Origin of the sequence: Streptomyces sp. NPDC006294 (assembly GCF_042870895.1) — a bacterium.
In the GTDB taxonomy this organism is placed as follows: Bacteria; Actinomycetota; Actinomycetes; order Streptomycetales; family Streptomycetaceae; genus Streptomyces.
Genome location: NZ_JBIAHV010000020.1, coordinates 8680 through 64634, shown reverse-complemented (window position 1 = coordinate 64634; position 55955 = coordinate 8680). Strand labels below are relative to the sequence as shown.

At 71.7% G+C, this 55955-nt stretch carries 51 protein-coding genes and 3 pseudogenes; 23 read left to right on the top strand and 31 right to left on the bottom strand.

The window, feature by feature from the left end; translation table 11 throughout:
- Positions 1–338 precede the first annotated feature (338 nt).
- The 3 genes and pseudogenes from ACFYOP_RS29145 (at position 339) to ACFYOP_RS29135 (ending at position 2508) form a co-directional block, all read left to right on the top strand.
- Complete coding sequence (locus tag ACFYOP_RS29145) at positions 339–1571, top strand: cytochrome P450 (RefSeq protein ID WP_356896674.1); 1233 nt, start codon at positions 339–341, stop codon at positions 1569–1571.
- 21 nt (positions 1572–1592) lie between these two features.
- Positions 1593–1838, top strand: a pseudogene (locus ACFYOP_RS29140) (Cmx/CmrA family chloramphenicol efflux MFS transporter); the annotation flags it as partial.
- A 256-nt stretch (positions 1839–2094) separates the two neighbouring features.
- Positions 2095–2508, top strand: a complete 414-nt coding sequence (locus ACFYOP_RS29135; RefSeq protein ID WP_356896676.1) for an anti-sigma factor antagonist — start codon at positions 2095–2097, stop codon at positions 2506–2508.
- A gap of 64 nt (positions 2509–2572) precedes the next feature.
- On the opposite strand, the gene ACFYOP_RS29130 is transcribed toward ACFYOP_RS29135, so the two are convergent.
- From ACFYOP_RS29130 to ACFYOP_RS29090, 9 genes and pseudogenes are all read right to left on the bottom strand, one after another.
- Positions 2573–2926: a metalloregulator ArsR/SmtB family transcription factor gene (locus tag ACFYOP_RS29130; RefSeq protein WP_356896678.1), complete on the bottom strand. Its 354-nt coding sequence runs from the start codon at positions 2924–2926 to the stop codon at positions 2573–2575.
- A 480-nt stretch (positions 2927–3406) separates the two neighbouring features.
- A pseudogene (locus ACFYOP_RS29125) lies at positions 3407–3873 on the bottom strand (cation acetate symporter); the annotation flags it as partial.
- Between the two features lie 40 nt (positions 3874–3913).
- Entirely contained in the window at positions 3914–4369 is a 456-nt protein-coding gene (locus tag ACFYOP_RS29120; RefSeq protein WP_356896680.1) for a hypothetical protein, read from the bottom strand.
- Positions 4366–4986: a histidine kinase gene (locus ACFYOP_RS29115; protein WP_356896682.1), complete on the bottom strand. Its 621-nt coding sequence runs from the start codon at positions 4984–4986 to the stop codon at positions 4366–4368. Before ACFYOP_RS29115 ends, ACFYOP_RS29120 begins: the two co-directional genes overlap by 4 nt.
- A complete protein-coding gene (locus tag ACFYOP_RS29110) occupies positions 4925–5464 on the bottom strand; it encodes a hypothetical protein (protein ID WP_388453363.1) in 540 nt (179 codons plus the stop codon). Before ACFYOP_RS29110 ends, ACFYOP_RS29115 begins: the two co-directional genes overlap by 62 nt.
- Before the next feature lie 80 nt (positions 5465–5544).
- Entirely contained in the window at positions 5545–5748 is a 204-nt protein-coding gene (locus ACFYOP_RS29105; RefSeq protein ID WP_356896684.1) for a hypothetical protein, read from the bottom strand.
- Positions 5749–6004: 256 nt separating this feature from the next.
- Entirely contained in the window at positions 6005–6667 is a 663-nt protein-coding gene (locus tag ACFYOP_RS29100; RefSeq protein ID WP_356896686.1) for a hypothetical protein, read from the bottom strand.
- A 19-nt stretch (positions 6668–6686) separates the two neighbouring features.
- A complete protein-coding gene (locus ACFYOP_RS29095) occupies positions 6687–13151 on the bottom strand; it encodes an RHS repeat-associated core domain-containing protein (RefSeq protein ID WP_356896688.1) in 6465 nt (2154 codons plus the stop codon).
- A gap of 271 nt (positions 13152–13422) precedes the next feature.
- A complete protein-coding gene (locus tag ACFYOP_RS29090) occupies positions 13423–17067 on the bottom strand; it encodes a LamG domain-containing protein (RefSeq protein ID WP_356896690.1) in 3645 nt (1214 codons plus the stop codon).
- 799 nt (positions 17068–17866) lie between these two features.
- Here ACFYOP_RS29090 and cpt point away from each other — a divergent pair.
- The 4 genes from cpt (at position 17867) to ACFYOP_RS29070 (ending at position 20089) form a co-directional block, all read left to right on the top strand.
- Complete coding sequence (cpt, locus tag ACFYOP_RS29085; protein ID WP_356896692.1) at positions 17867–18433, top strand: chloramphenicol phosphotransferase CPT; 567 nt, start codon at positions 17867–17869, stop codon at positions 18431–18433.
- Positions 18434–18498: 65 nt separating this feature from the next.
- Positions 18499–18654, top strand: a complete 156-nt coding sequence (locus ACFYOP_RS29080; RefSeq protein WP_356896694.1) for a hypothetical protein — start codon at positions 18499–18501, stop codon at positions 18652–18654.
- A 172-nt stretch (positions 18655–18826) separates the two neighbouring features.
- Positions 18827–19258, top strand: coding sequence for a hypothetical protein (locus ACFYOP_RS29075; protein WP_356896696.1), 432 nt, complete (start codon positions 18827–18829; stop codon positions 19256–19258).
- Positions 19259–19612: 354 nt separating this feature from the next.
- On the top strand, positions 19613–20089 hold the full coding sequence (locus ACFYOP_RS29070; RefSeq protein WP_356896698.1) for a hypothetical protein: 477 nt from the start codon (positions 19613–19615) through the stop codon (positions 20087–20089).
- A 27-nt stretch (positions 20090–20116) separates the two neighbouring features.
- On the opposite strand, the gene ACFYOP_RS29065 is transcribed toward ACFYOP_RS29070, so the two are convergent.
- The 8 genes from ACFYOP_RS29065 to ACFYOP_RS29030 form a co-directional block, all read right to left on the bottom strand.
- Positions 20117–20503 carry a VOC family protein gene (locus ACFYOP_RS29065; RefSeq protein WP_356896700.1) on the bottom strand — a complete coding sequence of 129 codons (387 nt, stop codon included), beginning with the start codon at positions 20501–20503 and terminating at the stop codon, positions 20117–20119.
- On the bottom strand, positions 20500–20793 hold the full coding sequence (locus ACFYOP_RS29060; protein WP_356896702.1) for a metalloregulator ArsR/SmtB family transcription factor: 294 nt from the start codon (positions 20791–20793) through the stop codon (positions 20500–20502). Before ACFYOP_RS29060 ends, ACFYOP_RS29065 begins: the two co-directional genes overlap by 4 nt.
- A gap of 53 nt (positions 20794–20846) precedes the next feature.
- On the bottom strand, positions 20847–22247 hold the full coding sequence (lpdA, locus tag ACFYOP_RS29055) for a dihydrolipoyl dehydrogenase (protein WP_356896704.1): 1401 nt from the start codon (positions 22245–22247) through the stop codon (positions 20847–20849).
- A 165-nt stretch (positions 22248–22412) separates the two neighbouring features.
- Entirely contained in the window at positions 22413–24017 is a 1605-nt protein-coding gene (locus ACFYOP_RS29050) for a cellulase family glycosylhydrolase (RefSeq protein ID WP_356896706.1), read from the bottom strand.
- 264 nt (positions 24018–24281) lie between these two features.
- Entirely contained in the window at positions 24282–25553 is a 1272-nt protein-coding gene (locus ACFYOP_RS29045) for a VWA-like domain-containing protein (RefSeq protein WP_356896708.1), read from the bottom strand.
- A 79-nt stretch (positions 25554–25632) separates the two neighbouring features.
- Positions 25633–26856: an MFS transporter gene (locus ACFYOP_RS29040; protein ID WP_356896710.1), complete on the bottom strand. Its 1224-nt coding sequence runs from the start codon at positions 26854–26856 to the stop codon at positions 25633–25635.
- Positions 26857–26860: 4 nt separating this feature from the next.
- Positions 26861–28216, bottom strand: coding sequence for an NAD(P)-binding domain-containing protein (locus ACFYOP_RS29035; RefSeq protein ID WP_356896712.1), 1356 nt, complete (start codon positions 28214–28216; stop codon positions 26861–26863).
- Positions 28217–28245: 29 nt separating this feature from the next.
- A complete protein-coding gene (locus ACFYOP_RS29030) occupies positions 28246–28416 on the bottom strand; it encodes a hypothetical protein (protein WP_356896714.1) in 171 nt (56 codons plus the stop codon).
- Positions 28417–28490: 74 nt separating this feature from the next.
- On the opposite strand from ACFYOP_RS29030, the gene ACFYOP_RS29025 reads away from it, so the two are divergent.
- On the top strand, positions 28491–28856 hold the full coding sequence (locus ACFYOP_RS29025; protein ID WP_356896716.1) for a metalloregulator ArsR/SmtB family transcription factor: 366 nt from the start codon (positions 28491–28493) through the stop codon (positions 28854–28856).
- 16 nt (positions 28857–28872) lie between these two features.
- Here the strand turns inward: ACFYOP_RS29025 and ACFYOP_RS29020 are convergent, their stop codons facing one another.
- Positions 28873–29262: a metalloregulator ArsR/SmtB family transcription factor gene (locus tag ACFYOP_RS29020; RefSeq protein ID WP_356896718.1), complete on the bottom strand. Its 390-nt coding sequence runs from the start codon at positions 29260–29262 to the stop codon at positions 28873–28875.
- A gap of 61 nt (positions 29263–29323) precedes the next feature.
- Here ACFYOP_RS29020 and ACFYOP_RS29015 point away from each other — a divergent pair, with 61 nt between their 5' ends.
- Entirely contained in the window at positions 29324–30427 is a 1104-nt protein-coding gene (locus ACFYOP_RS29015; protein WP_356896720.1) for an NAD(P)-binding domain-containing protein, read from the top strand.
- A 79-nt stretch (positions 30428–30506) separates the two neighbouring features.
- Here ACFYOP_RS29015 and ACFYOP_RS29010 read toward each other — a convergent pair whose 3' ends face one another.
- Both ACFYOP_RS29010 and ACFYOP_RS29005 read right to left on the bottom strand, forming a co-directional pair.
- Positions 30507–31643 (bottom strand): MFS transporter, encoded by a 1137-nt coding sequence (locus ACFYOP_RS29010; protein ID WP_356896722.1) that lies wholly within the window; start codon positions 31641–31643, stop codon positions 30507–30509.
- Between the two features lie 172 nt (positions 31644–31815).
- Entirely contained in the window at positions 31816–32745 is a 930-nt protein-coding gene (locus ACFYOP_RS29005) for an EamA family transporter (protein ID WP_356896724.1), read from the bottom strand.
- Positions 32746–32824: 79 nt separating this feature from the next.
- Here ACFYOP_RS29005 and ACFYOP_RS29000 point away from each other — a divergent pair, with 79 nt between their 5' ends.
- From ACFYOP_RS29000 to ACFYOP_RS28990, 3 genes and pseudogenes are all read left to right on the top strand, one after another.
- Entirely contained in the window at positions 32825–33814 is a 990-nt protein-coding gene (locus ACFYOP_RS29000) for a LysR family transcriptional regulator (RefSeq protein WP_356896792.1), read from the top strand.
- 10 nt (positions 33815–33824) lie between these two features.
- On the top strand, positions 33825–34235 hold the full coding sequence (locus tag ACFYOP_RS28995) for a VOC family protein (protein WP_356896726.1): 411 nt from the start codon (positions 33825–33827) through the stop codon (positions 34233–34235).
- Positions 34236–34350: 115 nt separating this feature from the next.
- A pseudogene (locus ACFYOP_RS28990) lies at positions 34351–34530 on the top strand (AraC family transcriptional regulator); the annotation flags it as partial.
- A gap of 403 nt (positions 34531–34933) precedes the next feature.
- On the opposite strand, the gene ACFYOP_RS28985 reads toward ACFYOP_RS28990, so the two are convergent.
- On the bottom strand, positions 34934–36271 hold the full coding sequence (locus ACFYOP_RS28985) for an SPFH domain-containing protein (protein ID WP_356896728.1): 1338 nt from the start codon (positions 36269–36271) through the stop codon (positions 34934–34936).
- On the bottom strand, positions 36268–37992 hold the full coding sequence (locus tag ACFYOP_RS28980; protein WP_356896730.1) for an SPFH domain-containing protein: 1725 nt from the start codon (positions 37990–37992) through the stop codon (positions 36268–36270). Before ACFYOP_RS28980 ends, ACFYOP_RS28985 begins: the two co-directional genes overlap by 4 nt.
- 547 nt (positions 37993–38539) lie before the next feature.
- Between ACFYOP_RS28980 and ACFYOP_RS28975 the strand changes: the two genes are divergently transcribed.
- The gene (locus ACFYOP_RS28975) at positions 38540–38683 is read left to right on the top strand and encodes a hypothetical protein (protein WP_388453348.1); all 144 of its coding nucleotides are present in this window, start codon (positions 38540–38542) and stop codon (positions 38681–38683) included.
- Positions 38684–38714: 31 nt separating this feature from the next.
- Here the strand turns inward: ACFYOP_RS28975 and ACFYOP_RS28970 are convergent, their stop codons facing one another.
- Positions 38715–39251: a GNAT family protein gene (locus ACFYOP_RS28970; protein ID WP_356896732.1), complete on the bottom strand. Its 537-nt coding sequence runs from the start codon at positions 39249–39251 to the stop codon at positions 38715–38717.
- 49 nt (positions 39252–39300) lie between these two features.
- On the opposite strand from ACFYOP_RS28970, the gene ACFYOP_RS28965 reads away from it, so the two are divergent.
- The 6 genes from ACFYOP_RS28965 (at position 39301) to ACFYOP_RS28940 (ending at position 43439) form a co-directional block, all read left to right on the top strand.
- Positions 39301–39918: a TetR/AcrR family transcriptional regulator gene (locus ACFYOP_RS28965; RefSeq protein WP_356896734.1), complete on the top strand. Its 618-nt coding sequence runs from the start codon at positions 39301–39303 to the stop codon at positions 39916–39918.
- Between the two features lie 113 nt (positions 39919–40031).
- Complete coding sequence (locus ACFYOP_RS28960) at positions 40032–40559, top strand: hypothetical protein (protein WP_356896736.1); 528 nt, start codon at positions 40032–40034, stop codon at positions 40557–40559.
- Between the two features lie 412 nt (positions 40560–40971).
- Positions 40972–41526, top strand: coding sequence for a hypothetical protein (locus tag ACFYOP_RS28955; RefSeq protein WP_356896738.1), 555 nt, complete (start codon positions 40972–40974; stop codon positions 41524–41526).
- Positions 41523–42752: an Nramp family divalent metal transporter gene (locus ACFYOP_RS28950; protein WP_356896740.1), complete on the top strand. Its 1230-nt coding sequence runs from the start codon at positions 41523–41525 to the stop codon at positions 42750–42752. The genes ACFYOP_RS28955 and ACFYOP_RS28950 overlap by 4 nt, the downstream gene beginning before the upstream one ends.
- Before the next feature lie 2 nt (positions 42753–42754).
- Positions 42755–43141 carry a hypothetical protein gene (locus tag ACFYOP_RS28945; RefSeq protein WP_356896742.1) on the top strand — a complete coding sequence of 129 codons (387 nt, stop codon included), beginning with the start codon at positions 42755–42757 and terminating at the stop codon, positions 43139–43141.
- A complete protein-coding gene (locus ACFYOP_RS28940) occupies positions 43128–43439 on the top strand; it encodes a hypothetical protein (RefSeq protein WP_356896744.1) in 312 nt (103 codons plus the stop codon). Before ACFYOP_RS28945 ends, ACFYOP_RS28940 begins: the two co-directional genes overlap by 14 nt.
- Before the next feature lie 547 nt (positions 43440–43986).
- Here the strand turns inward: ACFYOP_RS28940 and ACFYOP_RS28935 are convergent.
- On the bottom strand, positions 43987–44280 hold the full coding sequence (locus tag ACFYOP_RS28935) for an STAS domain-containing protein (RefSeq protein WP_356896746.1): 294 nt from the start codon (positions 44278–44280) through the stop codon (positions 43987–43989).
- Between the two features lie 190 nt (positions 44281–44470).
- The gene (locus ACFYOP_RS28930; RefSeq protein WP_356896748.1) at positions 44471–44953 is read right to left on the bottom strand and encodes a hypothetical protein; all 483 of its coding nucleotides are present in this window, start codon (positions 44951–44953) and stop codon (positions 44471–44473) included.
- 39 nt (positions 44954–44992) lie between these two features.
- On the opposite strand from ACFYOP_RS28930, the gene ACFYOP_RS28925 reads away from it, so the two are divergent.
- Positions 44993–45949, top strand: coding sequence for a WYL domain-containing protein (locus tag ACFYOP_RS28925; RefSeq protein WP_356896750.1), 957 nt, complete (start codon positions 44993–44995; stop codon positions 45947–45949).
- 150 nt (positions 45950–46099) lie between these two features.
- Positions 46100–47509, top strand: coding sequence for a DEAD/DEAH box helicase (locus ACFYOP_RS28920; RefSeq protein WP_356896752.1), 1410 nt, complete (start codon positions 46100–46102; stop codon positions 47507–47509).
- 124 nt (positions 47510–47633) lie between these two features.
- Here ACFYOP_RS28920 and ACFYOP_RS28915 read toward each other — a convergent pair whose 3' ends face one another.
- Positions 47634–48686 carry an alcohol dehydrogenase catalytic domain-containing protein gene (locus ACFYOP_RS28915; protein WP_356896754.1) on the bottom strand — a complete coding sequence of 351 codons (1053 nt, stop codon included), beginning with the start codon at positions 48684–48686 and terminating at the stop codon, positions 47634–47636.
- Between the two features lie 181 nt (positions 48687–48867).
- On the opposite strand from ACFYOP_RS28915, the gene ACFYOP_RS28910 reads away from it, so the two are divergent.
- Positions 48868–49578: a helix-turn-helix domain-containing protein gene (locus tag ACFYOP_RS28910; protein ID WP_356896756.1), complete on the top strand. Its 711-nt coding sequence runs from the start codon at positions 48868–48870 to the stop codon at positions 49576–49578.
- Positions 49579–49736: 158 nt separating this feature from the next.
- Here ACFYOP_RS28910 and ACFYOP_RS28905 read toward each other — a convergent pair whose 3' ends face one another.
- The 4 genes from ACFYOP_RS28905 to ACFYOP_RS28890 all read right to left on the bottom strand — a co-directional run bounded on the left by ACFYOP_RS28905 (position 49737) and on the right by ACFYOP_RS28890 (position 54729).
- Entirely contained in the window at positions 49737–51566 is a 1830-nt protein-coding gene (locus tag ACFYOP_RS28905) for an AMP-dependent synthetase/ligase (RefSeq protein ID WP_356896758.1), read from the bottom strand.
- 411 nt (positions 51567–51977) lie between these two features.
- Complete coding sequence (locus ACFYOP_RS28900) at positions 51978–53009, bottom strand: NAD(P)/FAD-dependent oxidoreductase (RefSeq protein WP_356896760.1); 1032 nt, start codon at positions 53007–53009, stop codon at positions 51978–51980.
- Positions 53010–53037: 28 nt separating this feature from the next.
- Positions 53038–53556 carry an isoprenylcysteine carboxyl methyltransferase family protein gene (locus tag ACFYOP_RS28895; RefSeq protein ID WP_356896762.1) on the bottom strand — a complete coding sequence of 173 codons (519 nt, stop codon included), beginning with the start codon at positions 53554–53556 and terminating at the stop codon, positions 53038–53040.
- A gap of 9 nt (positions 53557–53565) precedes the next feature.
- Positions 53566–54729 carry a 3-oxoacyl-[acyl-carrier-protein] synthase III C-terminal domain-containing protein gene (locus ACFYOP_RS28890; RefSeq protein WP_356896764.1) on the bottom strand — a complete coding sequence of 388 codons (1164 nt, stop codon included), beginning with the start codon at positions 54727–54729 and terminating at the stop codon, positions 53566–53568.
- 46 nt (positions 54730–54775) lie between these two features.
- Between ACFYOP_RS28890 and ACFYOP_RS28885 the strand changes: the two genes are divergently transcribed.
- The gene (locus ACFYOP_RS28885) at positions 54776–55636 is read left to right on the top strand and encodes a UbiA family prenyltransferase (protein WP_356896766.1); all 861 of its coding nucleotides are present in this window, start codon (positions 54776–54778) and stop codon (positions 55634–55636) included.
- A 117-nt stretch (positions 55637–55753) separates the two neighbouring features.
- Here the strand turns inward: ACFYOP_RS28885 and ACFYOP_RS28880 are convergent.
- The coding region (locus ACFYOP_RS28880) for a general stress protein (RefSeq protein WP_356896768.1) at positions 55754–55955 on the bottom strand (202 nt) is incomplete at its 5' end.

Genomic DNA, 55955 nt, shown 5'->3' with positions numbered 1-55955 from the left:
CGGGCGCCTTCAGGCCGGGGCTACCGGATTTCTCCGCTCACCGGCCCGGCGCGTCCGCTCCCCGACCAGCTGGACGTGTACGGGCGCGGAGCCTCGTCACGGCCATCGGTCGGCGGCCTCGCCGGCGGGGATTTTCCGCCAGCCTGCGGGGAGACAGAGCACGGCGTGTGACGCTCTCGATAGCGTCCCCCTGGACCTGCCCGACCACGACACCGACACCACACCGACCGGAACAGACCTCGCCGTCCTTGCCGCTGAGCCGCGTCCGCGGTCCGGTCCACCGCCACCGCGTCCTGAAGCCCCCTCCTCTTGCCGACAGCCCGCTGAAGGAGAGCACCGTGTCCCAGCAGCCGATACTCGTCCTGGACCCCACCGGCTCCGACCACCACGCCGAGGACCGGGCCCTGCGCGCCCGTGGTCCGGCCACCCGTGTGGACATCCTCGGAGTGACCGCGTGGTCCGTCACCGACCCCGCTCTCCTCAAGGAACTCCTCACCAGCCAGCAGGTCTCCAAGGACGCCCGCGCCCACTGGCCGGCGTTCGCCGAGACCGTGCCCACCTGGCCGCTGGCCCTGTGGGTCGCGGTGAACAACATGTTCACCGCCTACGGCGGCGACCACCGGCGGCTCCGCCGTATGGTCGCGCCGGCGTTCAGCGCCCGCCGTATCCAGGCCATGCGGGCCACGGTCGAGAAGGTCGTCACCGCGCTCCTCGACGACCTCGACGCTCAGCCGGCCGGCGAGGCGGTCGATCTGCGCACCCACCTCGCGTACCCGTTGCCGATCGCGGTGATCGGCCGGCTCATGGGAGTCCCCGACGAACAGCGGGACGGCTTCCGCGCCGAAGTCGACGGTGTCTTCGACACCACTCTCACCACCGAGCAGGCCACCGCGAACACGGCCGCCCTGTACGAGTCCCTGAACCGGCTGATCGCGGCCAAACGCGCCGAGCCCGGCGACGACATGACCTCCCTCCTCATCGCCGCCCGCGACGAGGAGGGCGACGGCAGCACCCTCACCGACGACGAGCTGCGCGACACGCTCCTGCTGATGATCTCCGCCGGGTACGAGACCACCGTCAACGTGATCGACCAGGCCGTCACCGCACTGCTGACCGACCCCGCACAGCTCGCCCATCTCCGGTCCGGCCGCACCGACTGGGACAGCGTCGTCGAGGAGACTCTGCGGCACGAACCCGCGGTCAAGCACCTGCCGCTGCGCTTCGCCCTCACGGACATCCCCCTGCCCGACGGCCGGATGATCGCCCGGGGCGAGGCGATCCTCGCCTCGTACGCCGCCGCCAACCGCCACCCCGACTGGCACGGGGAAACCGCCGACCGCTTCGACGTCACCCGGCCGACGAAGGAACACCTGGCCTTCGGGCACGGCGTGCACTTCTGCCTCGGCGCACCGCTCGCCCGCCTGGAAGTCGCCACCGCCCTCCAGCAGCTCTTCGAGCGGTTCCCGGAGATCGGACTCGCCGTGCCCGCCGATGAGCTGAAGCCGCTGCCGTCCCTGATCAGCAACGGGCACCAGGCCCTGCCCGTACGCCTGCGGCCGGCCGCACGCTGATTCCGACTGCCCCGTTCGCAGAGCACGCTGATCACACGGGTCCTGTACGAGGCGGCGGGAGCACCCACGATGGCCGGCTCGTACGCGACCGCGGCACTCAACGTCGGCGCCGCCGTCGGACCACTCGTCGCCGCGCTCACGCTCGGCACCGCGCTCGGAGACCTCGGGCCGCTGTGGGCCAGCGGACTGCTCGTCGCGATCGCCCTGCTCGTCGCGTTTCCGCTCCGCGGTGTGATCGCGGCCGGCCGAAGCAGCGCGGTTCGCCGACGACGCGTGCGTGACGGACGCCACCGGCGCCACCCGCCCGGTCCCGGTTCGGCCGGGCGGGAATGCACCGCCCATCTGTCAGCGAATTGCAAAATTCTTCAATTCAATACATGCTGTGCCCGCTGTCTTCGCAGGTAGCCGGGGATACAGCACCAGCCGATGGCCCGTTCCGACGGGGCGTGAGAGGTATGCCATTCGTGCCGGTTTCCGCTGTATCAGGCCAGGGCCGAGCCCTGTGACGAGCGAAAGAGCAACGATGACCGTCGAGTGGCGCTACACCACGCACCAGGCCCTGAGCGTTCTCTCCCTCGCCGGCTTCCTCGGGCCCGACGCCGTGCACCGGTTCACCGGCGCCGTCGGCTGGGTCCTGGCACGAGGGACCGGGCCGGTCATCCTCGATCTCACCGAACTGCGCGGCTGGTCCGCCGACGGGCGGCTCGCGGTCGCCCGAGCCGCACGCGAGCTCACCGCCGAAGGCCGGAGCATGGAGCTCGCCGCGATCCCCGCCGACGGCTCCCTCGTCCCCGGCACCGGCCGTCTCCCCCTCCCCGTGCACCCCGACCTGACCACCGCCCTCGCGGCCCACCAGCACGTGAGCGGCCGGGTCCGCGAGTGGTGCAGCGACGACTGGCCCGACCGGAAGAACAGCGGCGTACGCAGCCGCCTGTGAGCGCGACATCGCGCGTCGCGTCATCGCTCCGGGTCATCGCGGCCCGCTCCGGGCCGGTCGGCCCTCATCGGGCCGGTTGCTTCTCCGCCACACGCAGCTCGGCGAGCAGTTCCTGCTGGCCGGTCAGCAGCTCGGACAGGATGCGGCGGGCGGCGGCGAGCAGTTCGGCGACGTCGCCGCCGGCCAGCTCGTAGACCACGGTCGAACTCTCCCGGGTGGCCCGGACGATGCCCGAGCGGCGCAGCACCGCCAGTTGCTGCGACAGGTTCGAGGGTTCGATCTCGATCGCCGTCAGCAGGTCCCTGACCGGCATCGGCCCGTTCTGCAGCAGTTCGAGAACCCGGATGCGCACCGGGTGTCCCAGCATCCGGAAGAACTCGGCCTTCGCCTGATACAGCGGAACCGGAACCGCGCTCACCCCTCACCTGTCTCGTGCTCGCCGGCCGAGCCCGCGCCAGACGGGCCCGTTCACTTGTCCGCCGCATTGAAGAACTCTTCACATGGTAAACGCCGGACGGCCTCCAGCAGCGTGCTTGACCGGGGCCCGGCACGCGTCCGCAGGCGTACCGTCGTGTCCTCGACCCGGTCCGCACGGGCACCCGTGCGGATCAGGCCGCTGTCGGGCCAGGTACGCGGCGTCGCCGGCGCGTACCCGTGGCGGACGGCCTCAGGGCCACCTCTGTGACGGCGCAGCGCAGATTGTGCAGTGCCCGGCCGTACTGGCCCCGAGTTCCGGATACGGGCCGCCCGATGGCCGGCGCAAGCACTTCGGCCTGGCTCTGGCCGCCGACCCGGCGCACAGCGCCGCCGCGCGCCATGAGGTCACCGCCCGGCTGCGGAGCTGGAATCTCGGCCACCTGTCGGCGGACGCCGCCCTGATCACCTCCGAACTGGTGACCAACGCGGTGCTCCCCCCGGTCACGGTGCGCAAAGTCAGGCCCGCGCCCTGCAGTTGGGGCAGCAGATACAGCCGGCCGGTGAGCGCCACCAGCAGGGCGGTCAGGCGGCGCACCCGCGTGGACTCGAGGCGCACCTCAGCGAAGTCCGGCACGGTGTACGCGCCGGAGCGGCGCAGCGGGGCGGGGCGGCGACGAACGCCATGAGCACCAGCTATCCGGCGGTGTAGCCGACGCCGTACCAGAGCGTGTCGGCGCCGAAGGCGAGCACGAGCCCCGCGATGCCGAGGAAGGAGGCCGCGGAGAGGTAATCGCCGCCGATCGCGGACGCGTTGCGGAACGGGGAGACGGCGCGCGAGGCGACGTAAGAGTCGGAGGTGGCACGGCCGGGGCGCAGGCCATAGACGCTGAACAGCGCCGTGGCGACGCACACCACGGCCACGGCTGCCACGGGCTGTGCGGGGCTCATCGGATCGCGGCCTCCGCGAGACGTCTGTCGCGGGTGCGCGTCATGAGCGTTCCATGTCCGTGAAGTCGCGCTCGTTCCTGCCGGCGTGGCGCACGCAGATGTACGCGAGGGTGAGGATCACCGGGTGCACGGCCACGGCGATGATCAGCCAGGAGGTGGGGATGCCGGCTGCGGTCCCGTTCCGGAGGTCGGGGACGGCCAGGAACAGGAGCGGCAGGCCGCCGAGCACGGCGGCGAGGGTGCCTGCGACGGCGAGCCCGAGCCGGAGCTGGGCCCGCATGAGTGAGCGGAGGTAGACGTCGCCGAGCGGCGTCTGCCGGCCGAGGTCGTCGGCGGCGTGTCCGGAGGCCGGTGGCTGCCCGCCGCCGATGGCGGCGAGGGTCCGGGGGTGGGCGACGGTGACGCGCCGTCTGCGAGCCCTCTGCGCGCGGCGGTCGCCGCGCTCGCGGTCCGGGCCGTCGGTCACCTCGCGCTCCCCGTCGGAACCGTCGGTCACCTCGCGCTCCCGCGGGGCGGCGGGGCCGGGGCGGCCACCGGCACTACGCCGGGCCGGCGCGCGGCAGGAACCTCGGACCACGGACAACACCTCGGGCGCCACGCGCAGCGAGACGTTGAGCGGCCGCCGAACCGAGCACGTTCCAGCAGCAGATAGCGGTCGATGCAGCGCAGTTCCTCGGCGAGCGAAGTGAAGTCGCCGTGCTGCCGGAACGAGTACCGGGTGAACTCGGCGAACTCCACCAGCAGCTCTCTGGCCCGCGCCGGATCGGTGCGGACTAAGGAGGCGATGGCGGACAGCGAGTTGTAGACGAAGTGCGGCGGGATCTGGGCCCGCAGCGCACGTACCTGCGCCTCCGCGGCGGCCGCGTGCGAACGGTCGAGCTCTGCCAGCTCCAGCTGGGTGGACACCCAGTGTGCGACCTCCGTGGTGGCGCGGACAAGGCCGGTGGAGGCTTGCGAGGCGTACACGGCGAGCGCGCCCCCCGGACGGTCTGCGACGATCAGCGGGGCGACCACGCCCTGCCGCAGCGGGCAGTCGGCCCCGCAGGGCGGATCACCGGGTCCGACGATCTCGACGCGTCCGGCGACGACGGCCCGCCCGGCGTGCGCGGGCACGCCGACCCGGTGGTCGTCGGCTCGCCCGCGGGCCCGTCCCAGGCCAGCACCGTGCCGGAGGGTCCGTGACGGCCAGCGCGGGCAGACCGAGCAGCGCCCGCAGATGCCGCCCGGCCCGTCGCGCGCTGTCGGCGTTCAGGCCGGCCCGCAGCGGGGGCGCGGCGAGCCAGGCGGTCTGCAGGGTGTCGTACGTCGCCTGCCTCTGGGCGGTGCCGAGGAACCGGCGTTCGCGCACGGTGCGCAGCAAGAGCCCGGCAGCGACGACGCGGGAGTCCGCGTTGTCGGGTCGGTGGTCGTAGTCGCGGGCGAGGCGCCGGTGCAGCATGAGGGTGCCGTTGACCTGCTCGACCACCCACCGCTTCGGTTGGGGGACGAAGCGCTTGCCTTCGTCGTCGGGGTTGCGTCGGACCACCTCGACGGTGATGCCCTTCACCGCCCCGTGGATGATCATGGCGTCTTTGAAACCCTGATCGACCATGACCTTTTCCAGGCGCGCCGAACAGGAACCGACGGCTCACTCAACCTAACAACGCACCACAGTCGGCCCGGGAGGGGCGGTCAGCCGAACAGCGCCCATGCCCTGACCACGGCCACCGCCGCGCTGATCACAGCCAGGAGGCCCCACACGATGCGCAAGTGGTCGGGTGTGAAGCGCGGGCTTGGCGAGCCACCGGGCGAGACCATTCCAATGACGTCGTACACGCGCAACGCGAGATTGCGGTAGTCGAGGGTGATCAGCGAACCGACCACGAATACCGCCACAGCCCATACGAAATGAAACATTGGATCTCCGCATTCAGGGTCTTGGGAGGGTGCCGCGCCCGGCCGGGCCGCGACTGAGGGGGCTTGCCGAGCGCCAGGCGCCCCAGCTACCGGCAATTCCCCTATCCAGGGCACCGCCTGCCAGTGTCCACGCTGCGCCCTTCAGCGCCTTCGTACCGGAGACGACGGGCTCTCCAAGGACCGAGCCCGCCCCTCCGCCTGGTAGGGCGCAGGGGCGGGGCTTGGGTGGGTCCTGCTACTCGGGGCGGATGAGCTCCGTGACGAAGCGCATGTCGTGGTCGCTGCCCAGGTAGATCTCGCCGTACCCGGCAGCCGGCCATACGACTTGGCCGTCGATCCAGGGCACGGTCACGGAACGGTACGTCGCGTCCCCGCATAGCGTGGCCTCGCCGACCGGAGCTGGTAGGTCGCGGTACAGGTCCCGGGTCGGCCCGTACTGCAGGGGCAGCGTCCCGATCGGCTCGGCTTCATCACCTCCGGTGAGCGGGAAGAACACCAGCCAGGGAGCTCCCGACACGTAACTGTGCAGCAACAGGTACCGCACCCTCGGCCCCGGCTGCTGGCGTGCGACTCTGGCCAGGCGCCAGGCGCGCCGGACTCCGGTGAGTACGAACGCCAGGACCCCCAGTGAGATCACAGGCACGAGTGCAAACCAGAACGGCCGGTCGTCGTCCGGAACCACCTGGGTCGCGTAGACCGCGAGGGCGTCCGTGCCAAGGATCGTGAGCAGGATGGGTGCGTGTGCGGTCCTCTGTAGCCCCCGCACGCGCCACCAGGCGACCCGCCGGACGTCCGCCTCCGGGTGAAGGGTGGGATTCTCGAGTCCGCGGTATGCGGCCTGGCTGGTGGCGGCCTCGGCCATCTCCCGATAGCGGACCGGTACGACCTCGTCCGTCATGTGTTCTTCCCGCCTCATGTCAGCAGTAGCTCGGGCCGACGATGGACGGTATGGCGCAGGTTGCGACGCCCGCGCTGCCCCCGACGACGAATTCCGCACCCCGGACGAACGGATCACGCCCAGGCGCCGCGTGCCTGCCTCTTCCCGCTGCGTGGCGACCTCTGGGCGGGTGCTCGGTGATTCGTCCCGAGTTTACGCCCGCCTTCCAGGACATTCCGGCAGCGGCTCCTGCGCCCAGACCGACCGCACCCATGAGCATGTTATTCGAGAACTGCTCTCCTGCGTAGTCCAGCCCGTGCGTCTTCAAGTCCGCCAGTGCCTTGGCGGTGATCGCCACGGCCACGGCGAAGGCGCACACTCCGAGTGAGACGAAGCATGCCGCAAAGACCGCCACATCCGCGATGTCGCGCCAGTGGTCACCGACCCACTGGCCGAACCCGGAATCCCTGATGCTGCCCCAGGCGTTGCCGACCTTGTCCGTAGTGTTGTCCCAGGCGTTGCTGAAGTTGCCCTTCTTGAGGCTGCCCCAGACGCCGTCCTTCTTACGCTGTTCCTCATCGGCCTTGGCCTGCGCATCGTCGAGGGCCTTCTGGCGAGCGGCCTTCTGCTGGGCAGCCCGCTGTTGGGCGGCGCTGTCGTCGATGAGGTAGTGGGCGGGGTCGGCCTGGTAGGCCGCGTACTTCTTCTGGGACTCGGGGTCGGACTTGGGCGTCTGCTTCCAGGTCCACTTGCCGTTCTGGTAGGTGAACCCGGCGTCCATGCCGCGGTCCTTCGCCCACTGGTTGTCCGCGGCGACGCCCCCGTCGGTGGGGCCGAGCGGGCGGAGGCCGTCTGGGTCGGAGAAGGTGACCGGGGAGTTGTTGGCGTAGCTGTAGCCGTTCAGCGACTGGGGCTGGTCGAGCGCGAGGAGCGGGTCGACACTGATGAATTGCCCGGTCGATGGGTCGTACTCGCGTGCCCCGATGTGGGTGAGGCCCGTGGCCGCGTCGGTGGTGGCACCGAGGAAGCCGCTGTCCGTGGGCCAGCCGCCACCCGTGGTGGTGCCGCGGTCGGCGCCGAACGGGGTGGTGCGGCGCTTGACCGGCACTTGGGTGTCGGAGGCGATCGCCAGCGACTGGGTGCCGTGGTGGTCGCCCGCGAGGTAGAACAGCTTCTGCGTGCCCGACTCATTGGTGCGGACCGCGATGGTCTGGCCGGCCGCGCCGTAGGTGCGCTTGGCCCAGGTGGTGCCGTCGGCCTTGAGGTGCAGCTCGGTGGCCCCGAGGTGGAGGACCCGCTCGCCGCCCTCGGTGGCGCGGATCAGCAGGGTGCCGTCGGCGTCGTAGAGATAGTCGGTGTCCTTCCCGCTCTCGCTGATCTTGCTCAGTTTGCCCTCGGGGGACCAGGACAGGTCCTGGGTGCCGGTGGCGCCGGGGCGCTTGGTGGTGTTGCCGGTGGCGTCGTACGCGTAGCCGGGGGTGAACAGCGCGCAGCCGCTGCTGTTGGTGCCGGTGAGAGTGTGGGGCTTCGCACTGGTGTAGCAGTAGTCGATGGCGGTGTCGCCGCCGGCGGTGTGCTGCGTCTGGCGGGTGCGCTGTCCGGCGTCGTTGTATTTCCAGCTGGTCCAGTACGGGGCCGGGCCTCCGAGCGTGGCGGCGCTACGGGCGTCCGCGCAGTTCTGTGAGGACGGGGTCCAGGCTTCGGTGAGGCGGCGGTGGCCGTCGTAGGCGAAGCACTGGGTCTCGGCGCCGACGGTGCCGCCCAGTGTGGTCGGGTCGGCGATGGAGGTGATGTTGCCGGCGTCGTCGAAGCCGTACGTCAGGTCCTGCAGCATGTACGCGTGCGTCTGGTCCGTGACGTGGCTGCGGGTGAGCCGGCCGGTGCCCTCCTCATAGGTGTTGGTGACGTAGACGTTCTTGGCGCTCGAGCCGCCGGTGCCGAGCGTGAGCTGCTGTATCTGGCCCAGGGCCGAGTAGTCGGCGGCCCGCAGGTAGCCGGTGGCGCCGGTGACCGAGGTGACGTTGCCGAGGCCGTTGTAGCCGTAGCCGACGATCTCGGAGGGCAGTCCGCCGAGCGCTGGTTCGGAGCTGTTCTGCAGGGTGCCGTCGATGTTGTAATAGCTGGAGAAGTCGACGGTCGCGGGTGTGCCCGAGGCGACCAGCGGGTCGCTCGACGGCAGGGTGAGCCTGGTTCCGGTCGGCCGGGACAGGCTGTCGTAGGCCGTGACGGACTTGGTGTACGCCGCGCCCGTCTTGCCGCCGACGTACCGGGTCGTGCTGTCGGGCAGGCCCTTGAACACGCCGTCGTAGGTGCGGCCGGTCAGCTGGTTGGCGTCGGTCTTGGACCCCTGCCAGGTGCCGGTCTCACGGCCCAGCTCGTCGTAGGCGGTCAGAACGGCCGTGCCTCGGGCGTCCGTGTTCTTGACCGGCCGGTCGAGGGCGTCGTATGCGGTTGTCGAGGTGCCCTTGTCCGGGTCTCCGGTGGTGGTCTGTCGGCCGAAGAGGTCGTAGCCGTAGGTCCACTTGGCGCCGTCGGGGCCGGTGATGGACGTCTTCTTGCCGTCGAGCGTGTAGGTGTACTTCACCGAGGCGTAGCCGTTGCCGAGCGCGCCGCCGTACTGGGGGTCGGCGGGGCTGGTGGAGGCGTACTCGCGGGACTCGACCATCCGTCCCCGTGCGTCGGTGATGGTACGGGTGGCCGTGCCGCCCTGGACGGCGCTGGTGGCGGTGGAGTCACCGGTGTAACTCGTCGTGGTGGTCCGCTTCTTGACGCCGTAGACATGGAGCGTGCTGGAGACGGTGCGGCCGGCCCCGTCGAAGACGGTCTCCGTCTGCGTCGGCGCCTCGCCGTACTCGGCACGGGTGTACGTCCCGTTCGGTGCGGAGGTGGGGTCGAAGACGCCGGCATATGTCTCGTAGGCGTGGCCACGCGAGTCGTAGCGGGTGTCGGTCAGCAGCCGCCCGCCCTGCGGGCTCGGCGTCTGGGTCTGCAGCGGACGCAGCAGCGCGTCGTACAGCGCGTAGTTGGTGTTGTAGCTCGTGCCGTCGGCCTTGAGGGACGAGGACGACACCCACGACGGGGCGTCGGCCGCCATGCGGTAGGCGAAGGTGGCGGTCGCAGCCTGGCCTCCGGCCTTGGAGCGGTCGGGTGCCCAGACCGCGGTCAGCCGGCCGAGGGCGTCGTAGGTGCGCTCGGTCTTCTTGAGGTTCGCGTCGTAGGAGCGGACGGGGACCGCGCGCCGCGGATCGAGGAAGTCGACCGTGCGGAAGCCCTTGGCGTCGGTGTGGATGGTCCGGGTCAGCGGGCCCTCGGTGGCGGGGGTGTAGGCCGTCGACGAGGTGTGGCCTCCGGCGTCGGTGGTCGACAGGGTGCGGCCCAGGACGTCGTACGTCTCGGTGGCGAGTGTCTGCCAACTGGGCGTGCCGGTGCTGGTGTAGCCCTTGGCGCGGCCGGTCCAGGTGGCGAGGCCCTTGGTGGGGGCCTGGTTCGCGGTCCAGGTGCTGGCGGTCGGGTCGTCATAGACGGTGGCGGTGTCCGAGAGGACGTCGCCGCGGGTGCCGGTGCCGGTGGGCAGGTCGAGGTCGGCGTCGGCGACGGTGCACTGCTTGCCCACGGTGCGGCTGCGGGAGACCAGGGCGGTCAGTCCGGCTGCGTCGTTACGGGCGTACCAGGTGCGGGTGCAGGTCTCGTCCCCGGCGGTGCCGTACAGCCCGGAGTCGTAGACGGTGACCGGCATGCCGTAGCTGTCGAAGGTGGTCTGGACGGCCTGTCGGCGCCAGGTGTCCGAGGCGGTCAGATGCGTGTACGTGGTGGTCTGACCGGTGCGGACGTATCGGGCGACGTGGTCGGCGGAGTCCGGTACGCCGGTCTGGCGCGCGGTCTCCTTGGACCACGGCTGGTTGGCCGTGACCGAGATCGGCTGGGCGCCGTTGTAGACGACCTTCTCACGCAGCTGACCGGAGTACTGGTCGCTGTCGGTGAGGGTGGCGAGGCCGACCGAGGGAGTGGCCAGCGGCGCGAGCTTCACCGACTTGGTGGTGCCGTCCTTGTTCTTGTCGCCGTCCATGCCCTGCATGTACAGCGAGACCGTCTTGTGCTGCGGCTGGGTGGTGCCCTTCGCGCCGCTGTATACGGTGACCTGGCGGTAGCCGCGCCAGTCGGACCAGGTGCGCTCGGCCTTCGGGGTGAAGGGCGAGTCGCTGTGGTGCCAGGCGGCGCCCGCGTAGGAGTAGGAGTTCTCCACAGCCTCGTTGTGGCCGGCCGGGTCGGAGGTGGTCACGGCGAGGACGCGGTACTTGTGGAACCAGTCGATGGAGGCTTCCTGCGCTCCGTTGATGTTCCAGTACTGCGGGTAGCAGCTACGGGTGTTGGTGTCCTCGGCGGTGCCGAGGACCTCGCTGCGGACGCACTCGGGGGCGGACAGGGTGACCGTGGTGATGGCGCCGGTCTCCGAGGTGACGGTGGAGATCCGAGGCCGGGTCAGCGGCAGGATGTCGTCCGTGCCGTCCACGCGGTTGGGCAGCAGCCGGTACGTGAAACCGACCGGGGGCACGGTGAGGGCGGTGCCGGCCTTGGCGGTGCGCTGGAGCGACTTCAGGGTGAGGACGTGGTCGGAGGAGTCGCCGATGTCGCCGCCGTCGAGGTACTGCTGGGTGAGCTTCCAGGAGTCGACCGGGTCGTAGGCGGTGGTGGAGGCGTTCCAGGTGAAGGTGTTGACGCCGGTCAGCCGCTTGCGGGAGAAGAAGGACGGCGAGGTCGTGTAGCAGTCGGTGGCACTGCTGGCGCAGAGTGCGTCGAAGGGGACGTCCGGCCAGTTGTGGGCGGTTTCCTTGGTCAGCGAGGTGCAGTCGGCGACGGTGCAGCGCTCGGCGTGCGCGAAGGTGACCTTGGCGTCGGCCTTGTCGGTGAACAGGGCGTCGGCGCGGAGACCGTACTGGATTTCCTTCAGGTAACCGCCGCGCGTGTAGGACGCGTTCGCCGTGGTCGCCTTGTTGCGGGGGTAGTGGTTCGTCTCGGCGGTGTACCAATAGCTGGCGGCGTTGCCGTAGGGATCTTCGACGTAGTCGAGGTTCCAGCGCCAGGCCTGGGTGACCCAGCGGTCGGCGAACGTGCTGCCCTTGGTGTAGCCGGGCTCGCCGGAGTCGTCGCCGAAGACCGGCACGGTCCAGGTGGAGTTGGTGCGCTGAGTGGTGGCGCCGTCGAGCTTGTTCAGGCCGAAGACGTACTTCGTACCGTCGCCGGTGGTGACGGTCCAGTGCTCGCCGTTGTCGTCGCCGTTGTCGGCGCCGGTGGAGCGGATCACCTTGGAGGCGTCGTCGTCGGACAGCCGCCAGGTGCCGGTGGTGGTGTCCTTCACCAGCTTCGAGGACTTGCCGTTGAGTACCAGGCTGGCGTTGTCGTACTTCCAGCACTGGTCGTCCACACCGCTGTGGCCGTCCTTGTCGCAGCTGCCGTAGGCGCGCTCGATGTACGACTCGGTGATGCTGAAGCCCTCACCGGTCGCGCTGCCCTGGTTGTTGCTGGTGGCGGTGCGTCCGTCGATGCTTCCCGAGTCGTATGAGAGGGAGAGCGCCGGGGCCGGTCCGGCGGCCGCCGAGGGCAGCGGGAAGTCGTGGGACCAGGAGAACGATCCGGAGCTCTTGCCGGCCTCCCAGGAGGACGACGCCGCGAGCGGGGTGGCGGAGTAGTTGCCGGTTCCGGAGCTCGAGGGGCCTGAGCCGCCGGAGGCGCTCACGGCGAAGACGGTGCCGCCCGAGACGGCCTGTGTGGTCAGGCCCGCGTCGGCGCGGTCGAGGGTGACGCCGGCGGAGAGGGTGTGGGCGGAGATGTCGTTGGCCGACTCCACGGGCGTCTGCGTACGGCACTTCGCCTTTGCGGGCGTGGTCAGCGCGCAGTCGGGGAGCTGGACGAGCCGGAGCCGTCCGCCCCAGTCGCCGCCCACGGCTCCGGCGAAGGCGGTGTAGTCGAGGGTGAGGCGGGCCCGGCTGGGCTGCTCGGCAGCGGCGGTCAGGAGGACGCCGGTGATGCCGACGCGCCGGGACGCGTCCTGGTCGAGGACGGCGACCTCGACGGTGCCGGCGGCGTTCTTGGCGCTGCCGGACTTGGGGGCCTTGGGTACGGAGACGGTGACGGGCAGTCCGCCGGGCTCGGCGGCAGCGGTCTTTCCCGGGGCGAGGGCGACGGTCGCCTCTCCGCCGGACGGCCAGGATGCCTTGCGCTCGGCCGCCGCCTTGCGGGCGAGGGCGGCGTCCGCCTTCTTCTCCTTGGCCACGCGCTGGCGGTCCTTCTTCGCCCCGGGCCCGGACACTTCCTCGACCTTGCTCGGCCGGGAGTCCGGCGCGTCGGGCCGGCCCAGGGCCTCCGCCGCCACGGCGACCGGAGCCAGCCCGGCAGGGAGGGCGAGCAACAGCGACAGGACGGTCGCCACCGGGCGTGCCCGGAAGCGGGCTCTGCGCCGCTCCGTTCCGCCTGGTGGCCTCGTCGGGGTGGGTATGCCGAATGTCATGAGTGCCTTCTTCTTCCGGTCCCCCGCAGCGGGGGATGACAGAGGGAATCGGCGGCAGGCGGAGCCGGACCGGAGCGACCGGTGCGGGGCGCACGCGAGCACGTCCGGTCCTGAAGCGGACCGGACCGCGCTGGGACGGGAGCCCTGGGCCGACGGCGGCCGCGAGGGCGCGGCCGAACCGGAGCCTGCCGCAGGGGCGTACCCCGGGACCGGGCCCGGTGTACGCGTCCCTCGGAGGGCCGTCGGACGACGACGGCCCTCCGAGGGAATGTCAGTCGCCGATGAACTCGGTGATCTGCGTCGACGAGGCCATGGCACCGGCCCACACACGCAGGTCCGTGAGGCGCGCGGGGAGGTGGTGCTGCCAGGAACCACCGTCGAACGCCGTGCCGACGGCGAACTCGCCGGAGCCGCGCACCGGAGTGAACGGGAAGGAGTCGCCCTGGCGGTTGTGGCCGAGGTAGAGACTGACCTTCGGTTCCCCGCCGTCGGCGGCGTCGAACACGCCGGTCAGCCGGACGGGGCTGTCCAGCTCGGCGAGGCCGCTCGACGCCACCGAGGTGAGGGTGCCGTCACTGTTGAGCCGTCCGAAGTGCCACGTACCGACAGGGACCGTGCGCTCCTCGAAGGTCTCCTCGTCGAAGACCGTCTCCTTGCCGGTCAGCTTGAACCACAGGCCCCAGGAGGAGCCGTCGGCGGTGCGCTGGCCGAGAACCTGGCCGAGGTACCCGATGGTCTTGGATGCCAGTGCCGTGCCGTCGAGTTCGGCCAGGGTGGTGACGGTGAACGAACCCGTGTCGTCCACCAGCGGACCGGGGGCGGTGCCCGCGTCGTCCGAGCCGTCGAACACGAGCTGACCGTCCACGACGGAAGCCCCGCCCAAGAGGGTCAGAGTGCGCCCGTAGCCGGAGGTGCCGTCCGGGACGGTGGTGCCGCTGGCCTGGGTGGCCGACCAGTCGGCTACCAGCTCAGCGCCGGCGAAACCGTCGGATGTGAGCAGCTTCGCCTCGTCGGCGATCTCGGCTGCGCTCAGCGTCCGCTGCCAGACGGCCACCTCGTCGATGGAGCCGAGAGACGGGTCGGTGTAGACGTCCGACCAGAAGACGCGGCCGATCTGGAGCGGCCCGGTGGAGGCCCAGGCGGTCGTGTAGGGGGCGGTGCCCTGCAGCCGCCCGTTGACGTAGAGGGCCACGGTCTTGGCCGTCGCGTCGTACACGCCGGTCAGATGACTCCACACGCCCAGGGTGGCCGGTTCGGAGGACTTCACTCGGCTGTAGGACCAGCTGCCGCCCGCCGGGGCGTCGTTGTTGACGGCCCGGAAGGACCACGCACCGGCGCTCTGCTCGTAGCCGAGGTAGAACAGGCTGCGGTGGGTGCCGTTTTGGCTGACGAAGGTGCGGTTGCGGCCGGCCTGATCCATGCGCACCCAGGCGGAGACGGTGTAGGAGGACCGGGTCTCCAGGACCTGGCCGGAGGTGGCCGCGTACCCGCCGCTGCCGTCGAGGGCGAGGCCCTTGTCCGTGACCGGCGCGGGCAGCTGCATGCCGTTGGCGTCGTGGGTGATCAGCCCACGCCGTCCCCGGTCGTCGCGGGTGGCGGCGCCACCCAGGGAGGCGTCATGGCCGGAGCTCGTGGCGTCCAGCGCCGTACCTGAGGACTCGTCGAAGTGCCACCGCGCGAGGGGCCCGGCGCCCGCGGCGACCAGGAAGTCCACCACGTTCTCCGCACCCCAGCGGCCCAGGCCGTCCTTGGCCTGCACGTAGATCCGATGAGTGCCCGAGCGGTCCGGGGTGACCGTGGCGGTCGCAGTGGAACCGTTCAGTGCCGTCCAGCCGGCGCTCTGCGTCAGCCGGTACTGGTAGGCCACGTTCGAGGTGTCGCCGTCCGCCGCGGAGAAGACGAAGGAGCCCTCCACACCCGGACCACCCCCGCCTTCGCAGACGTTGGACGTGCACTCGGTGTAGGGACCGGTGAACGCGATCTTCGGCGCCTTGGGCGCGGTCGGGTCGACCTTGAAGTAGCACCAGCCGGTGGTGGAGGCGTTCGACGGGCCTGCCAGGTAGTCCGTCCCGTTGTCGTAGTACGAGCGAGTCCAGGCCCGGTAGCGGTGGAGTTTGCCCTCGCTCAGCGTCGACCACGACAGCGTCTGCTTGACGTTGTCACCGACGAAGCCGCTGGTCGGCCGCAACTCGCCGTTGCCCGCCGACGTGTCGGACCAGGTGCCGTCGCTGTTCCTGTGGTCAACGTCGAAGAAGATCCGCAACTTGGCACCGGACTCGCCGCCCGCCATGGTCTGCGGGGTCGCGGTCAGCGCCGGGGTCGGGTCGGAGACGACCGAGGGAGCGGACTCGCTCGTCGAGCACACCTGACTGCTACCGGCGACCACACCGATGCTGCTCGGCTTGGCAGGCAGGCCGACGTACTTGACGGACAGTACGGCGTCGTTCTTGAAGCGCTTCCAGGCGGAGGTGTCGGACTCGTCGTGCGCCCGCAGCTCCAGGGTGAGCCGGGAGAACTTGCCCGCGGCGAAGTCCTTGACCGTCGGGGTGAGGTTCTCGTTGGTCTCCTCCGGGTTGTCGTTGAACTCGATGGCCGCCGCCGGCTGTGAGGGGCTGCACGCCGTGCCCCGGCCCGCCGATACGTACCGGTCACCCATCCAGTCCAGTTCCGAGGGTCGTGACGACCAGGTCGTGGACGCGGAGATGTTGTTCGTACGGACCAGGTCCACCCAGCGCGCGTCACAGGTGAACGACCAGGTCTCCGTGGCACGGAACGTCGCGTCCAAAACCTGCTTGCCCTTCAGGCTGGCGGGCGAGAACTCGAAGTACAGCCTCTGGACATAGCCAGGGCCGCAGTAGTACCCGCTCCAGGTGCCGCACTTGCCCACGCCCTCGCCGCGGCCGTCGGATCCATTGCCCCAGCCGTACGACTCGTAGCCGTCGGAGCGCAGCAGGGTTCGCTCCGACTCGCCCCACGTCACCGTCGGGTCAATGTAGATGGGGTACTGATCGGATGTGGTCTCGCGGATCAGCTCCGGGTCGGGGACGACCGACAGCGAGTCCCGGTCGACGCTTGTCTCCATGTCCTTGACGAGGTCGCCCTCGCCCGGCTGCTGCGAGCGGTCGACGTACCCCTCGCCCGAGTGCCCGTCCGCCGCGCCGGCGACCGAGGGACCGGTCGGCCCTTCGGCCGGGGCAGACTGGAAGATTGCCGGGCTGGAGGTGGCGTCGGCCAGTCCCGCGGAGTTCCACATCTGCGCGGCGGGGGCGCGGAACACCGTGCGCCCCAACTCGTCCTTCGCAGACAGGGTGCCGCCCGGCATGCTGTGGACAGTCAGGCCGTCGGCCTTGAGACCGTATTCGATCTCACGGAGCTGCGGGTTGCTCGCCGCCTCGGGAGTCTTGACCACCAGAACCTGGCGGAACCCCTCCACGGTGGCGCTCATGCTGAGGTCCACGTCCGGCAGCACGTTCTTGTACACCGCGCTTGAACCGTCCAGCTCAGGCTGGGGCAGCTTCCCCGGCCAGCCGAACTGGAGGGAGCGGCCCTGTTTGGAGATCGTCACCAGATCGGCACCGTCGCCGCCATCCGAGAAGTCGATATCCACGGCAGCCGCCTTCGGTGCCACCGAGCCGTCCGCCCGGCGGACCAGCGTGGCATCCGGCTCCTGCCAGCCTCCACCCGGCCTTGCCACGCGCACGGGCACAGAAGACTCCTCAAGAGTGAAGGAGAATCCGTCCGGGTTGGCATAGGTCGTCGCGCGTTCCGTACGCTCACCGACCACTTCCACACGCTGTCCGGTCTGCTTCGCCTCCGCGAGTGCTTCATGCCCCTCCGAGAGGGCGGCTCCTTCCGCAGCCGCGGCCGGAGCCGCCGCCAGCGTGGGAAGCCCCCCTATGACAGCCGCGGCCACCATTCCGGCGATCGCGCGTCTGCCGGCTTCGGATCTATCGCCACGCCGACGGCGTGGCCACCCCCTGCTCATGGAATTCTCCACATGTATCGATCACCTCAAACGGAAGCAGAAGCAAAGCCTCTTGATCACCGTTGGGGCAAGCGAAAGGAGATGAGGTGCCGCACGGTGAGAAGTCATGGAAAATCGGGCCATAAAGGCCGGCCCTCCGGTGGAGTGTTCAGGCAGAGAAGCTACGGAGTGGCAATTGCGAACCCTTCCCGAACGCAAAGTAATTGATGACCCGTCATGTAATGGAGGGGGGTTCTGGAGGAACCTGAATTCCGGGGGCTGGGGAGAGGGGGCCGGGGGACCGGTTGTGATGGAAAGGTTACTTCCGCTTCGGAGAGCGGGGGTTGTGGGCAGGGGGTGTGGTTCAACTCCAAATTGAGCGGTGCGGAGGTGCCCGGCCAAACGGCGTTGGGGCTTTGGGCATCGACGGCCCCACCCCTCCCAACCACGCAACGGCCCCCGGAAAGACCGCCACCGCCGCCGTCCACCAGTGCATCGTGACCACCTTCAACGAGCACCCCGGGAAGGTGTTCCGCGTCCGTGATCTGCACGAACACCCCAGCCTGCCCACGGACGAGCCCTCGATCAACGTCACCCGCTCCCGCCTGGGACGACTCGTCCGCCAAGGACTCCTCGAACAACCCAGACGCGGCCGCCATCAGAAACGGACTTAACGCCCTCCAAAGGCCAGCGGAGCCGTCCCTGTCGAAACTCCTTTCGTGCCGTGCGGCAAGCGCTCTAGGGTGGCGCGGTGACGACTCGGATGATCATTCTCAACGGTGGTTCCAGCTCGGGCAAGTCCGGGATCGTACGGTGTCTGCAGGACGTACTGCCGGACCCGTGGCTGGCGTTCGGGTGCGACTCGTTCGTCGACGCGATGCCCGCGCGGATGCAGACGTCGGACGAGGGGATCGTGTTCGCGGCGGACGGCGGGGTGAATGTCGGGGCGGACTTCCGGGTGTTGGAGGCGGCCTGGATGGAGGGCATCGCGGCGATGGCCCGGGCAGGCGCCAGGATCATCGTCGACGACGTCTTCCTCGGCGGAGCGGCGTCCCAGCAGCGGTGGCAGAAGGCGCTGAACGGACTGACCGTGCTGTGGGTCGGCGTCAGGTGCGAGAGCACGGTCGCCGCGGGCCGCGAGGTCGCACGAGGAGACCGCGTCCGGGGCATGGCCGCGTCACAGGCGGAGGTGGTCCACGAGGGGGTGCTCTACGACCTGGAGGTGGACACGACGCGCACCGAGTCCCTGACCTGCGCGCGCACCATCGCCGCCCATGTCGACTGGACCGCCGGACCGGCAGTCGCGACAGGTCCGTGAGCCGTCCGATCACTGCCCCCGCGCACGGACCGGTGTCGTGCGGAGCGGAACGGTTGAATGCACAGGTGGTGAACTGGGCACAGATGTACGACTGTCACGGGGACGTCGATCGCGTCCCCGAGCTGGTGAACCGCGTCGAGTGCGAGAACGCCGCAGAGGCATGGGACGAGCCCGGTCATGTGAGCGGCCCGCTGGACCTGGATCCTGCCGATGCACCATAGAACCGCGTGGGTGTCAGGGAAGCGGTGCGGCGATGATGTACCCGTGTTCTACGAGGATCTGGCCGGCGCGCCCGGCGACTCGTGACGCTCACGCGCTCCTGACGGGCAGCGGGACGTCGAGCGGCAGGTTAATGGGTGTACGGGAAGTGGATCTTGCACGTAGGGTCCCGCCATGTCCCTGAGCCGCATAGTCCTCGCGTCCGGTCGGCTGATCGAGCTCTCCGAGCTGCGGTTGTCCTCGACCTACGGCGGAATGCTGGAGGGCTATCCGTGCAAGCCCGTCAACGACCTGAAGACCAGGGGCCTTCTGCGGACCGTCGAACGTGCCTTTCCCGCAGCACCGGTCCATCTCGTTGCGCCCTCCCGTGAATACCCCGAACAGGCCGCCGGCGCGTTCGGCCCTGTCGAGGTGCTGCCCTCCGTGGCCTGTGTCGGCTCCTTCCGGTCGACAGCGGTCGACCCCGACCACGACCCGGTTCTGTACCGCTCCGCCCTGACCGTCGTCTGGTTCCAGCCCACAACGGACGTGCCGTCCGGCGACGGTGCCGACCCTGCGCTGCGCGACATCGACTGGGAGGAGCTGGCCCGGGACTATGAGCTCTAGCTCTTCCCTTCGACCGGGCTTCAGGGTGAGAGGGTTGAGGCACCGCCCAGCGGGGTTGCGTCACTGCCTCTGAAGAGCCGGAGGCGCCCCCGTCCGGGCGCCGTGCGAAGCGCCTCGGGCATGGCGGCCGGGGGCGCGTCGGCGTGCGGCGGGTGCTGGTGGCCTCCGCCCTCGCAGGAGACGCCCGGGAACGCCTCCAGACCTCCTCGGCCGGAGGAGACGCGGTGCTGCCTGGAGTACGGTCAGCACGAGGCGGACGGGTAGGCCGTAACCGCGTGAAACCATCGCCGTGCGGAGCCGGCCGGGTGCGGCCGCTCCGCTGCCGAGTTGCCGTGCCGCCGGGAGGGACGTCGGATGACCGGCGACGGGATACGTGCACGCTTCGACGGTCGCAGCCGTGTCGAGGTGATGCTCGGCCCTGTCTCGGCCTCGAAGCGGGAGCGTATCGAGCAGATCGCCCACGCCCTCGGCTACCGGCTGCTCTCCATGCAGAGCCAGTTCCCCAGCGGCCTCTGGTGCGTCTTCGAACGCGACGACAGCCCACTGGCCCGCCGCCGCAACGAGCCGGCGATTGCCCGGCTGCGCGCGGGCGAACCGCTGTTGGGCGCGCTCGACCCGCCCCCGCCGCCGGCTTCGCCGCCGCCGGTCGGTTCGCAGCCACGGCCGCCGCGACCCAGGCGTCCCGCGTCGCCGCCCCCGCCGCCACCCGCGGTGGCTCCGGCCCGGCCACGGGTGCCGCCCCCGCCGGCGCACCCATCGCCGCCGCTTCCCCCGCCTCCCGCCGACCCGGCCGGGTCTCGTCGTCGCGGACAGAGCGACGGTGGTGCGTGAGACGGGCCGTCGAGGGGCGGGCAGTCGTCAGTTCGTGTGGGCGATCTGGATGAGGTTGCCGCAGGTGTCGTCCAGAACCGCCGTGGTGACGGGGCCCATGTCCACCGGCTCCTGGGTGAACCGGACGCCCAGCCCGCGCAGGCGGTCGAACTCCGCGTGCACGTCGTCCACGGCGAACGAGGTGATCGGGATGCCGTCCTCGGCCAGTCCCGTCTTGTACGGCTTCACAGCCGGGTGGTCGTCCGGTTCCAGGACCAGTTCCGTGCCGTCGGGGTCCTCGGGGGAGGTCACGGTCAGCCAGCGGTGCTCACCGAGCGGGACCTCGGTCTTCTTCACGAAACCCAGCACGTCCGTGTAGAAGCTCAGAGCCTTGTCCTGGTCGTCGACGTGGATGCTGGTCAGATGGATCCTCATGGGGCGCTCTCCGGCGTATCGGGCTTGAGCCATCGGGTCACGATGCGCTCGAGCGGTTCGGTGTCGAGATCGTGGAACTTGTAGCGGCCCTGGCGCCGCGTGCGGACCAAGCCGGCGGATTCCAGTACGGCGAGGTGCTGGCTGATCGCCTGACGCGACAGCCCCAGGCCGTGTTTGCTCAGCAGCCTGCCGCAGAGCTCGAAGAGGGACTGCCCGTCCCGCTCGCTGAGCTCGTCGAGGATGCGCCTGCGGGTGGGATCGGCCAGCGCCTTGAAGACATCATCAGCCACAACCCAACGATAGGCAAGTATCCACTTGCCTATCAACCCGGAGCCACGTACGCCTACATGTTGATCATGTGACCGGCCAGTCCGTGCACCGCTTCCTTCACCGCCTCGCCGAGCGTGGGATGCGCGTGCACGTTGCGGGCGACCTCGTGCACCGTCAGGTCCCACTGCTGCGCCAGGGTGAGTTCCGGCAGCAGTTCGGTGACCTCCGGGCCGATCAGATGGGCCCCCAGCAGCTCCCCGTACCGGCCGTCGCTGAGGATCTTCACGAAGCCGGCGGCGTCGCCGAGCCCGTGGGCCTTTCCGTTGGCGCTGAAGGGGAACTTCTGCACCTGTACGTCGAAGCCGCGCTCGCGCGCCTGCGCCTCGGTCCAGCCGAAGCTGGCGATCTGCGGCTGGCAGTACGTGGCGCGGGGGATCATCGTGTAGTCGAGTTCCATCGTCTCCACGTCCGCGATGGTCTCGGCGGCGACGATGCCCATGGCCTCGGCCGCGTGCGCCAGCATGAGCCGTGCGGTGACGTCCCCGATCGCGAAGATGTGCGGAACGCTGGTGCGGCAGCGCGCGTCGACGTCGACCGCGCCGCGGTCGGTCAGCCGTACGCCGGTGGTCTCCAGGCCGTAGCCGGTCACCCGCGGCTGGAAGCCGATGGCCTGCAGCACCTTGTCGGCTTCGAGGACCTGGCGCTGCCCGCCGGTCGTCACATGGACGCTCACCTTCGGGCCCGAGTCGTTGATGGCCTCGACCCGCGTGGAGGTCAGCACGTTGACGCCCAGCTTGCGGTACCGGCGGGCCAGTTCCGCGGAGACGTCCTCGTCCTCCAGCGGAACGACCCGGTCCATGAACTCCACCAGCGTCACCTGCACGCCGTAGTTGTGCAGCACGTACGCGAACTCGACGCCGATGGCGCCCGCGCCGGCGATGACGATGCTCTCGGGCAGCCGGTCGCTGAGGATCTGCTCCTCGTACGTCACCACCCGCTCGCTCAGGCTCGTGCCCGGCAGCAGCCTCGTCGTGGCGCCGGTGGCGAGGATGCAGTGATCAAAGCCGATGCTCTGCTCCGAGCCGTCGGACGCTCGGACGCGCATGGCGTGGGCGTCGGTGAAGACGCCCGTGCCGTCGAACTCGGTGATGGCGTTCTTCTTCATCAGGTAGTGCACGCCCCGGACGCGGCCGTCGGCCACCTTCCGGCTGCGCCGGAACGCCTCCCCGTAGTCGAACTCGACCCGGCCCTCGACGCGGATGCCGAAGGTCTTCGCCTCATGGGTGAACAGATGGGCCAACTCGGCGTTGCGCAGCAGCGCCTTCGAGGGAATGCACCCCACGTTGAGGCACACACCGCCCCAGTACCGCTCCTCCACGACCGCGACGGACATCCCGAGTTGGGCGCAGCGGACCGCCGCCGTGTAGCCGCCAGGGCCGGCCCCGAGAACCACGACATCGAAGTGTGCACTCATACCGGCACCATAGGGGCGCGGGCCCGGTGAGTGGCGTAGCGCCGTGCGGCATCGGTGGAATCCACCGGCGCACCGCACGGGCCCCGAGGCTGAGCGACCCGAATCGGACGGGATCGCTCAGCCTCGGCTGCCGCGAGGCGGCTCGCGGAGACCCAAAGGTTCAGGTCACGCGGTGGTGCAGGCCCTCCCGTCGAGCGTGAAGCCCGTCGGCGCGGAGTTGTCGCCGCCCTTGGTGGCGGTGAAGCCGAGGGTCACCGAACCGCCGGGGGCGATGGCCGAGGTATAGGACACGGGCGTGACGCTCACCGTGCCGCCGTCCTGGGCCGGGGTCCCGCCCCACATGTTGGTGACGCGCTGACCGTCGGCGAAGCGGAAGCCCAGCGTCCAGCCGTTGACGGCCTCGGCACCGGTGTTGCCCATGACCATCTCGCCCTGGAAGCCGCCCGGCCACTCGTTGACGACGCGGTACCCGACGGAGCAGGCCGCGCCGGGAGTGCCGCCCTCTTCGGTGGTGACGCCGACGGTCGCCGAGCGGGCCGAGCGGTTCCCGGCCGCGTCGCGGGCGTAGACGGCGAAGGTGTACGCGGTGCCGGCGGTGAGGCCGGTCACCGTGGCGGTGGTCGTGGACGACGCGGCGACGCCGGTCTCCGAGGCGCCGCTGACGCTGACGACGTCGTATCCGGTGACGCCGACGTCGTCGGTGGCGGCGGGCCATGCCAGGGTGACGGAGTCGGCGGTCACGGCGGAGGCGGTCGGGGCGCCGGGGGCGGTCGGGGCCTGGGTGTCGCCGGTGTCGCCGCCGTAGACGGTGGCCTCGCGGGAGGTCTGGGCGATGCCGTTCGCGCCGTGGAAGATGCGCTCGCCCCAGGAGCTGAGGCGGCTCGGGTCGAAGTCGATCGCCAGGTCGAGGACCGGGTCGGTGTTGCCGCTCCAGGACCACGCGAGGTAGCCCAGCCGGAGCTGCTCTGCGGCGGCCATCATGGTGTCCTCGTCCGGGTCGCCCCACTGGTCGGCGGGTCCTCCGAACTCGCCGATGAGGAGGGGCAGTCCGGCGTCGACGAACGCGGTCAGGTAGTCGGTAATCTCCGGGGCGGTGTCGAAGACGCTGTACATGTGGATCGAGAAGATCAGGTTCCCGGTGGGGTCGGCGTCGTACACGGCCTGGGCGTTGGCGCGCATGACGCCTTGCCAGTCCTGGCCCCAGTTGGGTGCGTCCACCATGATCGTGTGCTGGAAGCCGGCGTCGCGGAGCTTCTCGACGGCGGCGGTGGTGGGCTCGGTCCAGCCCGCCGGATCGGTGTTGCCCCAGGGCTCGTTGCCGATGTTGATGACGACGTAGTCCTCTTCGCCGGTGAGCACGTCGCGCAGGCCGATCCAGTAGTCGGCCGCGTGGTCGAGCGTGCCGGCCGCCGCCTCCTCGCCGTAGCCGGTGGTGTCGTGCACCTCGAGTACGCAGATCAGCCGGTTGGCCTTGCAGTCCGCGACGACGGCGGCCACGTCGGCGGGGCTGTTCTCGGTCCAGCGGTGTCCGTCGGAGAGGACGACCCGTACGGTGTTGGCGCCCAGCGCCTTGATGTCGGCCAGCGACTGCGTCTCGCCCGGGTACCAGGTGTGGGCGTGGTTGACGCCGCGCATGACGAAGTCGTTGCCGTTGGCTTCCAGGAGCCGGCCGTCGCTGATGTGGAGTCCGGGGGCGGCACGGACATCGGACGGCTGCGCGTACGCGGCGCTCGCACCGAGGGGGCCGGGCAGGAACAGCCCGAGGACCACGGCGAGTCCGGCCAGCAGTGCGACGACGGAGGTCCTCGGTGCGGCGCGCCCTGTGGCACCTCTCGCGGCGCTGACTGCCGGGCTTGCTGCGGTGCCGGCCGTCGTGCTTCTCGCCGTGCTTCTCGTTCCTGTCGTGCTTCTTGCTGTTCTCACTGTGTCTCCAGGAGTGGGGGCCAAGAAACGTGGACATCGGATGTATGGGAGCGCTCCCATGAAGCCATGACGCCAGGAGCACGTCAAGACGTTGTGCGCGGGCCGCCTCGGTCACCTGCCTCCGGACCCGGCGGCCGAGGACCCGATGACGACCACTCGCGCCCACGCGGGCGGCGAATCGGGCACATGGCCGGGGTCGTCCTCGTCCCACGACGCGGCCTGCTGCCGGGGGAACAGGCCGACCACCGTCCGACACGGCGGCCGGTTGTCCGGCCAGGGCGTGTGTCCGTCGGTCAGGACCACGATCACGTCCGGCCGGGGCCGGGCCCGCAGCGCCTTGGCGAAGCCCGCGCGCAGGTTCGTCCCGCCACCGCCCACCAGCGGAATCCCCTCGGCACGGCACAGCGGATGCACGGTCCCGGCCGCCGCGTCGCACGAGAGCACACTGACCAGGTCCCGGCGGCCGCCCACGGCACGGGAGATGGCGGCGACCTCCTGGAGTGCGCTGCCCAGTTCGGCGTCGCTGACCGATCCCGACGTGTCGATGATCACGACGACCCGGGGCGGCCTGCGCCGCAGGCTGGGCAGGACGACGCCGGGGACCCCGGCCGAGCGCCGCGCGGGGCGGCCGTACGTGTAGTCCTCGCCGGCCCCGGCGCCGGAGGCCGCCGAGCGGACCGCCGCGCCCAGCAACTCCCGCCACGGCTGCGGCGGTTGGAACGCCTCCTCGGCCCAGCGCCGCCACCCCCTCGGGGCGCCGCCCGGACGGCCGTTGATGCCCTGCGCCACCCGGAAGCGGACCGCGTCCCGTTCCTGCGCACTGAGTCCGTCCGCGCCGTCCGGTCCCAGCTCCCAGTCCCGTTCCAGTCCGTCGGCGCCACTGCCGCAGTCCAGCCAGATCATGCTCCGCGTGGCAGGCCCGAGCCGGAAATGACTCAGGAGGGTGGCGAGGACCACGGGCCTCGTCGGGTCCTTGCCCCGTGCGCCGTGTCCGGCGTCGAGGAGGTCGAGGACGGTGCGTCCGACATCGGTGTGGGCGTTGTCGAGGAGCAGCAGCGGTCTGGGCTTCTTGTTGAGCCGGCGCAGAGTGCCGTAGTTGGCGTCGATGTCGTCGAGGAGGGCGGCGACGAGATGTTCCTCGGCGGTGCGTCTGCGGTCGTCGAGTCTGCGGAAGCCGCGGACGAACTGGAAGAGCCGTTGCAGTGAGTCGCCCTGATAGCCCTGGGAGCGGTGCAGCCGCCCGCCCCACCAGGCGAGCGCGCCCTTGTCCGGTTCGCTCCTGACGAGCTGCGCCCGGGCGGTGCCGAGGACGATCGCGGCGATGCTGTCGAGGCCGGGGACGGCGGACAGACGTCGCGCCGGGCGAGGTCGCGGTGGCGTCACCCGCTCCACGCGGGCACGCCGGTGCGGGCAGGCGGCACGTCTCCGAAGGTCCCTTCGACCGCGCGTCCCGGCCGGTGGTTCAGGTCTTCACGCGATGGCGGGCGCAGGCCGCGAGGGCCGCGGCGGTGAGGGAGATCAGGGCGAGGACGCCGAACAGCGCGGTCTGGCCTCCCAGCGCGCCCGCCAGCACGGCGGCGGTCCAGGGGGCGAGGGCCGCGGCGAAGGTGGCCGGGGCTGCGAGGAGGGCGGAGAGGCGGGCGTAGTGGCGGGTGCCCCAGCGGTCGGAGACGGCGGTGGCCTGGAGGAGGGTGAGGTTGCCGCGGACGAGTCCGGCCAGGACGGCGAGGGCGATCAGCAGCGGGATCGGCCCGGGCACCAGGGCGAAGGCCGCTGTGGTGGCGCCGCCCGCGGCGATGAGGAGCGTGGTGCGCGTCATGGCGCCGGTCCGGCGGGCGAGGGCGGCGTACAGCGCCCTTCCGAGGGTCTGTCCGGCGCCGCCGAGTCCCAGTGCCCAGGCGGCGGTCGACGGGCTCGCGCCGCGTTCGGTCAGCAGGGGGACGAGGCCGAAGACGACCGCGTGCATCGCGAAACCGGACAGGGTGAACGCGGCGCCCAGGAGCAGGAACGGGCGGGTGCGGGTGACGCGGTCCGCCTGCGGCGCGGCAGGCCGGTCGCGGGCCTCCACGGGCGCCGCCGGCCACGGGGCGCGGAGCGCGAGGGCGTGGGCGGGGACGGTGACGAGGGCGAGGATCGCGGCCAGTACGGCATATGCGGCGCGCCAGCTCAGGTGCTCGGCGAGGGCCGCGGTCAGCGGTGCGAAGACGGTGCTGGCCAGGCCGCCGGCCAGGGTGATGACGGTGAGGGCGCGGACACGGTCGGCGCCCCACCAGCGGGTCACGGCGGCGAAGGCCGGCTGGTAGAAGGTGGCGGCCATCGCCGCGCCCGCCGCTGTCCACGCGGCGAAGAACACCGGGAGGTTCGGAGCCGCGGAGACGCAGAGCATCGCGAGCACCGCGAGGAGGGAGCCGCCCGTCATGACGGCGTGCGGACCGCGGCGGTCCAGGATGCGGCCGACCGGTATCCCGGCCGCGGCCGAGACCAGCAGGGCCACGGAGAAGGCGCCCGTCGTCGTGCCGGCGGACCAGCCGGTGTCGGCGGTGATGCGCGGCAGCAGGACCGGGAAGGCGTAGTAGAGGATCCCCCAGCCGGTGATCTGGGTGGCGCACAGCGCGGGCAGGACGCCGCGGGGCCGCGACCGGTCCCCCGTTCCGGTCGCGGTCCCGCTCGTGTGCGTGTGGGTCACGGTGTCAGCAGCCGCCGGAGGCGGCAGGGGCGCCGACGCCGATCTGCACGGTGGCCGGGGCGGCGCAGCAGCCGCCGCCGGTCTCGGCCTGCGCCGCGGCGGGCTCGTCGAACAGTCCGGCGCCACCGCACACGCCGGTTTCCGGGAGGGTCAGTTCGACGCGCTCGGCGGCCTCCTGGTCTCCGGCGATGGACGCGGCGATGGAGCGCACCTGCTCGTAGCCGGTCATCGCGAGGAAGGTGGGGGCGCGGCCGTAGGACTTCATGCCGACCAGGTAGACGTCCTTCTCGGGGTGGGAGAGCTCGTTCACGCCGTGCGGGTACACGGTGCCGCAGGAGTGCTGGTTGGGGTCGATCAGCGGGGCGAGCGCGACCGGCGCCTGGAGGCGTTCGTCGAGGCCGAGGCGGAGCTCGTCGAGGAAGGACAGGTCGGGGCGGAATCCGGTGAGGACGACGACCTCGTCGACCGGGTCCAGGCGGCGGCCGTCCTCCGACGCCAGTACCAGCCGGCCGCCGTCCCGTTCGACGTGGGTCGTGCGGAAGCCGGTGACGGCGTCGGCGTAGCCGTTGTCGACGGCGGCCTTGGCCGCGAGTCCGAGTGCGCCGCGGGCGGGAAGCTGGTCGGCGTCGCCGCCGCCGAAGGTGGAGCCGCTGATGCCCCGCCGCAGGATCCAAACCGCGTGGGTGCCGGGCTCGTCCTTGGCGAGGTCCGCGAGGTAGGCGAGCGCGGTGAAGGCGGAGGCGCCGGAGCCGATGACGGCGGTGCGCCGGCCGGCGTAACGGGCGCGTACGGCCGGGTCCTTGAGGTCGGGGACGCGGTACGAGATACGGTCGGCGGCCGCGCGCTCGCCGAGGGCGGGCAGACCGTCGCTGCCGATCGGGGCGGGGGTGGCCCAGGTGCCGGAGGCGTCGACGACGGCGCGGGCCATGAGGCGGGCTTCGGCGCCGTCGGCGTACCGGACGTGGACCGTGAGAGGCTGCTGCTCGCGGTCCGCGTCCACGACGCGGTCACGGCCGAGGCGGGAGACGCCGGTGACTCGGGCGCCGGTGCGGACCTTGTCGCCGAGGGCGTCGGCCAGCGGCTGGAGGTAGCGGGCGGCCCAGTCCCCGCCGGTGGGGTACGTGGCCCCGTCGGGAGCGGTCCAGCCGGTCGGTGCGAGCAGCTTTTCGGCCGCCGGGTCGACCAGCTCGGCCCAGGTGGAGAACAGCCGGACGTGGCTCCACTCACGGACGGCGGCGCCTGCGCTCTCGCCCGCTTCCAGAACCAGGGGCTCGATGTCGCGCTCCAGCAGGTGGGCCGCGGCGGCGAGTCCGATGGGGCCGGCTCCGATGACGATGACGGGAAGCTGCTGCGTGCTCATGTGGTCTCTCTCCTCGGTGCGAATGCGGGTCAGCGGGCGTGGACGAGGGCGCTGAGCTGAGTGTCCTGCCGGAGGGCCGCCGCACGGACGGCGCTGTCGCTGACCTGGGCGCAGCTGTCGCAGAAGCTGACGCCGGCCAGGTGGCGGGCGGTGCGGCGGGCCTTGGCGGCGGTGAGAGCGGTACGGATCGCGATGGTCACGGCAACTCCCTGATTCGATGTCTGTCGATACGCTGGAGCTTGCCACTTGCTTCGACGGCTGTCAACATAGACACATGTCGAATCTGAAGATGGTGGAGTCGCCCGATCCGCAGGCCGCGGCCGTGGTGCCGTGCTGCCCTCCGATCACGGCCGGGGAGCTGTCACAGACGGACGCGGAGCGGATGGCCGCGATGTTCAAGGCGCTGTCCGATCCGGTGCGCCTGCGCCTGTTCTCGAGGGTGGCTTCGCACCCGGGCGGTGAGGCGTGCGTGTGCGACATCGGCGACGTCGGGGTCTCGCAGCCGACCGTCTCCCACCACCTGAAGAAGCTGCGCGAGGCCGGCCTGCTGACCTCCGAACGGCGCGGCACCTGGGTGTACTACCGGGTCGCCCCGTCCGTGGTGGCGGCGATGTCCGCCATGCTCGACCTGCCCGCCTGACCGCCCGCGGCCTCGGTCAGCCGCCGCAGTCGGGCGGGCAGCAGCGCAGCAGGTGATCCCTGAGCGCGTCCAGACGGTCCGCCATGGTGGCGCCGTCGGCGCGGTAGAAGACCTGCTTGCCCTCCTTGCGGGACAGCACCAGGCCGCCGCGGCGCAGCAGGCTCAGGTGCTCGGACGCGGTCGAGGGCTTGAGGCCGCACCGCTCGGCGATCTCGCCGACGGTGAGCTCACGTCCGCCCGTGAACTGGCGCATGACGCTCTGGCGGGTCTCGCTCGCCAGCGCCTTGAGGAAGTCGGCCGTCGCCCGGTCGACCGCCGGCCCGGCCTCGTCGCTGCGGGCCTCGCCACTGCGGGCCTCGCCACTGCCGGTCCCGCCGCTGCCGGCCCCCTCGCTTGCCGCGATCACTTCAGGCTCCACACTTCGTCACTTCCCGAAACAACGATTCGTATGAAGGGTTCAGGATCTCATGGAGCACTCCGACCTCATCGTCATCGGCGCGGGCCAGTCCGGTCTGGCAACGGCCGCGCTCGCGCCCCGCCACGGTTTCACCGGCACCCTGCTGCTGGAGGCCGCCGACCGGGCCGGCGGTGCCTGGCCGCGCTACTACGACAGCCTCACCCTCTTCTCCCCCGCCCGGTACTCGTCCCTGCCGGGGGTGCGCTTCCCCGGCGCCCCGGACCGCTACCCCACGCGTGACGAAGTGGTCGGCTATCTGCGCGACTACGCCCACCGTCTGCCTGCCGGCATCCGTACGTCCACCCATGTCTCCTCCGTGTCCCGCCAGGACGGTGCCTGGGTGGTGAGCGCGGACGACGGCCGGCGGTTCAGCGCACGCGCGATCGTGGCAGCCACTGGCGACTACACGAGCCCGTACGCACCGGACGTGCCCGGACGGGGCGAGTTCGCGGGGCAGCAGCTGCACGCCGCCGACTACCGGAAGCCGGAGCGGTTCACCGGCCGGCGGGTCCTCGTCGTGGGCGGCGGCAACTCGGCGATCCAGATAGCCGCCGAACTCGGCCCCGTCGCCGACACCACGCTCGCCACCCGTCGCCCGATCGGCTGGACGGCACAGCGCCCGCTGGGCCGGGACGTGCACTGGTGGTTCAAGCACACCCGCTTCGACATCGCCCCGATCCGGCGCCTGCTGGTGAAGGCGCCGGTCTCCGTCCTCGACGACGGCCAATACCGCGCCGCCCTCGACGAACACGGCGTGGACCGCCGCGAGATGTTCGCCCGCGTCACCCCGGACGGTGTCGTGTGGGCCGACGGGGCTATGGAGGCCGTCGACGCGATCATCTGGGCGACCGGCTACCGGCCGGCCTTCCCCTACCTGGCCGGCACCGGCGCTCTGGACCCCGTCGGCCGGCCCCGGCACCGCGGCGGCATCGCCACCGCCGTGCCGTCGCTCGGCTTCGTGGGGATGGAGTTCCAGCGCAGCTTCTCCTCCAAGACCCTGCGCGGGGCGGGCAGGGACGCCGGGCACGTCCTGGCCGGGCTGCACCGCCAGAGCCGCCGGGCCGGCGGACGCGCCGTCGGACAGCCGCAGCGGCCGCAGCCGGGCAGGAAATGACGCCGGCGCGCCGGGCGACGGCCGCGCGGCGTCGTCATCTCCGCCCGCGGACACCCAGGCCGACGGCCGCCCGGCGTCGTCATCTCCGCCCGCGGACGCCCAGCGCGACCACGACCGCCACAGCGGCAACCGCCACAGGCCCCGCTACCGCCGTGTAGCCGTACGCATCGGCAAGCGGGCCGCCGAGGACCGGTGCGAGCAGATAACCCAGGATCCCGATCTGTGACCACAGGACCATCGCGGTGACGATCCGCCCGGCCGGCACCGCCTCCAGCAGCACGCCGATCGAACCGGTGTTGGCCATGCCGATACCGGCTCCCACCAGGATCAGCGCCCCGATCCACACCGGCACCGCCGAACCCGCTCCGACCACCGTGAAACCGACGACCAGCGGCATCGTGGACCCCAGGAGCGCCGCGCGAGGCCGCAGCCGGGCGGCGAGGACGGCGACCGTGGCGACGAGGACCGAGGTCGCCGCGTAGAGCAGCCCGATCTCGGACTGGCCGAGCCTGGTGCCGAAGTGCAGTGGCAGCACCCCCTCGACCAGGCCGAGGGCCAGCACGGCGAAGGCGATCCCGGCGGCTGCCGCCCGGAAGTCACGGGAGCGCAGCACACCCCGGTCGGCGGTGAACGCCCCGGCGCGGGCGGGCAGTCGCAGCACCAGCAGCGGAATCATGGCAGCCGCGGCGAGCAGCAGGTAGGCGGCGAACGGGCCGCGTACGCCGTGGATCGCTCCCAGCAGCGGGCCGAGCAGACCGCCGACGGAGTAGGCGGCGAAGATCCGGCTCATGCACACGTATTCCCGGCCCGGCCAGGCCGCGAGGGTGGCGAAGGTGATGCCGAGCCACAGGCATCCGGAGCCCAGCCCCATGACGAGCCGGGCCAGGCCGTAGTCGACCAGGCCGGTGCGGAAGACGAATCCGAGACAGCCCGCGCAGATCAGCAGCAGCCCACCGAGCATGACCTTCGCCGGGGTACTGCGCTGGATCGCGAAACCGCCCACCGCGAACCCGGCGACCATCCCCAGGGGGAAGGTGGCCACCAGCATCCCCATAGCGGTCGCGCCGCCGCCGGTCTGCGAGGCGAGCGTCGGCAGGACGGGCGCGATGACGCTGTATCCGGCCGCGTCGAGCGCTCCCAGCGCCAGCAGCAGGACGTAGACGGCTCGGGAACGGGCCCCGGACAACTGCTGCCCGGGTGCGGGCGGCGCATTCATCGGCCGCTGACCAGCAGCGTCACGGTCTGCCCTCCTCGCTCCCATCCGCACCGGCCGGAGGATGGTTCCCCACCATCATCCGGCGGGACATGTCACGGCACCTCGGGACGGGGCCGCCGCAGGGAGAACCTTTCGAGGCGCGCCGTCTGCTCCTCCTGGACCCGGCGGGCGCTCAGTCGCGCGAGCGGGTGGGCGCGGGGAGCTGTCCCGCGACGATCGCGGCGAGCGAGAGCGCGAACCCGGCGCATTGGACCGGGCCGAATGTCTCACCGAGCACGACGGCGCCGAGGACGGCGGCGACCAGGGGCGAGAGCAGGACGAGGACCGCGACGGCGGTGACGGGCAGGGTGCCGATGCCGCGGAACCACAGGACGTAGGCGATCAGGCCCCCCACCAGCCCCAGCCAGAGATGGCCGAGGGCCGCGGTCACACCGACCGCGGGAGGCGCGCCCTCCGCGAGGAACGTGACGGGCACCAGGAACAGCCCGCCCGCGGTGAGCTGCCAGCCGGCGAAAGCGGTGGGACTGGCCCCGGCCGGACGTCCCCACCGCTTGGTGAGCGTCACGCCGAGCGCCATCGCGGCCGCGCCGCCGAGCCCCGCCACGACCCCGGCGAGGTCGAGTGCCGCGTCCGGCCCGACCACCACCAGGCCGACGCCGGCCATGCCGGCCAGTCCCCACGCGAGACGCCAGGCGGACAGGCGCTCCCGAAGGACCGTCACGGCCAGCACGGCGACGACGAGCGGCTGGACCGCCGACAGGGTGGCGGCCACGCCTCCCGGCAGACGTTCGGCCGCGATGAACAGCAGCGGGAAGAGCAGTCCGATGTTCAGCACGCCGAGCGCCGCGGCCTTCCCCCACCACGCTCCGCGCGGCAGCGTCCGGGTGATCGCGAGTGCGATCAGCCCGGCGGGCAGCGCGCGCAGGAGCCCCGCGAACAGCGGGTGCCCCGGCGGCAGAAGCTCGGTGGTGACGACGTAGGTCGTGCCCCACGCCACCGGGGGCAGGGCCGTCAGAAGGGTGCGCGGCAGATCGCCGCGGGGAGCACCGCCGCCGGCTCCGGAAGGGACGCTCCCCGCCCGCTGTGCTGCTGGACTGGTCATGCCCGCAGTCTCGTCCGGCGGCGATCAATGAGTCCAACACATGTTTGTCACCCGATCGATCTCGATGGACGATGGATCGATGGAACTCCAGCAGATGCGTTACGTCGTCGCCGTCGCCGAGACGAACAGCTTCACCCGGGCCGCGGAACGATGCCTGGTCGTGCAGTCCGCCCTGAGCCACCAAATCGCGCGTCTGGAACGGGAACTGGGCGCGCGGCTCTTCGAACGCACCAGCCGCCGGGTGCGGCTGACCGCGGCCGGTGCGGCGTTCCTGCCCGCCGCCCGTCAGTGTCTGGACGCCGCCGAACGCGCGGCCGCCGAGGTCGCCGCGGCTGTCGGCGAGGTACGCGGACGGCTCGCCGTGGGCCTGATCCCGAGCGTCGCCGCGGTCGACATCCCCAGCGCCCTGCGCGACTTCCGCCAGCAGTACCCGCAGGTGCGCATCAGCCTGCGCGTCGGCGCCAGCGAGGAACTCGCCGAGCAGGTCAGACAGGGAGCCATCGAGGTGGCCTTCCTCGGGCTGCCCACCTCGGCGCGGCCCCAGGGCGTCCACGCCCATGAACTCGCCCGTGACCGGCTCGTCGCCGTGGTCGCACCGGACCACCCGCTCGCCGGCGAGACGGCGGTCGACCTCCGCAGGCTCTCCTCCGAGGTGTTCGTGGACCTGCCGGCCCAGACCGCCGGACGTGTGCAGTCCGACCAGGCCTTCGCAGCCGCCGGCCTCAGCCGCGACGTGGCGTTCGAGGTGACCAACGCGGACTTCCTGGCCCGACTGGTCGGCAAGGGCCTCGGCATCGCCATGCTGCCGTCCGCCTATGTGCCTCAACTCAGCGGCGTCACCACCGTCGAGGTCACCGACGCGCCCGCCCGCGTCGAATACGTCGTCTGGAGCCGCGCGGACCGCACGCCCGCGGCGACCGCCTTCCTCGCCCTGCTGGACATCCCGGACGCGAGCGGCACGGATACCGAGCCTGTCCCCCAGAAGGCCGGTGCCGCGGCAGCGTACGGACAGAACAGGCAAGCGAATCGGTCAGGAATCGAGAAGCACGGGTCACAGAGCCGCACCTAGCATGATCGTCATGGACATCACCATTCACACGAGCTTCCTCCCGCACGAGGACCCGGACGCGTCCCTGGCCTTCTACCGCGACACCCTCGGCTTCGAGGTCCGCAGCGACGTCGGGCAGGGCAGGATGCGCTGGATCACGGTCGGCCCCGCCGGCCGGCCCGGCACGTCCATCCTCCTGGCGCCGCCGGCCGCCGACCCGGGGATCACCGAGGACGAGCGCCGCACCATCGCCGAGATGATGGCCAAGGGCACGTACGGCTGGATCCTGCTGGCCACCCGGAACCTGGACGCCACGTTCGAGAAGGTGCAGGCAGGTGACGCCGAGGTCGTCCAGGAGCCGACCGAGCAGCCGTACGGCATCCGCGACTGCGCCTTCCGCGATCCCGCGGGCAACCTGATCCGCATCCAGGAGCTTCGCTGAGCCGTCGGCTCACCGCTTCACCGGTGACGGCCGGCGCGGCCGACCGGGAGAAGCACGGCGCACGCCTGCGCGCGCTCGGCAGCGCGAACGGACGTCGATGAAGAGGAGTTCTCTCATGTGTCACCCCTCGTGGGGTCGCGCACGAACCGCGGCGCAGCGTCTGAGCGACCTCGCGCGCCTGCGCCGTGTGCGCGACCGGATCGACCGGGAGTACGCGCGGCCGCTGAACGTCGAAGCGCTCGCCCGCGGCGCGAACATGTCCGCCGGGCACCTCAGCCGTGCGTTCCGGCTGGCGAGGCGGGGTCGGGTCCCGCCGTCGGCGGTGCCACGGTCGCGGCGGTGGAACTGGGCCGGGTGACGCCGCTCGAGCGGGGCAGTGAGTTCGCGGCCGCCTCCGCCGGGCCGGTCTCAGTACAGCGGGCGACCTGCTCGACGACCTGCAGGCGGCCGCCGCGGACCGCTCGCGCGACGCCTTCGGCCGCCTGCTTCCGGCGGACACGGACCGCTTCGCACGCGCGTGGCCGGCGGCCGCCGTCTACACCGACGAGGTGGAGCGGTCGCTGTGCGCCGCCGCGTGGAGCCGGAGCGGGTGAGCTGACGGGCCCCGGTGTGATGTGGCCGGCCCCTGCCGGTCGACGAACGGTGCGTCGACCGGCAGGGGCCGTGAACGGCTTTCCGCCGCTGCGTCCTTCGCCGCTCTATCCCTCGTCGTCCGTCGCGTACCGCACGGCGGGAACGCCGTCCCCGGCCGGCAGGGCCTGCGACAGTCGCGGCAGCAGCTGCGCCGTGAGAAGGGTGGACAGGGCGGAGGTGTCACCGCTGCCCGGTCCGTCCGTACGGATCACCACCGGCTGCGGGGCGTGCGTGGCCAGCTCCGCGCCGACCTCCAACCGACGACGGGCCAGTTCGTACTGGAGCACCGCGGCGTTGTCCCGGTAGGCCTGGGCGAGGGCGCGCTGCGCACGGGCCTCGTTCTCGGCGGCGATGAGCCCGCTGCGCCCGCGCGTCTCGATCTCGAAGCGCACGCGCTGCGCGTTGGTCTCCTGCTCCTCCAGCAGCTGTGCCACCGCCTCGCGTGCCCGGTTCAGCGCGGCCTTCACCTCGACGATGCGGGCGTCGCGGACCTTCTTGGCGCGCTCGATGTCCATGCCGAGGCTGTCGATACGGCGCTTACGGGTCAGGCCCCACTCCTGCTCGTACGCGTGGCGTTCCTTCGCCACCCGCTCGCGGGTGGCGAGATGCTGCTGGTACTGGGTCGGCAGCTGCACGTCCGGGATGTTGCAGCCGGTGATGCGGACGCCGTAGCGGGACAGCTGGCGGTTGAGCAGCTCCTGCATGTCGGCGACGTCCGAACCGCGCAGGTCGTAGGCACGCTCGGTGCGCATCTGGCGCGCCCGCTGCCGGATCGCGTCCTGGACGGCGCTGGAGAGCACCAGGTCGAAGTTGCCCGCGCCGATGGTCCGTACGAACAGCACCGCGTCGGTGATGCGGAACTTCAGGAAGAACTCGATCGACCGCAGCGGCACGTTCTCCCGGGTCGGGCAGGCCATGACCGGGGCCGAGTACGGGATTTCGGTGGCGGTGTCCACCACGAAGTCCACGCGTGACCACGGGTGCCACAGGTAGTGGCGGCCGGCCTCCAAGGTGTTGGTGACGGCGCCGTAGCGGGTCAGCACCCCGTTGGTGCCCTGCTCGATCTCCACGATCGAGGAACGCCACCACCACAGGGCGCCCGCGAGGAGGAGCACGCAGCCACCGGCGTAACCGAGGGTGGCGAGCGCGCCGTAGGCGAAGTCGGCGACGTCGCTGCCCTCCGACTCCGCCTCCGCTGCCCGCAGGGTCAGCATCACGCCGGACAGCAGGGAGAAGACACCGAGCCAGAGCGGCAGCATCCACCAGAGCCGGCGGCGGTGACGCGGAATGATGACCGGGATCAGGGTGCCGGCCTCGCCGCCGCGCAGCAGCTGGGCGATCTCGCTCCAGGGGGCGACCGCCTCGGAGATGACCGACCTGCGGTTCATACGTGCGGTGCTCACAGGGCGCCCTCCTCAGGCTCGGACGGGGACGACGACGGGGACTCGGAGCCGGAGCCGGACTCTGTGCCGGATTCGGGGCCGCCGGGCTGCTCCGGGGTGCCGGATTCCTCGCCGCGGACGGGCGGAACCACCGGCCGGTCGGCCTCCAGCAGAGCGCTGATCTCGGTCTCACGAGCGGCGATACGAGCGGCGACGTCGGTCAGCCGGGCGCGCATGGTGGCCATGTCCGCGTCCGTGAACAGCTCCGTCCCGTGCTCGCCGATCAGCTCCTTGGCGAGCTGCAGGAAGTCGACGCCGGCGGCCTCCCCGCGCTCCCCCGGACCACCGATCCGCACGAGCCGCGGAAGGTGGTCCGCGACCTGCTCCAGGGTGTCCAGCACCTGCTGCTGGTAGCGGTACTCCAGGATCTCCGGCGCCTCGGCGGCCGTCACCGCGCGGATGTCGAGGGCCTGCGCCTCCAGAAGCGCCGCGTTGGCCTTCGCCTCCGACTCGGCCTGTACGTACCGCTGGCGGGCCAGCGCCTCGGCCCGGTTGGTCTCGCGCTCGACCGCGGTGTCCATCTGCGCCTGGTACTGCGCGATGTCCGCCTGGATCGCCGAGAGCGTCTCCTGACGGGTGGCCAGCTCCTTGGTCAGGTCGCCCTCGTCCTGCTCCTTGCGGAGCTGGAGGGCGTACTCGTGGGTGTACGCCTCCTTCGCCACGCGCACCATCTCGGGCGACGCCAGGTCCATGCGGTAGGCGCGGTCGGACGGCTCGGCGTGCGTGATGTTGGCGTTCGTCAGCTCCACGGCCGGCCGGAACTGCTGGTTCAGCTGCTCGACCAGGCGTCCGGTGTCCTCGCCGACCATGTCGTAGATGGCGGCGGCTTCCTGCTCGTAGATGAGACTGCGGATGGTCTCGCTCACCGCGTTGCTCAGCTTCTCCTCGAAGCCGCGCACGGCGCCGAGCGTGTAGACGAACTCGGTGGGGTCGCTGATCCGGAACTGGATGAACAGGTCGATCGACGCCTTCACCCCGCCCTTGGTGGGCGCCTCGCGGACCGGTGCGTTGAACGGGTACTCGCGGGTGGTGTTGACGATGTACGACACCCGCTTCCACGGGCTCAGCAGGATCACCCGGCCGGGGCCCACCACCTTCTCCAGCTTTCCGAAGCGGGTGATCAGCGCCTGGCAGCCGTCCGGGACCATCACCATGCCCTGGCGCGCCCAGACGAAGGCGACGGCCAGGACGGAGAGCACCCAGTAGTGGATGCCGAAGAGGGGGTGCGTGAGCAGGCCGCCGCCGGCCGCCGCGACGATGACGGAGGCGACGGCGCCGAGCACGAGCAGCAGGACGACGGGCAGCATGCTCAGGAAGGAGCGGCCGCGCGGCATCACCATCGGGCAGATGGCGTGCACCTGCTCGCTGCCCTCCTTGCGCTGCTCGCTGCGGTTGAGGGCCTCGCCGGCCTCGTCCAGCGGGACGGTCTTCTGCGCCATGACGGTGGCGATGCTGCCGCCCTGTTCCCGGGCGGCGGGGAAGTCTCCGGGGTCCATGCCCTCGTCCTGAGTCCCCTGACCGGCCGGTGCCCCGGCCGCGCCGGACTGCCGCCGGCCTCCGTCGTCGTCGCCGCCGCCCGCGCCGCCGCCGCGGCGACGCAGCGCCTCCTCGGCGATCTGTTGCGGGCTCGCACCTCCCGCGTACGCCCGCGCGGCTTCCCGCAGGTTCTGAGTCCGTGCCACGTTTCCCCCTTCGCTCTTGCTATCTGCGGGCCATCCCACACCATGGCCCCGGCCGGGTACAGGGCAGGGTAGTCATTCACCACGCTTTCCGACCCGGACAGGCGCGGTACGCCGCTCCCGCCGCGTCACGCGGCGCTTTCGACGCCAAGGCACACAGGCAACGCAACACGGCCGGCCGATGCGTCAACCGCCGCAGGGCACAGGGGATTTGGCCCCGCGAACGACAGAACCCGCCCTCGCCTGCCGCAGCGAACCGGCCCCCGCCGACCTCGTCCGGGCCCCGGCGACTTCTCGCGGGTCAGCGGTCGGACACCCGGGACGCGTCCGGGGGGCCGGGTTCCTTCGCCGACGAGGTGCTCCACGATCCTGAACGCTTCGCCGATGGGCACGGTGTCCTCGCCGGAATACACGTCATGCTCTCCGTCGGCCAGGACCATCCCCGTACTCACGCCGTCGGCTTGCGGGTCGACGGCGTGCTCTCCAGGGATCCTCCAGGTCTCCACCATGACCACGACAGTCCCGCACCGCGTCGCCTACCCTGCTCCGCATGCCCGACAGCACCACGCGCGCACAACGCGACGACAGGCCCGAGGAGTCGCGGCGGGCGGGTCCGAGCCGGACGTTCGACGAGGACGCGGAGCTGTACGACCGGGCCCGGCCCGGGTGTCCGAAGGAGTTGTACCGGCGGTGACGCCGGCCGGCGGGCCGCCTCGATCGACCGCTCACCACTGAGATGCGAGGACCGCCCAGAGCTGCTTGTCGTGACGGGTGCCGCCGAAGGGCCAGGATTCGCGGCGGACGCCCTCGAGGGTCATGCCGAGCCTTGTGGCGACCGCGGCGCTGCGTTCGTTGTCGGCCCGGCAGTGCCATTCGGCGCGGTGCATCCCGCGGGTGAGGAACGCCCAGTCCAGCAGGGCGCGGCACGCCGCGGTGACCAGGCCGTGGCCCTCGGCGGACGGCTCCAGCCAGCAGCCGATCTCGCACGAGCCCGTGGCGGTGCTGAAGTCCGTGAACATCACGCCGCCGACCAGGGCGCCGCCGAGGCGGATGCCGTACAGGCGGGCCCCGTCCGCGGCCTGACGCTCGGCGTACCGGCGCAGTGTCGCCCGCGCCCCGTCGACGTCGTCGGTGACGAAGCCCGCCCCGACCCATGGCCGGATGTGCTCGCGGGCCCGGTCCAGGTGGGCGGCGAACTCCTCGGTGTGCCACGGCTCCAGCGGGAACAGGTGCGCGTCGTCCCGCAGCGGGAGGGAGAACATAGAACCTCGCATTCGCACAACGGGCGTTATGGTTTTGTACTGTCGCAGCATGCCACGTACCAAGGGGGATCATGAAGCCCGCCGGCGCGACGTATCGGAGGCGGTCTGGCGCGTGCTGGCCGCAGAGGGCTTCAACGGGCTGACGCTGCGCGCCGTCGCCCGCGAGCTCGGCGCGACCACCGGTCTGCTCACGCACTACTTCCCCACCAAGGACGACCTCGTCGCTCACGCCCTCGACCTGCTCGAGAGCCGTAGCGCCGCTCGTCCCCGGCGGGCCGCCGGTCAGGGGCTGTCCGCGGTGAGGGCCGCCCTGCTCGACGTGCTGCCGCTGACCGCCGAGGCCACCGCCGCCAACCGGATCTGGGTGTCCTCGTGGGACACCGCGCTCGCCGACCCGGAGTTGAGCGACGACTACGGCCGCAAGTACGCCCGGAGCCGCGACCGACTGCGCACGTCGGTCGCGGACGCCCAGCGGCTCGGGGAACTGCCCGCCGGAGATTCGGAACGCATCGCGGCCGGCGCCCTGGCCTTCGTACTGGGCCTGGTCGTCCAGGCGTTGTTCGATCCCGCCGCCTTTCCGCCCGAGCGCCAGACGCGGCTGCTCGACGACTACCTGGCCGCACTGGCATCCCCGCCCCCGCCCCCGTCCCCCGCGGCCGTACAGTGACCGGATCCCGGCGGACCGCCGCCGCAGACAGCACTGGGGGGTCAGTGGGGGCACCGGAGGACGCGAACGCGGCCCGCAGCGTGGTCCGCGCACGCGTGGGATCGGGCCTGGCAGTGGCGTTCCTTCTGCTGCCCTTCGCCGGCTACGGACTGGCCAGGACAGGCGCGGTCCCCGAAGGCACACCGATCCTGCTCGGCCTGCTGGGCGGGATCATCGGCGTCGTGCTCGTGCCCGCCCTGTGCGAGGAGCAGGCCCCGTTCCGGCACTCGTCGTCGCGTCTGATCGCGCGCACCCTGACCGGCGAACGGTCCGTCGACCTGAACCGGATCACCACGGTCCGGCTGCTGACGACCTTCTCGTCCGGCAGTGCCCACCGCACCCTGGTGGTGCGCGACGCGCACGGTGTACGCCTGGGCGTCACCACCGAACGAAGCCGCCGGAAGCTGCGCCGGGCGATCGAGAAGGCGGACGCGAACGCGGCCCGCGGACTCCCCGCGCCCCGGGTGAGCCGGGCCGCCCGCGTGCATCTGGGCCTGGCGCCGGGGCGAGGCCTCGTCGGCCACACGGTGCTCGGTCTTCTGTGCCTGACGGTGTCGGCGAGCCTGTACGTGTCCGTTGTGCTGCGACTCGGCGGGCAGTGAGCCGGTCCCGGTGAGCACCGGACACAACGGCCGCTGTCCCGCCCGGACAGCGGCCGTTGCGCACCGGGGCCGCCCGGCTGATGCCGGACGGCAACCCCGGCGTCGGATCAGAGCGCGCCCTGACGCCAGGGGACTGTGGGCTGGTGAGCGGCGTCCATCACCCTGGGAGTGGGCCGCGGTTCCGATACCCAACCGAAGATGAGCATGGGGCGAACGTTTTCGGCCACTTGAGCCCCGGCCTCACCAAGTGTGCCGGCATGCCGCCAATCGGCGGAATCGGGGCCCGTCGGAGTGGCGGCGGCGCTGCCGGGCCCGCGCCGGATGTCAGGGTGGGTCGCGACGGACACCCAGCGGCGATCAGACGGACACTCAGCGGCGTCACCGGTCGGCGTGGCGGAATCACGGAGGAACCTTGCCCCGCACGACGTCGGACCCGCCCGGCAGGGAGACGGCCGCCGCCGAGGAGCGGCCGGCCGGGGTCCTCGCCGGCGTTCCGGCGCTCAGGGCGTGCCCGCGCCGCGCCGCCGTACTGCTGCCGGCACTGGCGCTCATGCTTCTCGCGACGCTGGCGGGCTGCGTGGGCACGTCCCGTACCGGCGCCGACTACGAGGAGAAGGTCGCCAACGCCGCGGAAGCGGCACGCTCCTCCGTCGAGACGGCGCGCCTCGTCGTCACCGCGGTGGAGGCCGGGAAGTCACCCGCCGCCTATACCAGCAGGACGCTGTCCGACGTGGAGTCAGCGGTGGGGACGGTCTCGACGCAACTCGGCTCCGTGCAGCCGCCGACCGAGGAGAGCAACCGGCTGCGCACCCGCATCACCTCCCTGCTGACCGAATGCCACAGCGCCCTCGGGGACCTGCGGATCGCCGCCCGCGACGGCAGGACCACCGAACTCGTGGCGCTGGGTGAACGGCTGCCGGCGCTCTCCGCCAGGCTGTCCCGCTTCGAGATGATCAGGCCGACATGAAGAAGGTCATCAGCCTGGCGCTGGGCGTCTTCACGGCGATCGGCGGCTTCATCGACATCGGCGACCTGATCACCGACGCTCTGATCGGGGCACGCTTCGGGCTCGCCCTGGTGTGGGTCACGGTGGTCGCGGTGATCGGCGTGGCCCTCTACTCGGAAATGGCCGGCCGCGTCGCCGTGGTGACGGGCCGCACGGTGTTCGACCTGATCCGCGAGCGCATGGGGGCCCGCACCGGCCTGGTCACCGTCGTCGTCTCCTATCTGGTCAACGCGATCGCGCTCGTCGCGGAACTCTGCGGCATCGCCCTGGCCATCGAACTCCTGACGGACGTCCACTACCTGCTCTGGGTGCCCCCGGTCGCGTTCCTCGCCTGGCTCGTCATCTGGCGTGTGCCGTTCGAACTCATGGAGCGGGCCTACGGCTTGGCCGGAATGGCGCTGTTCGTCTTCGTGGTGGCCGTCTGGCAGCTCGGGCCGGACTGGGGCGAGATGCTCCACAACGTGACGCAGCCGCAGCTGCCGGCAGGTGAGGGCCTGCCCACCTACTTCTTCTACGCGCTGGTGATGCTCGGCGCGCAGATGACGCCGTACGAGGTGTTCTTCTTCTCCTCGGCGGCCGTGGAGCACCGCTGGCGGGCGCGCAACCTGACGGAAGTCCGGATGAACTGCTGGATCGGGTATCCCATCGGCGGGATCCTGGCCATCGGCATCCAGGTCGTCGCCCACCAGGTTCTGCAGCCCGCCGGCATCCAGGTCGAGCATCTGAGCCAGACCGTGCTGCCGGTCGTCCTGGCCTTCGGGCAGGTCGGGTTCGCCCTGGCCATCCTGGGAATCGTGGCCGCCGTGTTCGGTTCCACCATCGAGACGCTGCTCTCCTCCAGTTACACCGTGGCCCACCACTTCGGCTGGACCTGGGGCAAGGTCCCACGCCCGGCCGACGCCAGCCGCTTCCACACACTGCTGCTGGTGACCCTGCTCGGGGCGACGGCGGTGGCGCTCACCACGGTCAACCCGGTGACGGTCACCATCTACGCCGTCTACCTCGGCGCCGCGGTCCTGCCCCTGACGTACCTGCCGATCCTGGTGATCGCCAACGACCGCCGGTATCTCGGGGACCGGGTCAACGGGCGCCTGGCCAACGCGGTGGGCACCGTCTATCTGCTCCTCGTGGTGGCCGGCGCGCTGGCCGCCCTGCCCCTGCTCCTCGCGACCAAGGCGGGACTGTGACCATGACCGAGTATCTGGACGCCGGCCTGGAGCTCCTCGACCGTCAGCTCGTCGACGCCGACGGTACGTCGCTGGGCAAGGCGGACGACCTCCTCTTCACCGATCCGGGCTCCGAAGGGCCGCCCGTCCTCACGGCCCTGCTGGTCGGACAGCAGGCGTTCGGAGCACGGCTGGGCGGCCGGCCGGGACTCTGGTGGACGGGGCTGGCCCGGCGGATCTCGCCGGCCGAAGGACCCGTCGAGGTGCCCGCCGAACTGATCGGCGACGTCGGCCCGGTGATCTCCGTCGACGCCCGCATCCAGGCGTTCCCACGGCTTCTGGGGCCGGAGAGGTGGCTGCGCCGCCACCTCGTGTCCAGGCTGCCCGGGGGTGAGCGTGAGAGCGACTGACCTGCTCGGGTCCGTGGTCGAGGACACCCGAGGACGCCGGCTGGGGAAGGTCCACGACATCCGCCTCGCGCGTCCGTCCGCCGCGGAGCCGTGGCGGATCGATGCCGTCGTGGTCGGGCCGTCCGCCCTCACCTACCGGTTCGGCTACGCACAGCAAGAGGTGAACGGTCCCTACCTGGTCACGGCCGTCGCCACCCTGCTCAACCGCCGGAGCAGGCGGATCTCCTGGGCGGACGTCCTCTCCTTCCACGAACGGCGCCTCACCGTCCGCACCGCGCCGGCGGGAGACGCGTCATGACGACGGAAGGACTCGCCGTCCTCTTCGCGTGGCTGGAGTACGCAGCGCTCGTCGCACTCCTCGCCTGGCTGGTCCTGCGCCGCCCCCGCGGCAAGTAGACGGGGAGCACAGGAGCCCCGCGCCGCTGCCTGCTTGTTCCCCTCGGTGACGAGGGTGATGCGGTCGCCGTCCTCCGCGGTCAGGGTGAGGGTCTCGCCGTGGTCGGTCACCTTGGTCGTGAGGTCGCCGGTGAAGACCTCGGACCACCGCTCCTCGAACTCCTGGAGGCCCTTCGTGCCGCAGCCGATGCCTCGCCGTCGACGGTGACACTCGCCGGCACCCAGCGGACACCGGTCACCGGCGCGTCGCCGTCCGCGCCACCCGCGTTGCTCCGGCCGGCCGCTGTTCCGCAGGCGGCCAGTGCGGCCGTGGCGACCAGGGCCACGGCGGCGTGCTTCGCGTTCGTCCCTCGCTTGTTGGCCATGTGACGAGGGCGAACCACCTCTGGTTCCGCACCGGCGGTGGGTTCCGGAGACGTCGAGGACACCCGCGTACGCGCGCTGAGGCGTCAGTCGTCGAACGTGGCGACGGCGTCAAGACCGGCGTGGTGGAGCGTGCGCTGCACGCGACGGTTCGAGCCGGACACGACCACGCCCGGGGCGTCCGCGGCGCTGGCGGCGCGGAGCAGGGCGTAGGCGCACACCAGGTCGATCCGCTCCAGAGCGCGCATGTCGAAGACCCACACCCGGGCGCCCCGCAGTCGCGGATCCTGCAGCTGCTCCTCCAGGGCGCGGGCCGTCGAGGAGTAGAGCGCGCCGTGGAATGCCACGTCGACGCGTTCACCGTCGGACGTGATGGTCACGGGGTGCTGCTGTCCACGTGAGGCCGAGGTGATCATGGTTCTCCCTCCGATGGCACGAGAGGCGTCGGCGCAGCCTTGTGGAGCTACGCGCCCTAAGTCAGGGATACACCTCTTACGTGAACATCCGGCCGCTTTCGGGTGACGCCGCCGGCCACGGACCGGGCCGGCCGAGGAGAGGCCGGCCGGCCGTTCAGGCGCGGTGGTCTCCCGTGGTGCCGTCGGGCAGCGAGTCGGTGAGATAGCCGGCGAGGTCAGGGCGGTCGGGCGCGAGCATGTGCCGTACCCACGCGTCGCGCTCGTGGAGGATCGGCGGCAGCTCCCAGACGCAGCCGATCAGCGACCGGTCCAGCCGGACGAAGTGCGTCGGGTCCCGGTCGGGGCAGCCCAGCACCGGCTGGCCCGCGGCCGCCCCGCCGAAGTGGAGGGCGTTGTCCCACACCCAGCTGTACGCATTGAGGTACGCCCCGTCGTCCCCTCCCCTGTGGAGGACGACGAAGGCCGCGGGCGGCGTGCCGTCCGCCTCCGGCAGCAGCTCGGGAAGGATCGCGTACGCCGCCTTCTCCACATCGGGAGCGATGCCGTCGGGGTCGGACGTGACGTGGTAGCGCTTGACGCTGCGGCCGCCCACCTCGACGGGCGGCAGGACGCGCAGCAGTTTCTCGGCGAAAGTCATGGCTGGACCGTAGAGCGGCTTCACTGACATCTTGTGTCAGTGAAGTCCAGCCGCCTTCTGTCGATCCTGCTGCTGCTCCAGACCGGGGGCCGGGCGACCGCCGCCCAGCTCGCCGCGGAGCTGGACGTCTCGGTACGGACGGTCTACCGCGACATCGAGTCGCTGACCGCGGCGGGCGTACCGCTCTACGCCGACGCCGGGCACGGCGGCGGCTACCGCCTGATCGACGGCTATCGCACCCGGCTCACCGGGCTGAGCGCCGGCGAGGCGGAGGCGTTGTTCCTCTCCGGGGTCGCCGGGCCCGTCACCGAGCTGGGACTCGGCGGGGCCCTGGCCGCCGCCAGGCTCAAGCTGCGCGCGGCGCTCCCGCCGGAGCTGCGCGCCCAGGCCGACCGGATGCGCTCCCGTTTCCATCTCGACGCCCCGGGCTGGTACGCCGAGGACGACGACGTCCCGCATCTGCGGCGGGTCGCGGACGCCGTGTGGGAGAGCCGGGTGCTCGAGGTCCGCTACCGCCGCTGGAAGGAGCCGACCGACGTGGACCGCCGTCTGGAGCCCTACGGCCTGGTGCTCAAGGCGGGCCGCTGGTACGTCGTGGCCGGCCCCGGCCCCCGTACGTACCGGGTCGACCAGATCCTCGGACTCACCGAGTGCGACGAGCGGTTCGAGGCGCCGGCGGACTTCGACCTGGCCGGCTACTGGCAGCGCCACCAGGCGGATTTCCTGGCCCGCCTCCACCGTGACGAGGCCGTCGTCCGTCTCGCGCCGCGGGCCGCGGCCGCTCTCACGGGGGCGGCGGCCCGGGCGCTGGCCGCGACCGGCATCGCGGAAGCGGACGGCTGGATCAGGGCGGTGCTGCCGGTCGAGTCGCTCGATCACGCACACGGCCGCTTCCTCGCGATGGGCGCCGACGCCGAGGTCCTCGAGCCGGCGGAACTGCGGTCCCGCCTCGCGGCCACGTCCCGCGCGCTGGCAGCGCGGTACGCGTCGGTGTGATGTCGTCCCGGTGGCCCCGGCGTTCCCTTCCGTACGGCCGGTCCCGCTCGGTGCGCTGGTAACCTGGGGGGACGCTTCGACGTTGCCGGGGCCCGCGCCAAGGGGTGCGGGCCCCGCCTCGTTCCGGCGCCAGACCAGGGAAGGGTCCCCATGAACACCAAGCCGTCAGCCCGTGGCCGCTCCGGTGCCGGCACGACACGGACCGTGGCGCCGCGGGGTGAGCTCTCGGCGGAGACGCTGACCCCCGGCTCGCCGCCCGCCGCGTCCTTCGCCGAGCTGGAGCTTCCGGCGGAGGTGGTGCGGGTGATGACCGACCTCGCGGTGACGGAGCCGTTCCCGATCCAGGCGGCCACCCTGCCCGACGCGCTGGCCGGCCGGGACATCCTCGGCCGCGCGCGGACCGGCTCGGGGAAGACCCTCGCGTTCGGGCTGGCGCTGCTCGTCCGCATGGCGGGCCGGCGTGCCGAGCCGAAGCGCCCGCGCGGGCTCGTCCTGGTCCCCACCCGCGAACTCGCGCAGCAGGTCGCGGACGCCCTGGAGCCGTACGCCGTGGCGCTGGGGCTGCGGCTGGCGACGGCTGTCGGCGGACTGTCGATCGGGCGGCAGGCGACCGAGCTGCGGGCCGGCGCCGATGTCGTCGTCGCCACCCCGGGGCGCCTCGCCGACCTCGTCGGACGCCGGGACTGCCACCTGGACCAGGTGCGTATCGCGGTGCTCGACGAGGCGGACCAGATGTGCGACATGGGGTTCCTGCCGCAGGTGACGGAGCTCTTGGACCATGTGCCCGCCGGGGGTCAGCGGATGCTGTTCTCGGCCACGCTCGACCGCAACATCGACGATCTCGTCCGGCGCTACCTCCACGACCCGGTCCTCGCCACGGTGGACCGGGCGGCGGGCGCGGTCACCGCGATGGAACACCATGTGCTGAACGTCCACCCCGCGGACAAGTACGCCACGGCCACGGAGATCGCGGCCAGGGACGGGCGGGTGCTGATGTTCCTGGACACCAAGCACGGCGTCGACCAGTTCACCCGCCATCTGCGCGGCAGCGGCATCCGGGCGGCCGCGCTGCACAGCGGGAAGTCGCAGCCGCAGCGCACGCACACGCTCGCGCAGTTCAAGAGCGGTGAGATCAACGTGCTGGTGGCCACCAACGTCGCCGCACGGGGCATCCACATCGACGGCCTCGACCTCGTCGTCAACGTGGACGCCCCCGCCGACCCCAAGGACTATCTGCACCGGGGCGGCCGCACGGCGCGCGCGGGCGAGTCGGGCAGCGTGGTCACCCTCGTCACCCCGAACCAGCGGCGTGACGTGAACCGGATGATGTCCGACGCCGGGATCCGGCCGGTGGTCACTCAGGTGCGCTCCGGCGAGGAGAAGCTGAGCAGCATCACCGGAGCGAAGCGTCCGCCCGCCCCGGCCAAGGCCACCGGCAACGCGGCCTTCCGCGGCATGGGCACCCGGCCGGGCAGCGCCCCGAAGGAGTCGCGCAAGGCCGCCGAGGCCCGCAAGGTCGCGGAGGCGCGCAGAGCCGCCCGGGTACGCAGAGGCCGCTGAGCAGCCGCCGTCGGCCCCTGCCGCCCGAGGTGTTGCGCCGGGAAGGCGCGTGACGGCGTTGCGTCGGGAAGGCGCGTGACGCCGCGGCGGCAGCGGCGTCACGCGAAGGTCGGGCGGCTACACGTCAACGGGCCGGATCGAGAAGGACCTTGAGGACACCGTCGGCGCGGCTGTTGTACAGCTCGTACGCCGCACCGCCCTCGGACAGGCCGAGACGGTGGGAGACCACGGCCTCCGGGGTGAGCCGTCCGGCCTGGGTGAGGGCGATCAGGACAGGCAGTTCGTAGTGCACCGAGCACAGCCCGATCGCGAACTCGAGCTCCTTGATCTGGGCCATCCCCATGTCGAAGGGGAACGCCGTGTTCTGGCTGACCCCGATGACGCTGACCCGGCCGGCCTGGCGGACGGCTCCGAGGGCGAGCTCGATGGTGGTGTCCGAGCCGACGGCCTCCACCACGGCGTCCGGCCCGCGCCCCCCGGTCATGTCCCGTATGGCCGCGTGCGCGTCCTCGCCCTCCACCGGCTCGACGCCCAGGGCGGCGGCGAAGGCGCGGCGCTCCGCGACGGGGTCCACGCCCAGCACCCGGGCGGCGCCCATGGCGAAGGCCGACTGCGCGGCCATGAGGCCGACCGGGCCGAGGCCGATGACCAGAATCGTCTCGCCGGGCTGGATGCGGGCGCGGCGGCAGCCGTACCAGGCGGTGGGGGCGTTGTCCGTCAGGACGGTGGCGGCCTCGTCGGAGATGCCTTCCGGCAGGTGCACCAGGTTGACGTCGGCGTGCGGCACGGTGACCGACTCGGCCTGGCTGCCCTGGAGTTGGAGCCCCACTCCGTAGCACAGGTCCAGCGGGGACTTGGCGCGCTCGCACCTGGCGGTGTACCCGGCCGCGCAGGTCCCGCACAGGGTGCAGCCGGCGGAGGCGGGGACGAGGACCCGGTCGCCGGGCTTGAAGCGGGTGACCTGGCTGCCGGTCTCGGCGACCACGCCGACGCACTCGTGTCCCGGGATGTATCCGGTCTCCGGGCTGAACCCGTGGCCGTCGTAGATGTGCAGGTCGCTGCCGCAGATGCCGGCCGTGGTGACCCTGACGACCACGTCGGTGGGGCTGGTGACGGTCGGGTCGGGAACTTCCCCGTAGCGGATGTCGTGGCGGCCGTGGTAGGTGAGGGCCTTCATGAATTCCTCCGTCCGGGCGCGGGGGCGCCGGTGCAGCGCGACGACGCCGGAGTGGCGAGGCAGAGGACCGTGGTGTCGGTGTCGACGTCCAGGGCATTGACCGTCCCCCCTCGCGCCTCAGGCGCTAGGATCAATCCTTAATGGGACCGTATCATTTTGGTATGAGGGGAAACCATAGCCCGTGACACCCCAAAGGACGCGCGCACAGAACGCGCCGCCGCGGAGCCGGGAGCTTCGTGACACTCGCGGCAAACTCGTCCGGGCCGCCGAGCAGTTGTTCGCGGCGAAGGGCGTCGACGGTGTGTCGCTCAGCGAGATCAACCGGGCCGCCGGCCAGCGCAACGCGACGGCCCTGCAGTACCACTTCGGCGACCGCTCGGGGCTGCTGCGGGCCGTTCTCGACAAGCACCTGCCGGCAGTGGACACCCGCCGAGAGGTCCTGCTGCATCAGTACGAGGACGGCGGGACGGACGATCTGCGCTCTCTCGCCTCCGCACTGGTGCTGCCGGCCGCCGCGAAGCTCGCCGACCCCGACGGGGGCCGCGAGTTCCTGCAGATCGTGGGCGAGCTGCTCAACCGGCCCGAACCGCGGGTCGAGCTCGTGGTGACGGAGGGCTCGACCATCCTCGCCTGGCGCCGCCTGCTGGAGCCCCTGCTCACCCCCGACTCCACCTCGGTGCTCCACACCCGCTTCACCGCCATGCGCTTCTGCCACGCCGAACTCGCGGCCCGTGCCGCCGCCCGCCCGCGCAACGACGACCGGTTGTTCACCAGCAGGCTGGTCGACCTGGTCACCGCGCTGCTGGCGGCGCCGGTGTCGGAGCAGACCGCACGGCTCCTGGACGGACGGGGCCCCGAGGACCGCACCGGCCGTCAGACCCCAGCGCACTGACCGGCCCGTAGGCGCGCGGCACATGGAAGCCAAAGGCCCGTGGCCTTCGCCGGCGCGTCGGCGAGGCCCGCGCCAGGCAAACCGGACGGCGACGCCGTGATCCAGCTTGTCGACCGGCTCGCCGCCTCAGGCTGAACACCCCGTGGGCCAGGCCCCGTTCAGGACGAGTACAGCTCCTCGATGTCCGCCGCGTACGCCTTCACGATCGCGCCCCGGCGCAGTTTGAGGGAGGGCGTCATCAGGCCGTCGTCCATCGTGAACTCGTTCGGCAGTATCCGGAACGCCCGGATCGACTCGGCCCGTGACACCGCGCTGTTCGCCATCGTCACGGCCCGCTGGATCTCCGCGTGGAGCTCCTTGTCGATCACCACGGCCTGCGGGTGCGACAGCCGTTTCCCGCGCAGCTCGTACCAGTGCGTCGACGCCTCCGGGTCCAGCGTGACCAGGGCCGCGACGAACGGCCGGTTGTCGCCGACGACGAGGCACTGGGAGATCAGTGGATGCCTGCGCAGCCGGTCCTCGAGGATCCGGGGGCTGACGCTCTTCCCGCCGCTGGTGATGATGACGTCCTTCTTGCGTCCGGTGATCACCAGGAAGCCGTCGTCGAGCCAGCCCACGTCGCCCGTCGCGAGCCAGCCGTCGCGCAGCACCGACTCGGTGGCCACCGGGTCGTCGTGGTAGCCGGCGAAGACGACGGGGCCACGGACCCAGATCTCCCCGTCCGGTGCGATGTGTACGGAGCAGCCGGGCAGGGGCCTGCCCACGGTGCCGAACCGGGGACGACCGGGCGGCTGGCTGGTGATCGCGGCGGTGGACTCCGTGAGCCCGTAGCCGTCGTGGACGGTGATCCCGGCGCCGTCGAAGAACAGGCCCAGCTCCCGGTCGAGGGTCGATCCGCCCGAGGTGGCGTGCCGGACGCAGCCGCCGAGCACGGCCCGCAGCCGCCGGTACACCAGCCGGTCGAAGACCGCGTGCCTCAGCCCGAGCATCCGTCCCGGACCGGGCCCCTCTCCCGTGTCCCGCCGCTCCACCTCCTCGGCGTAACGCACCGCCGTGTCCACGGCCTTGTCGAACATCTCCCCCCGCCCGGCCCCCTCGGCCGCCCGGCGTGCCTTCTCGAAGATCTTCTCGAAGATGTACGGCACGGCGAAGACGTAGGTGGGCCGGAAGGACATGAGGGCGGGCAGCAGTGCGTCGGGCGCGAGGTCGGGCTGGTGGCCCAGCAGGATGCCGCCCCGCATGCAGACCACCTGCACCATCAGACCGTAGATGTGGGAGAGCGGCAGAAAGGCGAGGATGCGGGGCTGCTCGCCGGGCTCGGCGAGGATGTGCTTCCAGCCCGCGTACAGGGTGTCGCACTCTGCCGCGAGGTTCGCATGGGTGATCACACAGCCCCTGGGCCGCCCGGTGGTGCCCGAGGTGTAGGTGATCGCGGCGACCGACTGGGGCCCCACCGCCCGGCGGTGGCGGTGCACCATGGAGTCCGGCACCTGCGCGCCGCGCTCCGTCAGCCGCTGCACGCACCCCGAGTCGAGCTGCCACATCGCGCGGAGCTGCGTCTGCCCGTCGCAGGCCGCTCCGACGGTCATGGCCTGGTCCTCGTGCTCGACCACGATGGCCACCACCTGCGTGTTGGACAGGATCCAACGGACCTGGTCCGCCGAGGAGGTGGGGTAGACGGGCACGATCTGGGCGCCGATCGACCACAGCGCATAGCTGAACAGTGTCCACTCGTAGCGCGTCCGGGCCATCACGGCGACCCGTTCCCCGAGTTGTATGCCCTCGGCCAGCAGTCCTTTCGCCAACCCCATGACCTCGTCGCGGAATTCGGACGCGGTCACGGGGAGCCATTCGTCGCCGCCCGGGGCGCTGCCGCGCCGGGAGAGCTGCAACAGCTGCGGGTCGCGCTCGGCCACGTCGTAGACCGAGTCCGCGAGGCTCCCCGTCGCCAGGGTTTCCACCAGCGGCGGAAGGCTGAAGTCGCGCAAAGTGCCCCCTTGATGAGCTGTCGCCATGCCGCATGTCGCGGCGGACAGGGGCGCAAGGTACCGGCCATTTCCATGGCTGCCTAGGGGCTTGACGTCGCTCGCTCGGATGCGCGATTACGTCCGGTGCCGGATGTGACGGCTCCGCCCGGCGAGCACCGCGGACAGAAGCGTGGGCTTTCCGTCAGCGTCGGCGCAACTGGTCGAACCGGCGCACGATTTCGGCCGTGTCCGCGACGTTGGACCCCAGGTGACGGGAGCCTTGGTGGTCGACGCTCGCCGAGATCGACGACGGGCGCGTCGACGCCGTTGCCGAGCAGCGCCGCCCGGCAGTGCCCGGTGTTGTCGGTGACCGCCTGCTCGTCCCCGGTCGCCGTGTAGAGCCGGACCGGTGCGCGGGCCGTCCGGGGCGGCTCACGCCAGCGCGTTGACCGCCGCGGCGAAGACCCGTGGCAGGCGTTCGGCCGCGGGCACGATGAGCGGTGCGAGGGCGGGCCGCTGCCGGGCGCGCAGCAGGAGTTCCGTCAGCAGCCGGTGGCGGCGGGTCGCCCGGTTCCAGTCGGTCTCGTAGCGGCCCGGAGTACCGCGGCGCAGGTTGCCGACCAGGGCCTCGGCGCCCGTGAGGGCCAGGGAGAGCCCCTCACCGGTCAGCGCGTCGATGTATCCGGCGGCGTCTCCGACGAGAAGGACACGCCCGTGGAGTCTGGTGCGCGCCTTCTGGCGCAGGGGCCCCGCACCCCGCACCGCGGTGACGGCCGTTCCCGGTGCCAGGCGCGCCAAGAGGTCGGGGAAGTCGGCCAGTTGGGTCGCGAAGGGGACACGTCGCGCGGTGAGCAGGGCGATGCCGACGAGGTCCGGTCCGAGCGGGGTGACGTAGGCCTCGCCGTGCGGGCCCCAGTGCACTTCGACGCAGGAGGACCACGGGGCCACGGCGTAGTGGCGGCGCAGCCCGTATCGGGGTGCCCCGCGGGAGGGGGCGCCCAGGCCCAGGGAGCGGCGCAGCGGCGAGTGCAGGCCGTCCGCGGCGACCAGCCACCGGGCGCGCAGCCCCGTACCGGGGACGAACACGCCCGTGGCGTCCTGCCGCACCTCCCCGACCCGCAGCGGAACCACGGAGACGCCGGCCTCGCCGACTGCGCGGTGCAGGGCGCTGTGCAGACTGGTGCGGCGCACCCCGAGGCCGTGGCCGTGCCGGAAGTGCGCCTGGGCGCGGCGGGGTCCCTGGACGTAGCGGATGCCCTGGATCGGATGGCCGGGGACGTCCACGCCGAGCGCCGCGAGGATCCGCACGGCGCCCGGCATCAGACCTTCGCCGCAGGCCTTGTCGACGGGTGCCGGGCGCGGCTCCGCCACGACGGTGTCGAAGCCGGCACGGGCCGCGTGCAGCGCGGTCGCGAGGCCGGCGGGACCGCCTCCGACGACGAGCAGGTCGTGACGGTCGCTCATCCCGGCACCGCCCGGGTCGAGGCGGCGTTCACGCGGGCACCGCCTGTGAGGTGAGCGCAGCGTTCTCGCAGCGGATACGGACGGTCAGCAGCACCGCGTTGGCCGCGGTGAACACCGCCGCGGTGAGCCACGCCGAGTACACGAGCGGCAGCGCGGCGATCTCCATGACGACGGCGACGTAGTTGGGGTGGCGCAGGAACCGGTACGGTCCGGCGGCGATCAGCCGGGTGCCGGGGACGACGATGACGCGGGTGTTCCAGTACCGCCCGAGTGTGGTGATGCACCACCAGCGCAGGGCCTGGGCGAGGAGGACCAGCGTCAGCATGGGCCACCCGAGTGCGGGCAGGAACGGCCGGTGGGCGAGCACGGGTTCGAGCAGGCAGCAGACCAGCAGGCCGGTATGGAGGACGACCATGACCGGGTAGTGACCGCGGCCGTGCTCCACGCCCGAGCGGGCGAGGGTCCAGGCGGCGTTGCGCCGGGCGACGACGAGTTCGGCGACGCGTTCCACCGCTACGGCGAGGACCAGAAGCGTGTACCAGGGCATGTGGACCACTCACCAACGCAGCAGGACGAGTTCGGAGCAGAATCCCGGGCCCATCGCGAGCAGCAGGCCCCAGGTACCGGGCGCGGGCCGATGGTCGTCCCGGGTGTTCTGGAGGATGTGCAGTACGGAGGCGGACGACATGTTGCCCACCGTCGCGAGCGAGTTCCACGCGGTGTCCAGGGCGCTGTCGGGCAGGCCGAGGACCTCGGTCACGGCGGACAGCACCTTGGGGCCTCCGGGATGGCACACCCAGGTCCCGATGTCGTCGGTGGTGAGACCGTGGTCGGCCAGGAAGTCCCGCAGCCCGGCGCCGAAGTGGCCGCGCACGATGCCGGGGACGCCGGCGCCGAGCACGATGCGGAATCCGCTGGCGCCGATGTTCCAGCCCAGGAGCTGTTCGGTGTCCGGATACAGGTGGCTGCGGGTGGCGACCACCGTCGGCCCGGCTCCGTCGCAGCCGGTGGTGCGGCGGCCGCGTGCGACGACGGCTGCCGCGCCGTCGCCGAAGAGGGCGCCGGCGACGAGGTTCGCATGGGAGTCGTCGCGCTGCTGGAGCGTCAGCGAGCACAGTTCTACGGTGAGGAGAACGGCGGTGTCGTCCGGGTGGCCGCGCAGGTAGTCGTGCAGCCGGGCGAGGCCGGCGGCGCCGGCCACGCACCCGAGGCCGAACACGGGGACCCGCTTGACGTCGGGCCGCAGTCCCACGCGTCCGGCCAGCCGGGCGTCGAGCGAGGGGGCGGCGATGCCGGTGATGGAGGTGCAGACCAGCAGATCGACGTCGTGCGGCTCGAGCCCGGCCTCCTTGAGCGCGCCGGTGAGGGCCTGCTCCGCGAGGTCGAGTCCGGCGGCCAACCAGGCGTCGTTGGACTGCCCGAAGTCGCCCAGGCCGGCGTAGCGCTCGATCGGCAGGGCGAGATGCCGGGTGCGCACCCCGGCGGACGCGTGGATGCGGCGCAGGAGGGCACGCTCGGCGCCCGGCGCGAGGCAGAGGTCGCCGATCAGTTCGGTGAGGTCGTCCTGGGCGTAGCGGTGGGGCGGCAGCGCGGTGCGGACCGCGAGGATCGTGGTGGCCGCGCCGGTCGCGGCGGTCCGGTCCGGCGGGTCGGGCGCGTCGGTCGGTTCGGGCGGCTCGGACGGGGAAGGGGCATCGTCGACCACCACAGGAACACGCATGCCGGTAATGCCCTTCTTGTTTTGAATGACTGATTATCTTGCCTTTGTGTCTCTACACCCCGTCGACGCCCTTCCCCTCCCGACACACCGTGTCCCCGCGCTGTGGCGCTCCTGCCACCTCGGACCGGCGCTCGCCGTCACGGGATTCGCGACCACGCTGGCCGTGACGGCCGGGCGGGGGTCCGCGGGCGCCGCCGCGGTGGCCGCGGCGGTGCTGGCCGGCCAGCTGTCGGTGGGCTGGTGCAACGGCGCGGCCGACGCGCGGCGCGACACGCTCTGCGGCCGGCGCGACAAGCCCGTGGCGACCGGGGAGCTGTCGCCGCGGACGGTCGCCGTCGCGGCCGGGGCGGCGCTGATGCTGTGCGTACCGCTGTCCCTGCTGAGCGGCGTCGCCGCCGGAGCGGCGCATCTGGGGACGGTGGCCACCGCGTGGGCCTACAACCTGTGGTTCAAGCACACGGTGCTTTCACCACTGCCGTACGCCGTCGCCTTCGGCTCGCTGCCGGCCTTCGTCACTCTCGGCCTGCCCTCGCCGGCCTGGCCCGCCTGGTGGGCGGTGACGGCAGGTGCGCTGCTGGGTGTGGGGGCACACGCCGTCAATGTGCTCCCCGACATCGACGACGATCTCGCGGCCGGTGTACGGGGACTGCCGCAGCGTCTGGGCCGGACGGCGTGCCGGTGGCTGACTCCGCTCGTGATGCTGGCGGCCATGGGCGTCGTCGTGGCGGGGTCACCGGGGCCGGTCGGGGCCACGGGCTGGGCGCTGGCGGCGGCTGCCGCAGTCGTGGCCGTCTCGGCCACGGCCGTACCGTGGCCGGTCCGCAGCCGGTGGCCCTTCCGTGCCGCGATCGTGGTGGCGGGCGCGGCTGTCGCACAACTGCTGCTGCGAGGGCCGGACATCGTCTGACCGGTGGCGACGGACCGCCGCGGTTCCCGCGCGCAACGCGGGCCGGGGGCCCTGGCGCTGAGACCAGGGCCCCCGGCACACCCGCGTTGCGGAGGGATGACTGAAACCGACGTCCACCTACTGGCGCCCGCCGCCGCTCTCGCGACCGCCCTTCTGGCCGGCCTCCGACGCCCGCTGCGGATCGTTGGCAAAGTTGCCACCGCTTTCGTGACCGCCCTTCTGACCGGCCTCCGACGCCCGCTGCGGATCGTTGGCAAAGTTGCCACCGCTTTCGTGACCGCCCTTCCGGCCGGCCTCCGACGCCCGCTGCGGATCGTTG

Bases quoted from the DNA above. Each gene is read 5' to 3' on its own strand.
- ACFYOP_RS29010 (WP_356896722.1), bottom strand. From the start codon at position 31,643: ATGAATGCGCCGCCCGCACCCGGGCAGCAGTTGTCCGGGGCCCGTTCC.
- ACFYOP_RS29000 (WP_356896792.1), top strand. From the start codon at position 32,825: ATGGAACTCCAGCAGATGCGTTACGTCGTCGCCGTCGCCGAGACGAAC.
- ACFYOP_RS29090 (WP_356896690.1), bottom strand. From the start codon at position 17,067: ATGGTGGCCGCGGCTGTCATAGGGGGGCTTCCCACGCTGGCGGCGGCT.
- ACFYOP_RS29095 (WP_356896688.1), bottom strand. From the start codon at position 13,151: ATGACATTCGGCATACCCACCCCGACGAGGCCACCAGGCGGAACGGAG.
- ACFYOP_RS28975 (WP_388453348.1), top strand. From the start codon at position 38,540: ATGCCCGACAGCACCACGCGCGCACAACGCGACGACAGGCCCGAGGAG.
- ACFYOP_RS28995 (WP_356896726.1), top strand. From the start codon at position 33,825: ATGGACATCACCATTCACACGAGCTTCCTCCCGCACGAGGACCCGGAC.
- ACFYOP_RS28930 (WP_356896748.1), bottom strand. From the start codon at position 44,953: ATGACTTTCGCCGAGAAACTGCTGCGCGTCCTGCCGCCCGTCGAGGTG.
- ACFYOP_RS28950 (WP_356896740.1), top strand. From the start codon at position 41,523: ATGAAGAAGGTCATCAGCCTGGCGCTGGGCGTCTTCACGGCGATCGGC.
- ACFYOP_RS29025 (WP_356896716.1), top strand. From the start codon at position 28,491: ATGTCGAATCTGAAGATGGTGGAGTCGCCCGATCCGCAGGCCGCGGCC.
- ACFYOP_RS28915 (WP_356896754.1), bottom strand. From the start codon at position 48,686: ATGAAGGCCCTCACCTACCACGGCCGCCACGACATCCGCTACGGGGAA.
- ACFYOP_RS28900 (WP_356896760.1), bottom strand. From the start codon at position 53,009: ATGAGCGACCGTCACGACCTGCTCGTCGTCGGAGGCGGTCCCGCCGGC.
- ACFYOP_RS29035 (WP_356896712.1), bottom strand. From the start codon at position 28,216: ATGAGCACGCAGCAGCTTCCCGTCATCGTCATCGGAGCCGGCCCCATC.
- ACFYOP_RS28970 (WP_356896732.1), bottom strand. From the start codon at position 39,251: ATGTTCTCCCTCCCGCTGCGGGACGACGCGCACCTGTTCCCGCTGGAG.
- ACFYOP_RS28945 (WP_356896742.1), top strand. From the start codon at position 42,755: ATGACCGAGTATCTGGACGCCGGCCTGGAGCTCCTCGACCGTCAGCTC.
- ACFYOP_RS29100 (WP_356896686.1), bottom strand. From the start codon at position 6,667: ATGACGGACGAGGTCGTACCGGTCCGCTATCGGGAGATGGCCGAGGCC.
- ACFYOP_RS29005 (WP_356896724.1), bottom strand. From the start codon at position 32,745: ATGACCAGTCCAGCAGCACAGCGGGCGGGGAGCGTCCCTTCCGGAGCC.
- lpdA (WP_356896704.1), bottom strand. From the start codon at position 22,247: ATGAGTGCACACTTCGATGTCGTGGTTCTCGGGGCCGGCCCTGGCGGC.
- ACFYOP_RS29075 (WP_356896696.1), top strand. From the start codon at position 18,827: ATGTCCCTGAGCCGCATAGTCCTCGCGTCCGGTCGGCTGATCGAGCTC.
- ACFYOP_RS28890 (WP_356896764.1), bottom strand. From the start codon at position 54,729: ATGCGTGTTCCTGTGGTGGTCGACGATGCCCCTTCCCCGTCCGAGCCG.
- ACFYOP_RS29135 (WP_356896676.1), top strand. From the start codon at position 2,095: ATGACCGTCGAGTGGCGCTACACCACGCACCAGGCCCTGAGCGTTCTC.
- ACFYOP_RS28895 (WP_356896762.1), bottom strand. From the start codon at position 53,556: ATGCCCTGGTACACGCTTCTGGTCCTCGCCGTAGCGGTGGAACGCGTC.
- ACFYOP_RS28965 (WP_356896734.1), top strand. From the start codon at position 39,301: ATGCCACGTACCAAGGGGGATCATGAAGCCCGCCGGCGCGACGTATCG.
- ACFYOP_RS29015 (WP_356896720.1), top strand. From the start codon at position 29,324: ATGGAGCACTCCGACCTCATCGTCATCGGCGCGGGCCAGTCCGGTCTG.
- ACFYOP_RS28920 (WP_356896752.1), top strand. From the start codon at position 46,100: ATGAACACCAAGCCGTCAGCCCGTGGCCGCTCCGGTGCCGGCACGACA.
- ACFYOP_RS29065 (WP_356896700.1), bottom strand. From the start codon at position 20,503: ATGAGGATCCATCTGACCAGCATCCACGTCGACGACCAGGACAAGGCT.
- ACFYOP_RS29110 (WP_388453363.1), bottom strand. From the start codon at position 5,464: ATGGTCGATCAGGGTTTCAAAGACGCCATGATCATCCACGGGGCGGTG.
- ACFYOP_RS29070 (WP_356896698.1), top strand. From the start codon at position 19,613: ATGACCGGCGACGGGATACGTGCACGCTTCGACGGTCGCAGCCGTGTC.